Annotated in this window: 53 protein-coding genes and 3 pseudogenes (2 of these 56 running past the window's edge); 39 read left to right on the top strand and 17 right to left on the bottom strand. The window is 59.9% G+C overall.

From position 1 onward, the window contains the following. A protein-coding gene (locus PSH91_RS16435) for a FadR/GntR family transcriptional regulator (RefSeq protein WP_076384075.1) crosses the window boundary here: on the bottom strand, nt 1-228 show its beginning. It extends 510 nt beyond the left edge of the window; 228 of the gene's 738 nt are visible here — the first part of the coding sequence; its start codon is at nt 226-228; its stop codon lies beyond the left edge, outside the window. 856 nt (nt 229-1,084) lie between these two features. On the opposite strand from PSH91_RS16435, the gene PSH91_RS16430 reads away from it, so the two are divergent. Further along, a complete protein-coding gene (locus tag PSH91_RS16430; protein ID WP_305466218.1) occupies nt 1,085-1,846 on the top strand; it encodes an SDR family NAD(P)-dependent oxidoreductase in 762 nt (253 codons plus the stop codon). Nucleotides 1,847-2,078: 232 nt separating this feature from the next. Here the strand turns inward: PSH91_RS16430 and PSH91_RS16425 are convergent, their stop codons facing one another. The 4 genes from PSH91_RS16425 to PSH91_RS16410 all read right to left on the bottom strand — a co-directional run bounded on the left by PSH91_RS16425 (nt 2,079) and on the right by PSH91_RS16410 (nt 7,271). Then, nucleotides 2,079-4,469, bottom strand: a complete 2,391-nt coding sequence (locus PSH91_RS16425) for a TonB-dependent siderophore receptor (protein WP_305466217.1) — start codon at nt 4,467-4,469, stop codon at nt 2,079-2,081. A gap of 118 nt (nt 4,470-4,587) precedes the next feature. Then, nucleotides 4,588-5,568, bottom strand: coding sequence for a FecR domain-containing protein (locus PSH91_RS16420; protein WP_305468555.1), 981 nt, complete (start codon nt 5,566-5,568; stop codon nt 4,588-4,590). Then, entirely contained in the window at nt 5,555-6,070 is a 516-nt protein-coding gene (locus tag PSH91_RS16415; RefSeq protein ID WP_107323288.1) for a sigma-70 family RNA polymerase sigma factor, read from the bottom strand. Before PSH91_RS16415 ends, PSH91_RS16420 begins: the two co-directional genes overlap by 14 nt. A 232-nt stretch (nt 6,071-6,302) precedes the next feature. Beyond that, nucleotides 6,303-7,271 carry an AraC family transcriptional regulator gene (locus PSH91_RS16410; protein WP_047229712.1) on the bottom strand — a complete coding sequence of 323 codons (969 nt, stop codon included), beginning with the start codon at nt 7,269-7,271 and terminating at the stop codon, nt 6,303-6,305. A gap of 101 nt (nt 7,272-7,372) precedes the next feature. On the opposite strand from PSH91_RS16410, the gene PSH91_RS16405 reads away from it, so the two are divergent. The 10 genes from PSH91_RS16405 (at nt 7,373) to PSH91_RS16360 (ending at nt 19,448) form a co-directional block, all read left to right on the top strand. Then, nucleotides 7,373-8,623: an MFS transporter gene (locus PSH91_RS16405; protein ID WP_305466216.1), complete on the top strand. Its 1,251-nt coding sequence runs from the start codon at nt 7,373-7,375 to the stop codon at nt 8,621-8,623. Nucleotides 8,624-8,669: 46 nt separating this feature from the next. Then, on the top strand, nt 8,670-8,864 hold the full coding sequence (locus PSH91_RS16400; protein ID WP_047229710.1) for a hypothetical protein: 195 nt from the start codon (nt 8,670-8,672) through the stop codon (nt 8,862-8,864). Between the two features lie 803 nt (nt 8,865-9,667). Continuing rightward, entirely contained in the window at nt 9,668-13,024 is a 3,357-nt protein-coding gene (locus tag PSH91_RS16395; protein ID WP_305466215.1) for a type III effector HrpK domain-containing protein, read from the top strand. A gap of 592 nt (nt 13,025-13,616) precedes the next feature. Then, complete coding sequence (locus PSH91_RS16390) at nt 13,617-13,778, top strand: hypothetical protein (protein WP_163006721.1); 162 nt, start codon at nt 13,617-13,619, stop codon at nt 13,776-13,778. A gap of 126 nt (nt 13,779-13,904) precedes the next feature. Then, on the top strand, nt 13,905-14,849 hold the full coding sequence (locus tag PSH91_RS16385; RefSeq protein ID WP_047229708.1) for an FHA domain-containing protein: 945 nt from the start codon (nt 13,905-13,907) through the stop codon (nt 14,847-14,849). Further along, the gene (locus PSH91_RS16380) at nt 14,846-15,208 is read left to right on the top strand and encodes a hypothetical protein (RefSeq protein WP_076384081.1); all 363 of its coding nucleotides are present in this window, start codon (nt 14,846-14,848) and stop codon (nt 15,206-15,208) included. Before PSH91_RS16385 ends, PSH91_RS16380 begins: the two co-directional genes overlap by 4 nt. Then, on the top strand, nt 15,205-15,540 hold the full coding sequence (locus tag PSH91_RS16375) for a tetratricopeptide repeat protein (protein WP_047229706.1): 336 nt from the start codon (nt 15,205-15,207) through the stop codon (nt 15,538-15,540). Before PSH91_RS16380 ends, PSH91_RS16375 begins: the two co-directional genes overlap by 4 nt. Next, complete coding sequence (gene sctV, locus PSH91_RS16370; RefSeq protein ID WP_107323290.1) at nt 15,537-17,675, top strand: type III secretion system export apparatus subunit SctV; 2,139 nt, start codon at nt 15,537-15,539, stop codon at nt 17,673-17,675. Before PSH91_RS16375 ends, sctV begins: the two co-directional genes overlap by 4 nt. Next, on the top strand, nt 17,675-19,009 hold the full coding sequence (locus PSH91_RS16365) for a type II and III secretion system protein family protein (protein ID WP_370695164.1): 1,335 nt from the start codon (nt 17,675-17,677) through the stop codon (nt 19,007-19,009). The genes sctV and PSH91_RS16365 overlap by 1 nt, the downstream gene beginning before the upstream one ends. A 13-nt stretch (nt 19,010-19,022) precedes the next feature. Further along, complete coding sequence (locus tag PSH91_RS16360) at nt 19,023-19,448, top strand: hypothetical protein (protein WP_305466211.1); 426 nt, start codon at nt 19,023-19,025, stop codon at nt 19,446-19,448. Between the two features lie 11 nt (nt 19,449-19,459). Here the strand turns inward: PSH91_RS16360 and PSH91_RS16355 are convergent, their stop codons facing one another. After that, nucleotides 19,460-20,239 (bottom strand): tetratricopeptide repeat protein, encoded by a 780-nt coding sequence (locus tag PSH91_RS16355; protein WP_305466210.1) that lies wholly within the window; start codon nt 20,237-20,239, stop codon nt 19,460-19,462. 166 nt (nt 20,240-20,405) lie between these two features. Between PSH91_RS16355 and PSH91_RS16350 the strand changes: the two genes are divergently transcribed. The 14 genes from PSH91_RS16350 to PSH91_RS16285 all read left to right on the top strand — a co-directional run bounded on the left by PSH91_RS16350 (nt 20,406) and on the right by PSH91_RS16285 (nt 32,618). Further along, nucleotides 20,406-21,017: a type III secretion protein gene (locus PSH91_RS16350; protein WP_370695163.1), complete on the top strand. Its 612-nt coding sequence runs from the start codon at nt 20,406-20,408 to the stop codon at nt 21,015-21,017. Nucleotides 21,018-21,082: 65 nt separating this feature from the next. Continuing rightward, entirely contained in the window at nt 21,083-21,295 is a 213-nt protein-coding gene (locus tag PSH91_RS16345; protein ID WP_122566021.1) for a hypothetical protein, read from the top strand. A gap of 9 nt (nt 21,296-21,304) precedes the next feature. Further along, nucleotides 21,305-21,754: a hypothetical protein gene (locus tag PSH91_RS16340; RefSeq protein WP_047229700.1), complete on the top strand. Its 450-nt coding sequence runs from the start codon at nt 21,305-21,307 to the stop codon at nt 21,752-21,754. A 4-nt stretch (nt 21,755-21,758) separates the two neighbouring features. After that, nucleotides 21,759-22,541 carry a type III secretion system inner membrane ring lipoprotein SctJ gene (gene sctJ, locus PSH91_RS16335; protein WP_047229699.1) on the top strand — a complete coding sequence of 261 codons (783 nt, stop codon included), beginning with the start codon at nt 21,759-21,761 and terminating at the stop codon, nt 22,539-22,541. Then, nucleotides 22,538-23,176, top strand: coding sequence for a type III secretion protein (locus tag PSH91_RS16330; protein ID WP_076384084.1), 639 nt, complete (start codon nt 22,538-22,540; stop codon nt 23,174-23,176). Before sctJ ends, PSH91_RS16330 begins: the two co-directional genes overlap by 4 nt. Then, nucleotides 23,173-23,766: a type III secretion system stator protein SctL gene (gene sctL, locus PSH91_RS16325; protein WP_305466209.1), complete on the top strand. Its 594-nt coding sequence runs from the start codon at nt 23,173-23,175 to the stop codon at nt 23,764-23,766. Before PSH91_RS16330 ends, sctL begins: the two co-directional genes overlap by 4 nt. Continuing rightward, nucleotides 23,763-25,085 carry a FliI/YscN family ATPase gene (locus tag PSH91_RS16320; protein ID WP_047229696.1) on the top strand — a complete coding sequence of 441 codons (1,323 nt, stop codon included), beginning with the start codon at nt 23,763-23,765 and terminating at the stop codon, nt 25,083-25,085. The genes sctL and PSH91_RS16320 overlap by 4 nt, the downstream gene beginning before the upstream one ends. 16 nt (nt 25,086-25,101) lie before the next feature. After that, nucleotides 25,102-25,578, top strand: a complete 477-nt coding sequence (locus tag PSH91_RS16315; protein ID WP_107322709.1) for a hypothetical protein — start codon at nt 25,102-25,104, stop codon at nt 25,576-25,578. Then, entirely contained in the window at nt 25,575-26,633 is a 1,059-nt protein-coding gene (gene sctQ / locus PSH91_RS16310; protein WP_305466207.1) for a type III secretion system cytoplasmic ring protein SctQ, read from the top strand. Before PSH91_RS16315 ends, sctQ begins: the two co-directional genes overlap by 4 nt. Next, nucleotides 26,630-27,289 carry a type III secretion system export apparatus subunit SctR gene (sctR, locus tag PSH91_RS16305; protein ID WP_047229694.1) on the top strand — a complete coding sequence of 220 codons (660 nt, stop codon included), beginning with the start codon at nt 26,630-26,632 and terminating at the stop codon, nt 27,287-27,289. The genes sctQ and sctR overlap by 4 nt, the downstream gene beginning before the upstream one ends. After that, entirely contained in the window at nt 27,289-27,558 is a 270-nt protein-coding gene (gene sctS / locus PSH91_RS16300) for a type III secretion system export apparatus subunit SctS (protein ID WP_047229693.1), read from the top strand. Before sctR ends, sctS begins: the two co-directional genes overlap by 1 nt. Nucleotides 27,559-27,563: 5 nt before the next feature. Then, nucleotides 27,564-28,376, top strand: coding sequence for a type III secretion system export apparatus subunit SctT (gene sctT, locus PSH91_RS16295; protein ID WP_305466205.1), 813 nt, complete (start codon nt 27,564-27,566; stop codon nt 28,374-28,376). A 25-nt stretch (nt 28,377-28,401) separates the two neighbouring features. Further along, nucleotides 28,402-29,448, top strand: coding sequence for an EscU/YscU/HrcU family type III secretion system export apparatus switch protein (locus PSH91_RS16290; RefSeq protein WP_076384085.1), 1,047 nt, complete (start codon nt 28,402-28,404; stop codon nt 29,446-29,448). Nucleotides 29,449-29,663: 215 nt separating this feature from the next. Then, nucleotides 29,664-32,618 (top strand): type III effector HrpK domain-containing protein, encoded by a 2,955-nt coding sequence (locus tag PSH91_RS16285; RefSeq protein WP_305466204.1) that lies wholly within the window; start codon nt 29,664-29,666, stop codon nt 32,616-32,618. On the opposite strand, the pseudogene PSH91_RS16280 reads toward PSH91_RS16285, so the two are convergent. Both PSH91_RS16280 and PSH91_RS16275 read right to left on the bottom strand, forming a co-directional pair. After that, nucleotides 32,534-32,757: pseudogene (locus PSH91_RS16280) on the bottom strand (GMC oxidoreductase); the annotation flags it as partial. The gene PSH91_RS16285 and the pseudogene PSH91_RS16280 overlap by 85 nt on opposite strands. After that, nucleotides 32,748-33,168 (bottom strand): annotated as a pseudogene (locus tag PSH91_RS16275) (alpha/beta fold hydrolase); the annotation flags it as partial. The pseudogenes PSH91_RS16275 and PSH91_RS16280, both read right to left, overlap by 10 nt. 88 nt (nt 33,169-33,256) lie before the next feature. Here PSH91_RS16275 and PSH91_RS16270 point away from each other — a divergent pair. Continuing rightward, the gene (locus tag PSH91_RS16270) at nt 33,257-34,696 is read left to right on the top strand and encodes an HD domain-containing phosphohydrolase (RefSeq protein ID WP_305468551.1); all 1,440 of its coding nucleotides are present in this window, start codon (nt 33,257-33,259) and stop codon (nt 34,694-34,696) included. A gap of 23 nt (nt 34,697-34,719) precedes the next feature. Here the strand turns inward: PSH91_RS16270 and PSH91_RS16265 are convergent, their stop codons facing one another. Then, nucleotides 34,720-35,637 (bottom strand): LysR family transcriptional regulator, encoded by a 918-nt coding sequence (locus PSH91_RS16265; RefSeq protein WP_139049715.1) that lies wholly within the window; start codon nt 35,635-35,637, stop codon nt 34,720-34,722. 106 nt (nt 35,638-35,743) lie between these two features. Here PSH91_RS16265 and PSH91_RS16260 point away from each other — a divergent pair, with 106 nt between their 5' ends. Both PSH91_RS16260 and PSH91_RS16255 read left to right on the top strand, forming a co-directional pair. After that, nucleotides 35,744-36,076, top strand: coding sequence for a nuclear transport factor 2 family protein (locus tag PSH91_RS16260; protein WP_076384089.1), 333 nt, complete (start codon nt 35,744-35,746; stop codon nt 36,074-36,076). Continuing rightward, nucleotides 36,070-36,846 carry an SDR family oxidoreductase gene (locus tag PSH91_RS16255; protein WP_288911275.1) on the top strand — a complete coding sequence of 259 codons (777 nt, stop codon included), beginning with the start codon at nt 36,070-36,072 and terminating at the stop codon, nt 36,844-36,846. The genes PSH91_RS16260 and PSH91_RS16255 overlap by 7 nt, the downstream gene beginning before the upstream one ends. An 81-nt stretch (nt 36,847-36,927) precedes the next feature. Here the strand turns inward: PSH91_RS16255 and PSH91_RS16250 are convergent, their stop codons facing one another. After that, the gene (locus PSH91_RS16250) at nt 36,928-37,971 is read right to left on the bottom strand and encodes a LacI family DNA-binding transcriptional regulator (protein WP_305466202.1); all 1,044 of its coding nucleotides are present in this window, start codon (nt 37,969-37,971) and stop codon (nt 36,928-36,930) included. A gap of 162 nt (nt 37,972-38,133) precedes the next feature. Between PSH91_RS16250 and PSH91_RS16245 the strand changes: the two genes are divergently transcribed. The 4 genes from PSH91_RS16245 to PSH91_RS16230 are packed head-to-tail and all read left to right on the top strand — an operon-like array spanning nt 38,134 to nt 41,698. Then, nucleotides 38,134-39,222 (top strand): fatty acid desaturase family protein, encoded by a 1,089-nt coding sequence (locus PSH91_RS16245; RefSeq protein WP_305466200.1) that lies wholly within the window; start codon nt 38,134-38,136, stop codon nt 39,220-39,222. A 36-nt stretch (nt 39,223-39,258) separates the two neighbouring features. Beyond that, nucleotides 39,259-39,579 carry a MocE family 2Fe-2S type ferredoxin gene (locus PSH91_RS16240; protein ID WP_047229685.1) on the top strand — a complete coding sequence of 107 codons (321 nt, stop codon included), beginning with the start codon at nt 39,259-39,261 and terminating at the stop codon, nt 39,577-39,579. A gap of 18 nt (nt 39,580-39,597) precedes the next feature. Further along, nucleotides 39,598-40,830, top strand: a complete 1,233-nt coding sequence (locus tag PSH91_RS16235) for an NAD(P)/FAD-dependent oxidoreductase (protein ID WP_305466198.1) — start codon at nt 39,598-39,600, stop codon at nt 40,828-40,830. Between the two features lies 1 nt (nt 40,831). Next, nucleotides 40,832-41,698 carry a sugar phosphate isomerase/epimerase gene (locus tag PSH91_RS16230; RefSeq protein WP_305466197.1) on the top strand — a complete coding sequence of 289 codons (867 nt, stop codon included), beginning with the start codon at nt 40,832-40,834 and terminating at the stop codon, nt 41,696-41,698. Here PSH91_RS16230 and PSH91_RS16225 read toward each other — a convergent pair. Together PSH91_RS16225 and PSH91_RS16220 are read right to left on the bottom strand one after the other, a co-directional pair. Next, nucleotides 41,681-43,372 carry a thiamine pyrophosphate-binding protein gene (locus PSH91_RS16225; RefSeq protein WP_305466196.1) on the bottom strand — a complete coding sequence of 564 codons (1,692 nt, stop codon included), beginning with the start codon at nt 43,370-43,372 and terminating at the stop codon, nt 41,681-41,683. The two genes, PSH91_RS16230 and PSH91_RS16225, sit on opposite strands and share 18 nt — an antisense overlap. A gap of 29 nt (nt 43,373-43,401) precedes the next feature. Further along, a complete protein-coding gene (locus PSH91_RS16220) occupies nt 43,402-44,154 on the bottom strand; it encodes a hypothetical protein (RefSeq protein ID WP_305466195.1) in 753 nt (250 codons plus the stop codon). 427 nt (nt 44,155-44,581) lie between these two features. On the opposite strand from PSH91_RS16220, the gene PSH91_RS16215 reads away from it, so the two are divergent. Genes PSH91_RS16215 through PSH91_RS16200 form a run of 4 tightly spaced genes read left to right on the top strand, consistent with a single transcriptional unit; the run spans nt 44,582 to nt 48,893 of the window. Then, nucleotides 44,582-45,439 carry a sugar phosphate isomerase/epimerase gene (locus PSH91_RS16215; RefSeq protein WP_188251089.1) on the top strand — a complete coding sequence of 286 codons (858 nt, stop codon included), beginning with the start codon at nt 44,582-44,584 and terminating at the stop codon, nt 45,437-45,439. Further along, a complete protein-coding gene (locus PSH91_RS16210; protein ID WP_047229680.1) occupies nt 45,432-46,481 on the top strand; it encodes an isopenicillin N synthase family oxygenase in 1,050 nt (349 codons plus the stop codon). Before PSH91_RS16215 ends, PSH91_RS16210 begins: the two co-directional genes overlap by 8 nt. A 23-nt stretch (nt 46,482-46,504) precedes the next feature. Next, nucleotides 46,505-47,302, top strand: a complete 798-nt coding sequence (locus PSH91_RS16205) for a transporter substrate-binding domain-containing protein (RefSeq protein ID WP_139049724.1) — start codon at nt 46,505-46,507, stop codon at nt 47,300-47,302. Nucleotides 47,303-47,351: 49 nt separating this feature from the next. Further along, on the top strand, nt 47,352-48,893 hold the full coding sequence (locus tag PSH91_RS16200; protein ID WP_139049725.1) for an amino acid ABC transporter permease/ATP-binding protein: 1,542 nt from the start codon (nt 47,352-47,354) through the stop codon (nt 48,891-48,893). Between the two features lie 177 nt (nt 48,894-49,070). On the opposite strand, the gene PSH91_RS16195 is transcribed toward PSH91_RS16200, so the two are convergent. Both PSH91_RS16195 and PSH91_RS16190 read right to left on the bottom strand, forming a co-directional pair. Further along, a complete protein-coding gene (locus tag PSH91_RS16195) occupies nt 49,071-49,769 on the bottom strand; it encodes an SDR family oxidoreductase (RefSeq protein WP_047229677.1) in 699 nt (232 codons plus the stop codon). Nucleotides 49,770-49,832: 63 nt separating this feature from the next. Beyond that, a complete protein-coding gene (locus PSH91_RS16190; protein WP_305466191.1) occupies nt 49,833-51,044 on the bottom strand; it encodes a multidrug effflux MFS transporter in 1,212 nt (403 codons plus the stop codon). A 114-nt stretch (nt 51,045-51,158) separates the two neighbouring features. Between PSH91_RS16190 and PSH91_RS26805 the strand changes: the two are divergent. Beyond that, nucleotides 51,159-51,320: pseudogene (locus PSH91_RS26805) on the top strand (hypothetical protein); the annotation flags it as partial. A 633-nt stretch (nt 51,321-51,953) separates the two neighbouring features. After that, entirely contained in the window at nt 51,954-52,319 is a 366-nt protein-coding gene (locus PSH91_RS26800) for a MarR family transcriptional regulator (RefSeq protein ID WP_178129686.1), read from the top strand. Between the two features lie 202 nt (nt 52,320-52,521). On the opposite strand, the gene PSH91_RS16180 is transcribed toward PSH91_RS26800, so the two are convergent. Beyond that, nucleotides 52,522-53,526 carry an aldo/keto reductase gene (locus PSH91_RS16180; protein ID WP_305466188.1) on the bottom strand — a complete coding sequence of 335 codons (1,005 nt, stop codon included), beginning with the start codon at nt 53,524-53,526 and terminating at the stop codon, nt 52,522-52,524. A gap of 261 nt (nt 53,527-53,787) precedes the next feature. Continuing rightward, nucleotides 53,788-54,348, bottom strand: coding sequence for a PaaI family thioesterase (locus tag PSH91_RS16175; RefSeq protein WP_305466187.1), 561 nt, complete (start codon nt 54,346-54,348; stop codon nt 53,788-53,790). 62 nt (nt 54,349-54,410) lie between these two features. Between PSH91_RS16175 and PSH91_RS16170 the strand changes: the two genes are divergently transcribed. Continuing rightward, nucleotides 54,411-54,863, top strand: a complete 453-nt coding sequence (locus PSH91_RS16170; protein ID WP_047229673.1) for a MarR family winged helix-turn-helix transcriptional regulator — start codon at nt 54,411-54,413, stop codon at nt 54,861-54,863. Nucleotides 54,864-54,898: 35 nt separating this feature from the next. Here the strand turns inward: PSH91_RS16170 and PSH91_RS16165 are convergent, their stop codons facing one another. Then, a protein-coding gene (locus PSH91_RS16165; protein WP_370695201.1) for a GntR family transcriptional regulator crosses the window boundary here: on the bottom strand, nt 54,899-55,753 show its 3' portion. The gene runs 138 nt beyond the window's last position; only the last 855 of its 993 coding nucleotides appear in the window; the start codon falls outside the window, past its right edge — the gene reads right to left on this strand; its stop codon occupies nt 54,899-54,901.

Below are 55,753 nucleotides of genomic sequence, written 5' to 3'. Positions count from 1 at the left end.
GACGAAGGTTCCTTTGCCTTGGCGCCGCCAGATCTGCCCTTCGGCTTCCAGCACCGCCAGCGCCCGCCGGATGGCCCGGCGACTGAGGCCAAAATCGGCGGCCAGATCCCGCTCGGTCGGCAATGCCCGGTGCGGGAAGGCAGCATGTTGCGCAACCATCTGCCGCAAGGCATCCAGCGCTAGTTTCGAAGTGTTGTCGATGGGTGTGTCAGGGTCGAACCTTTGCATTGTGGTACTCGCGCCAGAGTATAAAAAACGGCTCCGAGCTGACTGTGTGCAGGAGATCGAGGCAAAAGGGTAAGTGCAAGCGCGATGCCAATTGAAATTGGTTCGCCTCGGGATTAGCGCTATGTGCTTAGCTATTACTCAGGGGCAGCGGCGGCGGGGGCCGATAAGCAAGGGTTCGTCGGGTTGGTTCAGGGGATTAAAGAGGATTGGTTCGTGGATGATTGAACCAATTTCCGCCGCTTATGCAGATTGTGCATCGATTCGTGCGTAGTGCGCCGGGGTGGTGCTTGGTATTGATCACGGTGTGCGGCTTAGGTCGGTTGCAGTTTCAGAATCAAGTTCATTTGAATGGGCGGATGATGCCGGCAAGCTTGTGCTCGCGGGGGGCTATCTGACCACCGTGATGTCGCCCTGATCTTCTCGGGCATCAGTTGGGCCCGTTCATTGGAGCACTGTCAGCCACCCATCGCGGTCAACGCGTTCAAGGCATCGAGCGTGGTGAGTTCTGATGCTCCTGCTGGACTGCAGTGTAGGAAGGAGCTTCCGATTGGAAGATGAGCGCAGCGCTTCTTCTTTCAAACTCCCTGTCTCTAAGCGCCGCCCCCTAAGCCACCGCCCACGCCGCCGATACCCTAGATCACGAATCCGAGACCTCGAAACAAACATCAGTAGCTCGTGAAACGGGTGCACACTGAGATATCCAGACTGCATTTTAAGAACCAGCTGCACAGACATGACTTCCAACAGCACGAAATTCAGGGTCGGCAACTTACCAGCAGATAGGAAATGATTCCGACCTACGACGACCCACGGTGTTGCGGTGGTGGTTCTCTAGCAACCCCTTCGAGATTTCCATATGAAACCCAATCCTCCAATCGATAACGCACTACGCGTCGCGTTGGTTACAGGATCCACTTCCGGTATCGGCGCAGCCATTGCACGTACACTGAGCCGGGCAGGCTACGCGGTGGTCCTCCATTCGCGAAACTCTGCGGATACGGGTCGCGCTATGGCTGCCGAAATGAAACAGGCTATCTACGTGCAAGCTGATCTTGCTTTTGAAGCTGACAGGGTCAGGCTTGTTAACGAGGCGATCGCCGCGTGGGGTCAGCTCGACGTATTGGTCAATAACGCCGGCATCAGCAGAGTTATTTCGCACAGCGACCTTGCCTCGGCCACTTCGGCGGTGTGGCACGAACTTAACGAGATAAATGTGGTGGCGCCGTTCCACCTAGTCGCACTGGCCGAATCGGCATTGCGCGATGCCGCCCGCTACCGTCGAGCAGGTAGCGTCGTAAACATCAGTTCGCATGCTGGTGTCCGTCCTAAGGGCGCATCCATCCCCTACGCGGTGAGCAAAGCTGCGCTCAATCACATGACCCGCTTACTCGCGGTATCACTTGGGCCAGACATTCGCGTAAATGCTGTGGCGCCTGGCTTGGTCGACACGCCTCTGACCGCAGAGTGGACAGGTGCACAAGAGTTGTGGCGAGATCGAGCCCCAATGCGCAGGGCCGCTAGCCCAGACGATATTGCAAACGCTGTTGAAATGTTGGTTGATTCGGACTACTTAACCGGTGAGATACTCCTGTCAGACGGCGGATTAAATCTGACCTAGGTTTAGCGCACTCCGCAGGGACGGCGCGAGAAGACGAGTTACTTTGCTTTGCCGACGGGCTCAAACGCCGGACGGATACGATAGCTTTGGAGGGCGGGCTAGATGACTTTGCCGGACGGGTACGAAAGTCGAACGCCCTTGTTTTTCATCTCGCACAATGATGGCCAAGTTGACGGTGCCCGCCGTATAGCGGGCACCGCTTCCTACATGGGGATAAGGCTTACACGCCTGCTTACCAGCTGTAACTCACCTTGGCGGTAATCTCGCGACCCGGGTTGTAGAAGTTCGCTGTGCCGGAACCGACCACGTGCTGCTCATCCAGCAGGTTGCTGACGTTCACCGCAAGGTCGGTGCCCTTGGCGATCTCGTAGTTGAAGGCGGCGTCGAACAGCGTGGTGCCATCGCTTTTGCCGGAGTTGGCTGCATCGAAGTAATAAGAGCCGACGTAGCGCGCACCCAAGCCAACGCTGACATCAGTGCCAGGCACGTCGTAATAACTCCAGAGCGAAGCGGAATGCTTGGGTGCCGTGGTGAACTCATTACCCTTCAGGGAGCTGCCGTCGTACAACGAACCGCGCAGTACCTCGGACTCCATATAGGAGTAGCCACCAATCAGGCTGAGGTTCCGCGTCACCTGCGCCTTGGCCTCCAGGTCGAGGCCACGCGCCCGCGATTCGCCCACCGTTTGTTGTTCAATGATGCCGCTCGGCAGCACCACGGCGATGGTGACGTTTTCCTGGGTCAAGTCATAAACGGCTGCGGAGAACAGTGCGTCCATTCCCATCGGCGCATACTTCACGCCCACTTCGTACTGCCTGCCCGTCTGCGGTGTTACGCCAACCTGAGGCGGCGAGACGGATTCCACCATGCTCACATAGGTGGACACCTCATCGTTGACGATATAGGTCAACGCACCTCGGTAGGAGGTTTCGGAGAAGTTGTCCTTCTCAGTGGATTGCAAGCCTTTGCTGGTAAGGTCCATCGAGTCGTTGCGCATACCCGCGGTGACGATGAAACGCTCGTAGAACGATAGGTTCTGCTGGAGGAACACGGCCTTGGTGGTCGCGTCTCGCTTGTTGACGGCATACGGCGTGATTGAGCGTGGAACGCCAGTAAACACGGGATTTGCAATGTCAATCGGGGTCGTCAGGGCGTAGACCGAGCTTTCCTTGGTGGTCGAATCGAGGTACTCCACGCCCACCAGGCTGCTGCTGTCGATGTTCTCGAAGCGGGCATCGTATTGCAGCATCAGATTGCCGTTGAACTGGTCGGCCTCACTGTCCGTTCCAAACAGATACCGGTCAACGCTAGTACCGACACGTGCGGCGCTGTCGCTGATGTAAACGTAGCCAAAATCATCGGTCAATTTGCTGTAACGCAGATTGCTGCGCAGTACGAAGCCGTTGTCGAAGTCATGGGTGACGTTACCGCTGAGGCTGGTGCGCTCGACATCGTGAAAGTTGTAGCTGGGCTCACCATAAAACTTGCTGCGGTCGTATTCCTTGTCCAGCGGATAGCCGCCACTGTTGGGCGAACTTTCAGTTTTCAGATAGTCCAGAATCACGGTGGCTGACGTGTAATCCGTGGGTGCCCAGGTGAGGCCACCCATCACCAACCGATTGTCGTCCTGTGAGTGATCGTACTCGCGGTCGCTGTTTTGGCCTTTGGCAGTAAAGCGGCCAGCCAAGGTTTTCTCGTCGTTCAGCGCATCCCCCACATCGATGCCTGTCTCGACATGGTCAAACGAACCGTAGGTCACATAGCCTTGGCCAAACTGCTCGAAGCGCGGCTGTTTGGTCACGAAATTCACCGAACCGCCCGGGTCCGCTGGACCAAACAGCGTGGAGTTGGCGCCACGCAGAATCTCTATGCGTTCATAGGCGAATGGATCTTCGCGTACGCCGCGCATCGAACTCAGGGTCAAACCGTCACGGTAGGTAGTAGCCTGGAAGCCCCGGATCTGGAAATAGTCGTTGCGGTCATCCGTACCATAGAAGTCACTGACCACGCCCGGCGTGTATTGCAGCGCCTCTTCCGTGGTACTGACGCTGCGTTGCTCCATTTCCTTGTTGGTAACAACCGACACCGAGGCCGGTGTATTGAGAATGCTGGTTGCCACCTTGCCGCCAACCCAGAGCTCCTTGGCGACCACCGAGTTGGCGTCGTCGTCGGCACTGACCCTGACCTTGGCATTGATGATGAGGGGGGCAAGGCGGTAGTCCTCGACGTCTGTTGCGTCGAGCTCCAGAGGGCCGGCGGGCTTTGGTTGAGGGAACAGTAGATAGGCATTCGGACCTTGCTGTTCGATTTTCAATTCGCTCCCCTGCAGCAACGATGACAGCGCTGCCGACGTATCGAGCGTGCCATTCACGCCAGCAGTGGTGCGGTTCACTGCACTCGATGCGTCGAAGGAAAGACTGATGCCAGCCTCGCGCGCAAAGCGGTCAAGCGCTGGCGCCAGTGGGCCGGCAGCGATGTTCCACTGTTTCACTTGATTGCTGTGGTCAGCGCTCGACGTTTGCGCCAGCGATGGCAATGCGTAGCTGCTTACGATCAAACCCAAAATCGCACCGTGCAAGGCACGATTTAATGGATGGCGCTGTGAAACAGGGGACGAACTCATTTTCTCGCTCCAAGAAAGGACATCGGCAGACTGGCCTGTATTCCGGCCTTCCTTAGAGGTCGAACGAGAATGAGAAGCTACCTCATTATTTTTCAGGTAGCACAAAGTTCTGATGGGCTCAGGTGGCAGCGGTCACGGTCACCCAATAACGGGTCCGATAATCAATGTGCAAGTGCAGTGACTGCGCGATCAATGCCAGGACCTGATCGTTGTCGGCGAGCTGGAAGGTGCCGGAAACGCGACGATCAGCGACCCCTTCGGCGCAGCGCAGTACCCCGGGGCGATAACGCGACAACTCCGCGATGAAATTATTGAGGCGCATATTGCGCGCACTGATCACCCCGTCACCCCAGCTCCATAGATCAAGGCCGTTGTCCCTGAACATTCGGGCGCCACTTGATGTGAACAGCAGGTGATTTCCTGCCTGGACGCTGCGGCTCGCAGGAGTTTGACCGGAGCCGGGGAAAACCGTGACTGATCCTTCCTGAGCCGCGACCAGAGTGCCATCGTCCAGCTCGCGTGCCAGAAAGCGGGAACTCTGAGCGCGGATGAGCCCGTCACGTGATTGCACCCAGAACGGTCGTGCTCGAGGCGAGTGTTGATCCGCGCCGACATTCACGATGATTTCCCCACGTCGCAGGATTATCAGGCGTCGCTGGGCGTCGAAATCGCTGTCGACGGCGCTATCGCTGTTGAGCTGGATAAGGCTGCCATCATCGAGTTGGAAGCGTCGTTGCTCGCCGGTACTGCTGCGCTGCTGCGCAAGCATGGCGGGTACGGGTGTATAGTCCCGGCCGAGCCAGGCTGCAGCGCTAACAGTCGCCAATATGCCCAGTAGCTTCAGGCTTTCCCGCCGCCGCATTCCATGATTGGTGCCATTAAGGGTTTGTCGGGCCAATTGAGTTGGCACGCCTGCGAATTCATCCCCAAGCGTTTCCACACGCTGCCACGCCACCACATGCTCCGGGTGCTGCTGCAGCCAGTGCTCAAAAGTGCGCTGTGTCTGTTCATCGGCTTGATTGAAGCGAAGGCGCACCAGCCATTGGATTGCCTGCTCAACAATGGCCGGATTGAGCGCCTGCGGCTCACGCCTCGACATAACGCAAGCGATAGCAGTGTTGCAGGGCCGTGGCCAGGTCGCGTTCCACCGTCGCGCGGGAAACACCCAGCTTTTCGGCTATTTGCGCGCAGGTTAGACCGTCGAGTCGGGCAAATAAAAATGCCTGGCGAACTCTTGGTTTAAGCATACCGAGCATGCGGTCTATGCGCTCAAGCGCATCAAGAATCATCAGCCGGCTTTCTTCCGAGGGAACCTCATGTTGAGGCAGCAACGTGATGCTTTCCAAGTACGCACGTTCGAGTTCGCGACGACGATACTGATCAATCATCAGTCCGCGGGCGATACTGCTCAAATAGGCGCGTGGTTCGCGCAAGGGGCTGGACTGACGGGATTTGAGCAGACGTACGAAGGTGTCCTGCACCAAATCTGCAGCGTTGTCGCGACATCCAATGCGTCGGATTAGCCAGCCGTGTAACCACGAGTGGTGGGTTCGATAGAGCAGCCCTAGATCTGCAGTACCTAGTGTTTCATCGCTACGCATCGGAATCCCGGCAAATACATGATTGATAATTAATCGCATTCTACTCACGCGATAGGCCTTAGGCAAATACGTGGTGCTCAGTGTCCGCTTTTGGGTGAAGGCGATCATTCTGTAGAGGCTGCGAGTGAAAGAATGCATCCAGCGTTTGGAAGATTTGAACGCTAGCCACCGAGCACTTTTGAATTTCAAAGTGCTTTTATTCCGCCGGCTCCTCCACGACTCCCGCTCGGCTTCAATAAACAGCGGACCGCCTCGACTGACGACTTAATCCAGGCGTCTTGCCCGTAATGCGCTTGAATGCGCGACTGAACGCGGCCTGAGAGGTATAACCCAAGCGCTGCGCCACCTCTTCAATCGGCAGCCTTTCGAGCGTCAACCACTGGCTCGCAAGCCGCATCCGCAACTCAGTCACGTAGCGCAGTGGGGCCATGCCAATAGTCGCCTGGAAACGGTCTGCGAAGACCGAGCGAGAGGTATTGCATTGCTCCGCCAACTGCGCAACGGTCCAGTCGCGTCCCGGTTGTTGATGGAGCGCGAGAAGCGCGCTTGCCAAGCGTGGGTCGCGTAATGCAGCGACCAGGCCAGAGGCATTACCGCAGGCGCACTCCACCCAACCGCGAACGACCATGGCGGCCACCACATCGGCCAAACGCGCGAGGATACCGGCGAAGCCGACACGGGCGGCGCTGACCTCGCGTTCCATGGTGGTCAGGATAGGCACGAGACCGGGGTAACGCTGGCCGCCGGCATCAATCAGCATCAGGCCCGGCATCAGCCTGCCAAGGCCATGAATACTGCCCAGTTCAAACTCCATGCAGCCACTGAACAAAATGGTGGTCGGCGTGGCGCTGGCATCGGTTCCGGTATCCACCGCGCTGACCGTATCACCGAGGGGGGCGCCGTCTAAACGGTCGATGTCCTGAACAGGCACGTCCGTATGGGAAAGCAGTTGATGGGCTGCGCCATGGGAGATGAATACGGCGTTGCCGGCAGACAGCGCATACGTTGTCCCGTCCTCCATCCGCAGCACCGCATTGCCGATCGCCAGGAAGTGAAACCAGGCATGCCCAGGTTTGTCGGCGAAGCTCAGGCCAAAGGCTGGACCGGCTTGGATACGCCGGTACTCGACGCCACGCAGGCGCATGCCGCGCAACAGTTCGTTGATGAGATCCGAGGAGAGGGCAAACTGATCGGTAGGCATTGTTCGGTGTTTTAGTCAAAAAAACGAGGTTTTCGATCATAGATCATCCAGCTTCTCGCGCCTAGACTGCGGGTCGCAATGAAGATTGGGAGATCCGTGCAATGAATGACTGTGTTTGTAATGCCATATCCAACAACCGTCCCGGCGCCGCGCTGGATATGGAACCTGCGGCCCCTGCGTGGATGGCAGTCTTCTCGTTGGCAATGGGCGTGTTTGGATTGCTCACCGCTGAGTACCTGCCGGCCAGCCTGCTGACGCCGATGGCTACCGATCTGGGGGTGTCCGAAGCGCTGGCTGGCCAGGCGGTAACGGTGACAGCGGTGGTGGCACTGTTCGCTGGCTTGTTGGTGCCAGGCCTGACCCGCGGTATCGACCGCCGCTGGGTGCTGCTGGGTTTTTCCACGCTGATGATCGCATCCAATCTTTTGGTCGCCGTTTCCTCCAGTTTTGCGGTGCTATTGGTAATGCGTATCTTGCTGGGCATTGCCCTTGGCGGGTTCTGGAGCATGGCGGCAGCGGTGGCGATGCGCTTGGTACCGGGGGCTTTGTTGCCCCGAGCGCTCTCGATCATTTTCAGCGGCATTGCCGTCGGGACGGTGGTTGCGGTCCCGCTGGGCAGCTACTTAGGCGGCCTATATGGCTGGCGCAGCGCGTTCTTTGCAGCGGCGGCGGTAGGTCTGGTGACCCTGGCTTTCCAGTCGTGCACGCTGCCGCGCCTTGCGCCGCGCACGCCGGCACGCCTGCGCACCGTACTTGAGGTGTTGCAGCGCCCGGGCATCGCCATGGGGATGTTCGGTTGTGTGCTGGTGCACAGCGGTCACTTCGCGATGTTCACCTATGTTCGGCCATTCCTTGAGGGTACCACCGGCATCGGTCCGCAAGGGCTGTCGCTGATGCTGCTGGGTTTCGGTGTGGCAAACTTCGGCGGCACGCTGTTGGCCGGGTGGCTGCTTGAGCGTCACCCGCTGGCCACTCTGGTGTTGATGCCCGCGCTGGTGGGCGTTGCAGCACTGGCGTTGGTGCTGTTGCCGGCCTCGGTGCCGGGGCAGGCGGTGCTGCTGGTGATCTGGGGCCTGGCTTTTGGCGGTGTGCCGGTGGCGTGGTCGAACTGGGTCGCCAGCGCAATACCTGATCAGGCGGAAAGCGCCGGGGGCATGGTGGTGGCTTCTGTGCAGTCGGCCATCGCAACGGGCGCAGCCGCTGGCGGTGCGATGTTCAGCCTCGGTGGCAGCGCAGGCGTATTCGTAGCGGCGGCCGTGCTGATGCTGCTGGCCGCGTTGCTGATTGCGTTGCGTGTCCGGGTCCCTTCTGCCCATGGCAGTGCCCAGGCCGGGCAAGCGCTGCACCTTTGATCCGGCTCCCCAGCCGCCCCGATTCCATCCTAACCCGGAGATAGACATGAACAATACGACGTCTCACCAAGGACGCCTGAAATCCTTGCGCGCGGCAGGTATAGGCAATGCGCTCGAGTGGTTCGACTGGACGCTGTACGCAACCGCCACGTGCGAATGGGTACATGGGCTTATGCAGGCAGACATTTACACCGTGATGATCACAAAAAACGTGCTCGATCGTTTCTTGCGCAATACGTAGAAGGTTCGCCGATGTCCATGATAGGCGGTTGATGCTTTGGAATAACGTCAAGCTGCGATGCTCTAGGATTTCTCCGTGCATCACCAAGCATGCTTGGCACTTGGTTAGGCGGCGTAGTACGGCGTGAACGCGTCCAGCAGCGAAGTGAAGTCGGCTCAAATCACTGAGCTGACCACTGTTGCCAAGACCGAGTTGGATTCGTCTAAGCAGCGTCCGCAGAACTGATTAAATGCTATCGGTCAGCCTGGCCCCTGCTGGCTGATCCCCTGCCTACCGTCCGCCTCCCTCCGAGCGCATTCTGCCCTGACCAACAGCCCTGCAAAGATGGGGGCGCACGCTCTATTGGAACACCATCAATGGCGGTTTATGTCAGTGCTAAGTCAAGGTTATACGTAACGAAGTCTGGTCTTCAGGCAAGTATTACATTGCAAGATACACGCAGGATATTGGCGGCATTGCATCTGGATGAGTGCGAGGGCAGGGGCTTATAAGTTCAATGCGAACGCTGAATAACTGATCTTAAGTAGGGGGGAGCCAATAATTATAAGATAGTGGTGTGCCGAGGCGGCATATTGATATCAATTTAAAAGTGCAGTGAAAGCGTCATGCAAACTTAATGTGAGCGTTTTTCATGCTGTAACACTCTCCCGTGATACTCCTTTGATGATGCTGGCGTATGCAGAGCTAATCATCCAGTTAATACCAAACTAATGGCACCTCTAAGCAGGCGTATTTTTGCTGGCTGATCTGCTGCAGTTGTTCAGCCTCTGCGCTTGTCCATACCCTAGAAAAAGGAGTCTTTCATGTCCGTTCAAGATGTCAGTTTTGTAGGCATAACTTCTAAGCCGCAAGACCCTAAACTTGCCGAAGCCTGGGACCAGGCGATCAAGCAGGCCAAGGACGCGGGCATTGAATGGGAGCGGCCAAAAGGCGACGACCGCTCGGCCCAGGACATCATTAACGACACGCCGGTGCTCAAGAACCTGGGTAACCAGAGCGATGTGAAGGATAACCTCAAGGACCGTGTCGGCGATTTTGAGACTGACCCCGATGCGGCCTACCGTGCCAAGCAGGTGCTGGAGCACGTGGAAAAATATGATGAAGGTGGTGAACGGATCGCCAGCAAGGACATCGATAACGGCCGGGTCGACGGCTTCACAAAGGGCGGCGACGCCAAGCATGGCACTGAGGCGGGTCGCCTGCAGGACTTTGGCCGGCAAGGGTTCTCGCACCTCAAAGGCGAGCTCAAGGATCTGTCCAAGCCCGGCGATGATCCCAAGGTACGCGAACAAGCCGAGGCCTTGGGCATCAAGTGGGAGCGCCCTGAAGGCGATGATCGCTCCGCGCAGGACATCATCGATGGCAATGCCTTGCTCAAGAACCTCGGCAATCAGAGCAGTGTCAGGGACATGCTCAAGGAGCAGATCGGCGATTTCGAAAATGATCCGGACGCCGCTTATCGGGCGACCCAGGTGCTCGAGCACATCGAGACCCTCAATGGCGAAGGAGGCAAGATTGCTGGCAAGGACGTAGGCAACGGTCGTGTCGATGGTTTCACCAAGAGCGGTGAAGCGAAGCATGACACCGAAGCCGGTCGCCTGCAGGACTTCGGCAAGATGGGGTTTTCTGCCCTCAAGGGTGAAATCAAGGATTCGTCGTCGGCGGGCGACAACAAGGAAGCCCGCGAGCAGGCGGAAAAGGTTGGCATCGTCTGGAAGCGTCCGGAAGAGGATAAGCGCTCGGCCCAAGACATCATTGAAGACAACCCGCTGCTCAAGAACCTGGGCAACCAGAGTGGCGTCAAGGACATGCTCAAGGACCAGGTCGGCGATTACGAGAACGACGCCGACGCCGCCTACCGGGCTGCGCAGGTCTTGGATCGCATCACGATGTTCGATGACAAGGGCAATGCCCAGTCCGGTGGTGATGTGTTCAACAGCAGCGTGGACGGTTTCACCAAAAGTGGCGAAGCCAAGCACGGCACCGAGGCGGGGCGGCTGCAGGACTTCGGCAAGGGAGGCTTTTCGACTCTGCCGGAACTCAAGAAAACCGATGATATCGCCAGCTACAAGGATTACCTCAAAACCAACAAAGATGCCGATCCGGCGTCGCAGCAGATCGCCAAGTACGCAGCGATCCTCGATGAAAACTTTGAGGCGATCAAGGGCAAGACCGGTGCGGGCAAGTACCTGACTGCTGATGACATCAAGGAGTACAGGAACCAGAATTCACAGCTGAACGAGGAGACCAAGCAGGCACTGGATTTCTGGTCTCAGCCAGGTGCGTTCAAGGTCATCGATAACGCCAAGAACCCACTGGACAAGAATCCTGATGGTGAACTGAGCAGGGGTGATGTCCAGGGTTGGCTCAAGAGTGCCAACGTGCCCAAGGATGCGACCTCCGTGACCGCACTGCTTTCTGGTATCGCTGGCAACAATGCCTTGGCCAGGGTCGATACCGCAGGCTTGAACAAGGACGTGTTCGATCACCCGGAGAAATACTCGGCAGAGGAAAAAGCCGCTGTTCTTCAGGATCTCAAGGCCGCCCAGCAGTTGATCATCCAGGGCAGCGCCGCCGGGATGTGGAGGGATGACAAGTCGCAGGTCACGATTGCCAATAAGGTGCGCAGCCATCCCGATGCCCAGAAGCTGCTGGACGATGTCAACAAGCACATTGGTATCTTGGAAAGTGACCCTGCGGTCAGTCAATACATGAGCGAGCACGGCTCCAGTGAGCTGACCAAGCTGGTGGACGACAACAAGGGGCTCAAGGAGTCCCTGCAAAAAACCTACGATGACGAAATCAAGTCCGGCAAGTCACTCGATACCCTGTGGGAGACCAAGTCCAAGGATGGCAAGACGACTCACACGGAAATTCTTGCCGAGTTCTTCGGTACGGCGCAGACCCTCCAGGGCGCGCTGGGCATCAATAATGCCGGTGAGATCCAGGCCGCCGTCAAAGGCTCCAAGGCGAATGCCGAGTTGGAAAGCTTTTACGAGAAGTCGCTGGCTTCAGGCGATCGCCTGAATGAGTTGCTCAAGGAGCATACCCCTGACGAAGCCATGAGTGCCTTCAGCCTTGAAGTCGCGCTTTACAACTCGGCGCTGGACCCCGAGTTCACCGGCAAGTTCGACACACAACTCAACGATAACTTCACCAGGATCGCCAAGAACAATGCCTTCAAGGATGCGTCCTTCGACGACATGAAGGCGGCCTTCGGCGTCAATGGCGGAAGTGAGCTGGACGAGGAGAAGGTCAAGAAAATCATTGAGCAGATCAGCAAGGAAAACCCGCAGATGCTGGTCAATGCCGACGGCACCGTCGCCACGCCAGACCAGATCCTTGCTAACTTCAGGGGCGACTGGGACCTGCTTCGCCAAGGCACCAAGACCCTGGATGCGTTGGATGTATTCAGCAAAGACTCCTCGATCAAGGACGCTGCCAACAAAGGCGTCCTACACGGTGTGAGTGGGCTGTTCATGGCCGGCGTTACCATCGCCAAAGGCGCCAACAACGCCGGTAAGCTGACCGAGCGGCAGATCGTCGACATCGCCACCGGCTCAGTGCAGGCCGCCACGCTTCTGGCTGAAGGGGGCCTGAAAAACTATCAGGATTACCTCAAGGATGTGAAAGGCAAGCTGACAGGTGATCGGCTCGGCGATCTGGGCAAAAAGCTGGACGATCCGCTCAAAAGCGTGACTGCCAACCTCAAGGGTATGGAAAACGCGGCTAAGGGGATCGGTGGCATTGCCGCTATCACTGCCGGTGCCTACGGCATCTTCGATGGCGTCAAGGCGCTCAGGAAAGGCGATACGGTATCCGGTGGCATGAATATCACGGCCGGTTCGCTGGGGATCATGGCGGGCTTGGCTTCGGTGGCTGAGGTGGGCGCCAGCGCGATGAGCGTTTCGGCGATTGCCGCTTCGCGTATCTCGATGATAGCCGGTGGCCTGGGCTTCGCGGCGGCGGGTGTGGCCGCGCTGGCACTGCTCGTCCCGGGCTTGATCGAGGAAGGCAAGCAGGAGACCCGGGTGGGCAAATTCTCGGATGCCTTGAGCGATTACCTGACCCAGTACGAAATCGACGGTGTGCCGCAAGGCGATATCTGGGATATCCCTTACGAGGAGTGGCCGGGCGAAGATAGCACCATCGCTTCATGACGCCGGGCCAGTCGACCGCTGATGCGGCATGACGTGTGGAATAACCCCCGGGCGATTGCCTCAAGGCATCGCTCGGGGCAATCAGGGCACTGGCGAGTGTGCGCGTGTAAAAGACCGGTGCTATCCGGGCAGTAAAACGTAACTGAATTTGTGTGAAGTTGATTGCAACTGGCCATCAATGCTGAGTTGCGTGGTGTTTACTCGGAAAAAGTTCCGTAGATATTTATTTTATTTTATCTCGAGCTTTGAATGTCGGTGTAAGCGCTGTTTATGCCGTCTGCGTAAAGCCTGTAAGTAGTTGTTCGCCAGAGGTGTCAGGTGGCGTACTGATTTGAGCGGTGGTGCGGTTTAGCCTAATTAATGCAGGGCTTGCGACAGTCTCTGCACGCCCTGATCTAACTTTCCTCTGCCAAGCAAAATATTCCCCAAGTGTGATGCAGTTCTTGTTTTTCATTCGGCCAATATAGTGAGGGGGGCTGAGATTAAAACACGTGTTAGACGTTGAACTGTAATGTTTGGCCCTTACTCTTCGCTTGGCAACATTAGTTGGCCGCTTGGCGGCTCAAATATTTCTTACGTTAGGAGAAACAACATGAGCACAACTCCCCCAGTAAGTTCCGGCAATGCTGACTCGGCTATCGCTAAGATGGAAGCCACCTTCAACATGGCGATCGAGAAATCGGCCAAGATCACCGAGCTGTCCACGGCCAAGAAAGCTGAGCTCGACGCTACCAAACAACGGCCTCAGAACTGATGCCGTCATGCAGGCAGCCCGACGGCTGCCTGCATGCTTGTTGGTTGCGGTGCTAAATCTGGAAAACGACAGCTTCACCTGTGCCTCACGGGTGCCTCTCCGCATGCCTTATTCCGGTAATACACCATGACAGCCCTGACTTTTTTCGCCACGACTCCAGTCGTCGCGGCCACGGACAAGGCTCTGCCAGTGCTGAGTATCACCCACGGTTTACATCAGGGGGTTTGCCTGTCCCTGGAGAAGCCCGCCTACCTGCTTGGCAGCGCCGCCAGTGCTGATCTGCTGCTCAGCGACGCAGGCATTGTCGAGCGTCATGTGGCGCTACGTTTCACCGACGGCCAAGTGGCCGTTGAGGCAATGGGCGGCGATGTGTTCGTGCGTGGTCCCCATGCCCGGGAAATTCTGATTCCCACAGGCAAGGGGCATCGAGCGCACTTGCCCGTGGATATCCGCATCGGCAAGGCCCGCCTGACCCTCAGCCACGGCACCGCGAGCCTGGAGCCGATAGCGGCTGCGATCACATCGCCCCCCCAGCACAAGACACGGTGGTTCATCGCGTTGCTGCTGATGTTCCTGTGCGTGGGCGCTTTTGCTTTTCGGGACGAGTCGGTTTCGCCGTTGGCGTTGAGCACCGCCGACAAGGTCGCTCTGCCGACCGTGCACCCTGAATCGACGAACACCGTCGCGCAGGCCAGGGCTTGGCTCGAACAGCAGCTTGGCACGTTGGGCCTGCGCCACATCAAGGTCGGCGAAATCGATGGTCAGCTAAGTGCCCATGGTTTTTATGGCCCGACCCAGAAGAGCCAGTGGCTGGGTCTGCAGCAAGCCTTCGATAGCCGCTTTGGCCAGAAGGTAATGTTGCTCCCCGAGGTGGTGGCACGTAAAGAAATCGCCAAGCCTCGCGTGCGTTTTCAAGCGGTGTGGTTCGGCGATAACCCTTACGTGATCAACGACAACGGTGAACGCCTGTATCCGGGGGCCGCCCTGACCGATAACTGGATGCTCGAACGCATCGAGAACCATGAGGTGGTTCTCGCCCGCGGTGAAGAAAGGTTCACGTTAACCTTATGAGAATTGATCCTGGTGCTCCCTTACCGGCAACCGCCGAAAGAACCGCTGCGGTAGAAAGCCTTCAGCCGGCCAAGGCGCGCCAGGATGGACGCTTCGATGCGGTGCTGGGCAAGCGCGCGGTGTCGGCACGTCGTTCGCTGCGTGCCGACATTGAACAGTCGGGCATCGTTGAGGGCATGACCGCAGAGTTGTTCGGCAGTCGCCGCTCGATGGAGATTCTCGAATACGTCTTGGACAACGTGATCCCCACCCTCGATGCGGAGCCCGAGATCAAAGCGTTGGCCCATGAGCTCATCAGCGAAGAAATCGACCTGCGTCGTTTACTCGAAGAACAACGTGCCCAGGTGATCGAGTCATGAATCGCCAAGAGCAGGACTGCGTCGATCTGCTCAAGGGCATGGGTGAGCTCTATCGCCGTAGTGGCCAGTCGCAGCGTGCCTTGGTGCTGCTGTTGATCGCCGTCCAGATGACGCCCGCCGACACTGCGCTGCTGCGCAATCTGGTCATGGCCTTTACCGACAGCGGCCAGGCCGAGCGTGCCCTGTCGGCGCTGGATCGCCTGCTCGAACTGGAAGGCGAGTCCAGCGGCCTGTTGCTGTTGCGCAGTCGTGCGCTGTGGAGCGGTGGCCGCAAAGATGAGGCGCGTCAGTGCTTCAAACGTTATCTGACCGCCCGCAGAGCCGCGCAATAATGTTCCTCGACCGCCTCAACGCATTGGCCCGCATGGCCGCCCAGCGCAGTGACGTGATCGTTGTCGCCTTCATGCTGATGGCCATCGTGATGATGATCATTCCACTGCCCACCTGGTTGGTGGATACGCTAATCGGCCTGAACATCTCGCTGAGCATCCTGATCCTCATCGTCGCCTTTTACATCAAGCACTCGGTGGAGTTCTCGGCGTTGCCGCCGTTGATTTTGCTAAGCACCTTGTTTCGCCTGTCCCTGTCGATCACCACCACGCGTCTGATTCTGCTCGATGGCAACGCCGGTCACATAGTCAAGGCGTTCGGCGATTTCGTCATCGCCGGCCAGGTCGTGGTCGGTCTGGTGGTATTTCTGATCATCACCGTGGCCCAGTTTGTGGTTATCACCAAAGGTGCCGAGCGCGTGGCCGAGGTCGCGGCGCGCTTCACTCTGGATGCGATGCCAGGCAAGCAGATGAGCATCGACAACGACTTGCGCAACGGTGATATCGATCAGCATGAAGCCCGCCGCCGACGCTCGCGTCTGGAGCGGGAAAGCCAGATGTTCGGCGCAATGGATGGCGCTATGAAATTCGTCAAGGGCGATGCGATTGCCAGCCTCGTTATTCTGGCGGTCAACCTGCTGGGTGGCATGATGATCGGCATGGTCGAGCGCAATATGTCGTTTGCCGATGCGGCGCACACCTATTCGCTTCTGACCGTCGGTGACGGCCTGATCGCGCAGATCCCGGCGCTGTTGATCTCGGTCGCGGCCGGTATGGTGGTGACCCGGGTCAACAGTGGCACGACCGAAGGCAACCTGGGCAACGAGATCTTCCATCAGTTGGGATACAGCCCCCAGGCGTTGGGCTTGACCGCGTTTATCCTGCTGGGCGTGGCGTTGTTGCCGGGCTTTCCGGCCATCGTGTTTATCGGGCTGTCGGCCTTGCTGGGCGTTGCCGCGTTCATGATCTACCGCCGCGACAAAGCGCCCCGGGAAGAGGTGGTCGAAGGCGCCAGTGAAGTCGCGGCGCTCGAAGACGAACCGCTCGAACAATACGAAACCCTGGCTAAGCCACTGGACAGCCGCGTGCTGCTGAGCATTGGCCTGGCGCTGGCCCAGGCTGCGCCAGAACTGCCGTTGCGCCAGCGCATCGAAGCCTTGTGCCATGAGATTCGCGGCGACCTGGGGATCGACGTGCCGGTGCCGGACATCTACATCGACCGCAGCCTGCCCGCCAACGGCTTTTCGGTCGAACTCGAAGGCGTGCCCATCAGCGAGGGCGAGATACCAGTTGATTGCCTGATGCTCAAGGACGATCTGGTGCACGTTCAACTGTTGGAGATTCATGCGTTGGAGGCGCCGTCGCCGTTGCACAGTCGCCCGGCGCAATGGATTGAACGCACTCACCAGCCGCTGCTGGAGGAGGCCGGTATCGGTTTTCTCAGCGCCGCTGAAGTCCTACGGGCCATCCTCGAGCGCAGTCTGCGCCGCAATGCCGCGACCTTTCTGGGCATTCAGGAAACCCGCAGGATGCTGGAGCGCATGGAAGCCAGCTATGACGAGTTGGTCAAGGAAGTCGCGCGCAGCGTGCCCTTGCAGCGTCTGGCTGAAACCCTGCGTTTGTTGGTCGCCGAGGGTGTATCGATTCGCAACCAGCGTGCCTTGCTCGAAGCCATGGTCGAGTGGGGCGCCCGCGAGCCGGATGCGGCGCGCCTGGCCGACCACTTGCGCGCCAGTCTGGCGCGGCAGATCAGCCATCAGTACGCCGACCGCAACCGGGTCATCACCGCCTTCGTGCTGACCCCCGCGGTGGAAGAACAATTGCGTGCTTACCTGCGCCGTGCCGATAACCCTCGCGAGTTGCTCAATGAGCATGCCAGCCGTTCATTGCTGATCCAGTTGCGTGCCGTTTGCAAGGACTTGGCCGAGGGGGATCGCACCGTCCTGTTGGTGCATCCCGAGTTACGTCGCAGCCTGCGTCGACTGGTGGTGCGGGGCGAGCTGGAGCTGGCGGTGCTGTCATTCCGTGAGCTGGCCGGCGAATACAACCTGCAGGCCATCGGTTCCATCAGCCTGACTGAAACGACCGGCCGCCGGACAGCCGACGGCGCTTCCCTTACTTCAATGGCGACTGCTTGATGATGTGTTTTGCGCTGTTTCGCGTCCCTGTCTATGTCGGCTTCTGGATCGCTGCCGCGTCATTTGTACTGCTGGCGCAACAGGCCAGCGCACAGTCCATCGCTCCGGGCAGCCGGGCCACGCTGGACCTGGCCCAGGGCGAAGGGCGGATTCTGCATTTCCAGGATCCGGTCGAGTCGGTGCTGGTCGCAGACCCTGGCATCGCCGATCTTCGGGTGGTTTCGCCTGGCGTGATCTACGTGTTCGGCAAGGCGCCCGGACAAACCAACCTGATTGCCTTGAGCGCCGAGGGTGAGGAACTGGCCAGCCTGAGCCTGGCGATCGACAGCGGCACCCAGGCCGTGACGCGGTCCATGAAAGACCTGCACCCCGCAAGCAATGTCCAGGTGAGCGGTGCCGGCAATCGCATGGTGGCCAAGGGAATGGTCCAGAGTGTCGGTGAAGCCACCGACCTCAACAGTCTGCTCAACACCGAAGGCCAGGGCTTGGGCTCGGCCCTCAACACGGCCTCCTACGTGGGCTCGGCCCAGGTGAACCTGCGGGTGCGCTTCGCCGAAGTCTCGCGCTCGGAGTTGCTGCGCTACGGCGTGAATTGGAATGCCCTTTTCAACAACGGTACCTTTTCCTTTGGCCTGTTGACGGGCGGTGCCCTGGCCTCCAGTGCGGCGTCTGGTGCCTCCAATGTGGTTAGCGCCGGGCTGACCTCGGGCAATGTCAACATCGATGCGATGCTTGAAGCATTGCAAAGTAACGGCATTCTGGAAATCCTCGCCGAACCCAACATCACCGCCATGACCGGCCAGACAGCCAGCTTCCTGGCCGGAGGCGAGGTCGCGGTGCCTGTTCCGGTCAACCGCGACACTGTCGGGATCGAATACAAACCCTATGGTGTTTCGCTGCTGTTCAACCCGACCCTGCTACCCAACGGGCGCATCGCCCTGCAAGTGCGCCCGGAAGTCAGCAGTCTGATGGGCTCCAGCACTGTGGACGTGAGCGGCTACCAGGTGCCCTCGTTCCGCGTGCGGCGTGCCGATACCCGCGTCGAGGTTGGCAGCGGCCAGACCTTCGCCATTGCCGGGTTGTTTCAGCGCGAGAGCACCCAGGACATCGAGAAAGTGCCGATGCTGGGCGAGATGCCCATCCTGGGCAATCTGTTTCGCTCCAAGCGCTTCCAGCGCAACGAAACCGAACTGGTGATTCTGATCACGCCGTACCTGGTGGAACCGGTTCGCACCCGCAGCGTGGCCACGCCGCTCGATGCTCAGCCCGAGGGCGCGACCCATGCGTCTGGTGGGCCGCGCAGCAGTGACATGTTCGGTTTCTACATCAATTGAGCCAGGAGCGAGCATGAACCCTAAATCGTCCCATCTGTCCCTGGTCGCTGTGGCGTTCGGCGCGCTCGTGCTGTTGACCGCATGCAACACCCAGTTTGAACCGGTGAGTTATTCACCGAACTACCAGGCGTTCACCCACGCCGATGGGCGGATTGAGTGGGTGCCGGTGGCTTGCTTAGAGCCGCCGGTCGAAGACAACTTCTATACCGATGATGCGCGTTACGTGCGCCGGCTGCCGCCCGGTTGTGCGAATAACCGGACGCTGCTGCAGATGGTGGAGCAGCGCTCGGATGTGATCGAGGGCCGGGCAACCGGCCCAACGATGGCCGCGCCGGTGGGCCGGGCGGCCCAGGTTTACATCGAAGGTTATGACCGTGAGGAGCTGCGTCGCCGGCTGGCCGAACAGCAGGCCAAGGCCGACAAGCAGGAGGGCCAATGAAACCTTTTGGCTCAGCGACTGCCGACCAACCCCAGCTCCCGGGCCTGCATCGCAGGGTCCCGAATGGCCTTGATGCGTCGGGCCTCTGTCAGCAACCGGGCGTATTGCTTGGGCGTGATGTCTTCCAGGTTTTGAGTCTTGAGGTCCTCTTCGCGGCCGGCCAGCACCATGACCAGCAGGGCGTTGCGTTGGTGACTGGCTTGGGCGCGGGGCGAGTCGCGAACCTCCTTGATGGTTTGCAGCGCCTGTTGCGACTGGCCGCCCAAAGCGTAGGCCAGTGCCAGGTTGCATTGAGTGTCCAGGTTGGTGGGCGCCAGGACCAGACTTTGGCTGAATGCCACCTGGGCCGCTGCTGGCTCACCCCGCAGCATCTGCGCCACACCCTGGCGATTGAACGCTTCGGGGTGGTTGCCCGCGCTGGCCTGGGTCAGGGAAGTCACCGCTCGATCCAGTTTGCCCTGGTGCAGTTGGGCTGTGCCCACACCGAGCAATGCCGCGGCATTGTCGGACTGGCGTTCCAGCGCTTGCTGGTAGGCGCGCTCGGCGGCCCGCGCATCGCCGCTGGCCAGGCGCGCTTCGCCCAGTTTCAACCAAGCGTCGATCCGGGCGTCCGGTTCCTGGGTGGCTTTTTCGTACAACGTTGCGGCAGATCCCGCATCACCACGCTTTTGCAGGTCGCCGGCCAGTTGCATGTAGCGCTGGTAGCTGCCATCGGAGGCCGGTTGGTGGGCGCAGGAAGCAAGGGTGATGCTGGCAAACAACAACGATGTGCAGGCAAAACGATTTGGCATGAACAGAGCTCTTTCGGCGAATTTTGCAGTGGGCAAAACCAAGGAGTGTTGACCACTCAGACCGGACAGGTTGACCGACGTTTAAGTCATCTTCTTGACATCATCCATAAGAGTGCCCGTTTTTTGTTCGGGGCGTGTCTTCAGGCCGGCGGCGGAGGGCGATTTCATGCATAAGGTGTCGCGGGCGGCGATCGGCGTGGCGCTGATGGTGATCGCGCTTAACCTGCTGGCCGCCAATCAAACGCAAGTCGACGATGCCAACCCGCAGCCGGACTGGTTCGTTCGGCCCTATGCCTATGTGCTGGTCGAGCAGGACGTGCGCGCCGCGCTGCAAGAGTTTGGCCAAAACATGGGCCTGAGCGTCGTCATGTCGGACAAGGTACGCGGCAAATCGCGCAGCCGGATACGTGCCGAGTCCGCCGGCGACTTCCTGACGGCGCTGTGCGACTTCAACGGCCTGACGTGGTACTTCGACGGCAATGTGCTTTACCTCTCCGCCGACTCCGAAACCGATACGCGACGCTTCAAGGCCCAGGGCCGGCAGTTGGAGCAGTTGCAGGATTACGTCACCAGCCGGGATGTCTACGGCACGCATATGTCGGTGCGCACCGGACCCGATGGCGATGAGTTGCTCGTTTCCGGGCCGCCGGCCTGGCTGGCCATGATCGAGCAGCACTTCGACCAGCAGCTTACGCCGACGCCGACGCCGACGCCGATGGCGACGACTCGCGAGCGCGGCGTGCGTGTATTCAGGGGCGGTGCGGTGACACAAGAGTGAAAGCACTCGCCTGTAGGCTCCATTAACCGATCGATCTGTCATCAACCCCGTCAAGGAGAACCACCATGTCAGTCACCCCCATCAGCGAAAATTCCGCTGTCACTGCCAACTCCGAAGCGCAGTTCAACGCAGCGGTGGACAACGCCAAGAGCGAGCTGAGCGATGGAGAACTCACCGAGGCCCTGATCACCCAGGCCGTCACGATTGGTGGCCAGTTCATCATCATGCCGCGTGCCCAGGAAATCCTGAACGAAGCCCAGTCGGACGATGATGAATAGGCCCACGCCATGACGGTAAGTCTCGGAACAACAGCCACGGCGGCGCTGCCGCCGTCAGGAGGGCAGGTCGATTTGCAGGCCTCCCAGAACTTGTTCGAACACATGACAAACAGCGCCAAGGGCATGCCTGCCGGCGCCAGTCCGCACCAGATTGGCGAAGGCTTGATGGAGCGCCTGAACGGTTTCATCGACCGTTCGCAAAACTTCGCCAAGCGTGCCGATGCGCTGACCAATGGGCCGACGGCTGGCAACGTTGTGGCTCCTCCCGGCACGCAATCGCTCGCCTCACTTCCTGAGGGGGCGGCGGGCGAGTCGGGGAAAAAGGTCGGCGATCAGCAGGTCGACCAGATCGTCCAATCGTTGGGCCGCATGTTCGATTACTCCATTGAAACTCAGATGGTCGTTCGTGGCGCGACGCAGATTTCCGGCGCAGCCAACACGCTCTTGAAAGGTCAATAAAGCCATGTTCCGCCGTTGCCATGCCGTGCGCCTGATGATTGTCCTCGCCTTTGCCTGCATGCTGCAGGGCTGCGATATCGACCTGTACACCAACCTCAGCGAGCGTGAGGCCAATGCCATGGTTGCAGTGCTGCTGCGTGAGGGTGTGCCGGCCTCGCGCAAGGTCCAGGAAAACGGCCAACTCACCGTGGTGGTGGACGAAAAACGCTTTGCCGAGGCCATGAGCCTGCTCGACGAAGCTGGCTTGCCGGGCCAAACCTTTTCCAACATGGGCGCCGTGTTCAAGAGTGGTGGCCTGGTGTCTTCTCCCGTGCAGGAAAGGGCTCAGATGGTCTACGCGCTCAGTGAAGAACTCTCGCACAGCGTCTCGCTGATCGACGGTGTGGTTTCTGCCCGGGTACATGTGGTGCTGCCCGACAATGACCTGCTCAAACGGGTGATTTCCCCGTCGTCGGCTTCAGTGCTGGTGCGCTACGACCCCAATACCGACATCAACCCCCTGATCCCGCAGATCAAAACCCTGGTGGCCAACGGCATCTCCGGCTTGAGCTACGAAGGGGTGTCGGTCACGGTAATCAAGGCCGCCACCGGCAGCGGCCGGGCCAACGCACAGCCGCGCCTGGCCAGCTTCCTGGGCATATGGATGCTCGAAGACAACCTGCCCCGTGCCCGGATGCTGTTCGGCGTCCTGCTGCTGGCCGCGCTGTCGATGGTCGGTGTGTTGGGCTGGCAGTACTGGCAACGACGCGCCTCCCGCGCCTTGTATGAGCTGGAGGACGTGAAATGAGTGCCGCCGCTTTGCCGCAGTGGCAAAACCTGCTCGAGCAGCCGCTGGATTTCGTCGGCACGCAGCCTCTTGCGGCGTGCTTCCCCGAGACCTCCGGCAGTGCGCTAAGCGAATTGCGCAAACAGCCGCGCTTCCAGGCGCGATTGATACGCTTGTTGCTCAGCCGTCATGAGCTGCAGGCTCCCGGTAGCCTGCCACTGCCCGATGTCGACGATCTACCGGTTCTGATGCTGCCTCCCGAGGCCTTCAAGCGCCTGCCGCGTCTGTGTGGCGCGATTTTGCATAGCACCACCCTGAGTCGCGAGATCCGTGGCGATGTGGTCAACCAGTTGCGCTATTTGCTGGGCAGTGATGTGTTTGCCCTGGCCCTGGCAAACCGTGCCCTGGGCAGCGGTGCCGACTTGCTGCGCCAGCCGGTCGAACTGCTTGAAGCCATCGACCATGATGGCGCCCGCTGCATCACCGCTTGGCTGAGCGCCCAGCCAGCGCCACTTCGGCCCTGGCTGCGCCTGCGTTTTGCCGAGCTTCCAGTTGAGAGCGGACCGGTAAGTGCCACACCTGTGGCCAATGCCTTGGCCATCGTGCGCAGCGCCGCCTCGAACCTTCCACAGCTTGAGGAGCAGGGGACCCGATGAGCGAGCTTCCGACCCGTCCTGCCGCCCGTATTCTGCGTGCCGAACAGGCAGACCTGTGGATAAACGGCTACGCCTTCCTGCAGGCTGCCCGTGACGAGGCTGAGGCCATCAGGCAAGACAGTGAGCAGTGGCTGCAACAAGCCCATGCCGAAGGCTTTGAAAGCGGGCGCCGGGAGGGTGCCGAACAGGTCAGCGCACTGCTGGGCGAAACGTCGTTGAGGATCGATGCCTGGCTGGCCGGGCTGGAAACGTCCCTGGCCGATCTGGCGCTGGGCATTGTGCGCGAAATACTCGATGACATGGACGATGCCGAGCGCGTGATGCGTTGCGCCCGCAAGGCATTGGGGGCGTTCCGCCAGGATCAGGCCCTGACCCTGTTCGTCTCCCGTCAGGACGCCGAAGCGGTGCGTCAGCAACTCAAACTGCAAGAGGACGGCTTGCCGACGATTGCCGTGGAACCGGACGATCGGTTGCAAGGTGGTCAGGCACGGCTGAGCAGTCCGGTGGGTTCAGTGGAGCTGGGGCTTGAAGCCCAGTTGCTCAACCTGCGCCGCAACCTGCTGCCGTTTGCCGACGAGGCACAGCCATGATCACGATCCCCCACGACCTGCTGCCGCGCCTGACCGAACGTCTGGCCAATGCCCGACCGCGCCCCATGAAGGGCACCATCCGCAGTATCCGCGGAGTGCTGCTGCGCGCTAGCGTCGCCGGTGTGCACATCGGTGAACTGTGCCAGTTGCGCGAACCCGGAAGCGGCCGCAGCCTGGCTGCCGAAGTCATTGGTTTTGAAGATGACGAAGCGATCCTTTCGCCCATCGGTTCGATGGACGGCCTGTCGACCCGCACCGAAATCATCGCCACCGGCGAGACCCTGGGGGTAAGCGTCGGCGATGCGCAGCTGGGCCGGGTGATCAGCCCCATGGGCGAATTTCTCGATGGCAGCCCGCCGCTGGGCGTGTTGCAGCGTTACCCCTTGCATGCCGAGCCTCCAGCGCCGTTCAGCCGCCAACTGATTGCCCACCCGATGTCCTTGGGGGTGCGCAGCATCGACGGCCTGCTGACCTTGGCCCAGGGCCAGCGCATGGGCATCTTCGGTGAACCGGGGGTGGGTAAGTCTTCGCTGCTGGCGAGCATCGTGCGCAATACCAGTGCCGATGTCATCGTGATCGCCCTGATCGGTGAGCGCGGCCGTGAAGTGCGCGAGCTGCTCGATGTGCAGTTGGGCGCCGAGGCCCGGGCGCGTACCGTGGCCGTGGTCGCCACCTCCGACCGTCCGGCTGCCGAGCGGGTACGCGCCGCCTTTGTTGCCACTGCGCTGGCCGAATATCACCGCGACCAGGGCCGCAACGTGCTGCTGTTGATGGATAGCCTGACCCGCTTTGCCCGGGCCCAGCGTGAAATCGGCCTGGCGGTGGGCGAGCCGCCGACCCGTCGCGGTTACCCACCCTCCTTTTTCTCCGCCTTGCCGCGCCTGCTTGAACGCGCCGGCCCCGGCGAGACCGGCAGCATCACCGGGTTGTATACCGTGCTCACAGAAGGCGATGCCTCGATGGACCCGGTGGCTGAAGAAACCCGCTCAATCCTCGACGGGCACATCGTGCTCAGCGCCGAACTTGCGCAACGCAACTTTTTCCCGGCGGTGGATGTGCTGCAAAGCCGTAGCCGGTTGATGGACCAGGTGTGTGGCGACGAGCAACGCCACCTGGCCATGCGCATGCGCGAGCTGATGGCGCGGCGCAACGAGATCGAAATGCTCATCCGGGTCGGCGAATACGCCGCCGGGAGCGACCCACTGGCCGACGAGGCGATTGAGCGGCATGACGCCATTGAAGCGTTCTTGCGCCAAGGGGCCAACGAGCCAAGCAATCCCAACGAAACCCTGCAACACATGCGCAGGGTGATGGCATGACAACCATGGAGGTCTTATGAAAACCAGTGACATGCGTAGCCTTCAAGCGTTGCGCAAGTTGCGTGAGCAACGTGCGTCCAGCCAACTGGTCGCTCAGCAGCGACGCTGCCGGCAGACCAACGTGGCGCTGGATGACGCCAAGGAAAACCTGCGCCTGCATCGTGAGGCCCTGGCCCGTGAAGCCGAGCGCATCTACGGCTCGATCAGCGAAGGCATGTCGATCAGCGACTGGCGTATGGCCCAGGAGCATCTGGAGGAGCTGTACGAGGGCGGGCAGCGAAAGCTGGAAGTGAGCGTCAGTGAAGTGGCGCGCACCCTGGAAATCCACGAGCACGAGCGCGAAGTGTTTCGGGTTGCCCATGTGGCTCGACAGCGCCAGGCGCAAGCCTGCGACACCTTGCTCGAAGGCCGCGAGCGCGTCGAGCGCCTTGTCGACGAACACCGTTTGGAGGCCGACGAAATTCCTCGCGCTGCTATCGGAGGCCGTGCGTGAGCTGTCACCAGAACCCACTCTGGACACCCTTTGCCGAACAATTGACGCCTGTCGACCCCCAATGGGTGGACCTGCACAATCGCCTGCATCGTAGCCGCGAAACCTGGAAGGGAGAATGCGCAGGCCAGGTGATTGGCGTGCGCTGGGGCTCCGTTGCCGAACCTGACGTCACGGCAGTTGAGCTGTTGCTGGGGCTGGGCGAGGAGGGCGACGCGTCGGCCATCAGGCTGCACCTGCCAGCGCAGGCGCTGCACGCCCTGGGTGTGCCCGTTGCCCTGGACTTTCAAACCTTGCCTGGCGCGATGCTGCTGGAGCTGGCCCTGCTGAGCCTGATCGAACCGTTGGAGCGCCTGACCGGGCAATCGATGCGTTTCATTGACCACGCCGACCCGGTTCACGCCGCCCTGGCCGCGCAACCTTGCCCGTTGCGCCTGGTCACCCAAGTCCAGCTCGACGGCTCGTCCATGCTCGTTGTGCTGCACTTGAGTGCCAATGCTGGCGAGCAGGTCGCGCAGTGGCTCGATCGGTATGCACCGCCGGCTCCCCATGCGCTAACAGACCTGCTCCTGTGGCTGGCGGTCGAGGCCGGCGAAGCCGAGCTGAGTGTCGGCGAGCTGCGCAGCCTCAATCCGGGCGATGTGGTGATGCTCGATCCTTGGCCCATGGGCCAGGTGCGGCTGGTGGTGAACCATCGTTTGCACGCCCGGGCCGGCCAGGACGGCACCAGGCTGACACTGCTTGAAACACCGATGAGCATCAATCTTTCCAAGGAATTTTCTGTGAACGAAGCACCCACCATGAGTGAAACCGCTGACGGGCGAAACCTGGATTCGCGCTTGGACGAACTGCCACTGAAAATGGTTTGCCAGGCCGGCAGTGTCGAGTTGACCCTGGCGCAGCTGCGCGAACTGGGGGAGGGCAGCCTGCTGTCGTTCACCGAGCAACGCCAGGACAGCGTCGACCTGATGATAAACGGGCGTCGCGTCGGCCAGGGGCAATTGGTCAGGATCGGTCCAGGCCTGGGCGTGCGCGTGTTGAGCATCGCCGCGTCATGAATGGCTACCAGCCCAACCTGATTGAAATCATTGTGGTCGTCGCCACCATCGGTCTTATTCCGCTGGCAGTGGTGACCCTGACCGGTTTCATGAAAATCTCCGTGGTGCTGTTCCTGATTCGCAACGCCCTGGGCGTGCAACAGACACCGCCTAACATGGTGCTGTACGGCATCGCCCTGATCCTGTCGGTCTACGTCACCACGCCGTTGCTGGGCGACATGTACCGGCAGGTGCAGGGCCGTGATCTCAACATCGAGAGCATCGAGCAACTTACTGCCTTCGGGGACGCACTGAGGCCGCCATTGCAGGCGCACCTTTCGCGTTTCGCCAACGAAAGCGAGCGTGGTTTTTTCATCCAGGCCACGGAGACCATCTGGTCTCCTGAAGCCCGGGCCGATCTGCGCGACGATGACTTGGTGGTGCTGGTGCCGGCGTTCGTCAGCTCCGAACTGACCCGGGCGTTCGAAATCGGTTTTCTGCTGTACGTTCCCTTTCTGGTGGTGGATTTGCTGGTGGCGAACGTATTGATGGCCATGGGCATGTCCATGGTTTCACCTACGCTGATTTCCATACCGCTGAAGCTCTTTCTGTTCGTCGCCTTGAGCGGCTGGTCGCGCTTGATGCATGGCCTGATTCTTAGCTATGGGGGCACCTGATGGGCCAGGATGTATTTCTTTCGTTGATGAATCAGGCGCTGATGACGGTGCTGCTGTTGTCCGCCCCGGCACTGGCTGTTGCGATCATCGTCGGCCTGGGAGTGGGGTTGCTGCAGGCACTCACCCAGATCCAGGACCAGACCCTGCCGCAGGCGGTCAAGCTGGTGGCGGTGCTGCTGACGATCGTGTTCGTGGGGCCGCTGCTGGCGAGCCAGGTGGTGGAACTGGGTAACCAGGTGCTGGACAACTTCCCGTTGTGGACGCGCTGAATGGCATGAATATCGAGCTTGCCAACCAGTTCATCGAAGTCGCCTATCCGGTCATCAGCTCGGCGGCACTGTCCGCCAGCCGCGCCATGGGCGTGGTGGTGATTACCCCAGCCTTCAACCGCCTGGGCCTGACCGGCATGATCCGCAGTTGCGTCGCGGTGTCCATTGCCATCCCCATGTTTATTCCGGTGTATGGCGCTTTCACTGCACTGCCAGAACATGGTGGGTTCTTCCTGGCCGGCCTACTGATCAAGGAATTCCTGATCGGTATCCTCATCGGACTGCTGTTCGGCATCCCGTTCTGGGCGGCGGAAGTGGCCGGCGAGTTGGTCGATCTGCAACGCGGTTCGACCATGGCCCAGTTGGTGGATCCCTTGTCATCGGGCGAGTCCAGTGTCATGGCCACCTTGCTGACGGTGATGTTGATCGCCCTGTTCTTCATGTCCAGCGGCTTCATCATGATGGTCGACGGCTATTACCACAGCTACCTGTTATGGCCGGTGACCGAGTTCACACCGTTGTTTGCCAGTTCGGCGTTGATGGCGGTGCTGCGGATTCTCGACCAGGTGACCCGCATCGGCGTGATCATGGTCGGGCCGCTGATCATCTGCATGCTGGTCACTGACCTGATGCTCGCTTACCTGTCGCGCATGGCGCCCAACTTGCACATTTTCGATCTGTCGCTGCCGGTGAAAAATATGTTCTTCACTGTATTGATGGTGGTCTACATCAGCTTCCTGATTCCGGTGATGATCGAGCAACTCGGCGAATTCCGCGGTACGGTGGAGCTCCTGAAGACGCTGGCCGATTCGGTATGACTTCCCTGTTTCGGGCGAAGCGTCCATGAGCGATAGCAGCGAAGAGAAATCACAGCCGGCCACCAGCAAGAAGCTCAGCGAGGCGCGCAAGAAAGGCCAGGTGTCCAAGAGTCAGGACCTGGTCTCCGGCATGGTCATCCTGTTTTGCACGCTCTGTATCTCGATCATGGTGCCCAAGGCCCAGGCACAGATCACCGCGTTGCTGGACCTGATCGCGCTGATCTACATCGAACCTTTTCACACCGTCTGGCCACGGGTGCTGGACATCGCCGGGCAGTTGCTCATCAACCTCACCCTGCCGGTGGTGGCCGTGACGGTGGGGGCGGTGATCCTGACCAACATCATCAGCATGCGCGGCGTGGTGTTCTCGGTCGAACCCCTCAAACCGGACATCAAACGTATCAATCCGATCGATGGCTTCAAGCGCATTTTTTCGATGCGCAGTTTCGTTGAATTCCTCAAGGGCGTGATCAAGGTCGTACTGCTGGGGCTGGCGTTCTACGTGATCGGGCGTGGGGCGTTGCAGGCGCTGATGGAGTCGTCGCGCTGCGGCGCCGGCTGCATCGAATCAACTTTCTACCTGGTACTCAAGCCTCTGGTGTTCACCGTGCTGGCTGCCTTTCTGCTGGTCGGGGCGGCAGACGTGATGATGCAGCGCTGGCTGTTCGGCCGTGACATGAAAATGACCCGCAGCGAACAGAAGCGTGAGCGCAAGGACAGTGACGGCGATCCGGTGATCAAACAGGAACGCCAGCGTCAACGTCGGGAAATGCAAGCCCTGGCCACCAAGCTGGGCGTGGGGCGTGCATCGTTGATGGTCGGCTCCGACCCTGGTTGGGTGGTGGGTATACGTTATGTACGCGGCGAAACTCCGGTACCGGTGGTGGTGTGCAAGGCCGAGCGCGAGGACGCGGCGCAGTTGCTTGCGCAGGCCCGGGGCCTGGGGATTGCCCATAGCCTCGATACCGTCCTGGCCAAGGACATCGCCCGACGGGCAGTGCCGGGGGACCCTGTGCCGGATAACACCTTCCAGGCAGTGGCGGATATCCTGGTGGCCGCTCGGTTGATTTGAGCGTACCTGCTGGTGAGTGCCTCACAAATGGACGGAGCGAGTTTGAAAGTCCCTGTAAACCGGCATGACGTTTGGTCGTCCAACTGCTCTCCCGATCCATCGGGTCTTTTGCGCGTTTAAGGTTGCGATTCGAGCCGAGTCATTCCCCTGCAATGTTCAATGGTCAAAGTTGATTCCTCTAGCGCTATCGGCGCCATTGTCAGGAGGACGTCCCCTTGCGAATCGACAGCAATGCCCGCCCCACAGATAGCCAATCCCCTGATTTTGAAGCGGGTCAGCGCTTTGAGAAAATGCTTGGCGCGGCCCGCATGCAAATCAGCGATAAAAAGCCTGACCCACGCGGTGCGGCAGACAAAGAAGTTTTGCCGTCCCTGCCTGAGAGCGTGCTCTTGGCGTTGCGAGAAGCGGGCGGCGCCATCGCAGAAACGCTGAAGCAGTCAGATGGACGTACGTTACGCAACGACGAAACCGTACCGCTCCAGGATCTCGAGATTTTCATGGGGTGGTGGGTGGATGGCGAGGTGACGGCGTACTCCGCGCGGGACAAAGAGGGCAATGAATTCACCATCAGCAAAGAGGCGACGCCTGATTACTTCGCCAAGGTTGATGCGTTGCAAAAAGGTAACGACGAAGGCTTTTTGTTGCGCGCAGATGGCGCGCTTCTATCAGCAGAAGCACTGGCGAGCGCAGAAATTTTGCCCCCGGATGAACACACTGGTTTTATCCGCCTGACGATCAATGGCGAAAAGATCCATGTCTCGAAGGACGTGACGCCCGACCTCTACAACCAGGTGGTCTGGAAACAGGAAGGCTACCAGAGCAAGTTTTACGAGCAGAACAGCGAGATCATCGACACGATCCGTGATCGATGGGATGACTGGAACGCCTCCGACAGCATTGTCAGTGACAAGGATTTGAGGAAGTACGCTGCCGATGAAAATCGAAGCGCAGAAGATCGCGAGGCGGCGCAGTTCCTGCTCGATAACAAAGGATTTTTTGACCTGCTTGATACCAAGGCACACAACAACAAGGCTGACGGCAAAATCAGCAGCAACGACCTGAATGCATGGCTACGACCTGTTGCTGTCAAAGCCGAAGACATCGGTGCCTATAACGACTTTCTGAAAGCCTCCCCGAATGCTGACGCAACCTCTCTAGAGCTTGCGAAGCATTCGGCGCTGCTGCTGGAGAACTTTGACGAGATCAGCGATCGGACCGATAGCGGTAAACACCTGTCGCGCGAGGCCTTGCAGAAGTACCTGGATGAAAACCCGAACATCAGCGATGACTTGAAGCAAGCCCTGACTTTTTGGTCGCAGACGGGGGCGTTCGAAACGCTTGAAACCAGTGGGAAACCATTGGAGAGCAAACCCGATGGTAAGCTCGACAAGCGCGACATCCAGAATTGGTTGAAGGCCTCCAGCCCCAAAACCGCTGGAGACGCTCTGCTGTTCATCAACCAGGTAGCGAATGCCAGTGGGGTCTCCGGCATTGATACCGGTGACCTGGGCAAGGACGTCTTTGAAAACCCTGGCAACTATTCCGCCGAACAGCGGGCTGCGGTGTTACAGGATCTGCTCAAGGCGCGACAGTTGATCATCGACGGTGCGGCTGCCGGTCTGTGGAGTGATGACTACGGTAAGGTGTCCATCGCCAACGCTGTGCGCAGCCATCCAGATCCCAACAAGCTGCTTGCCGATGTCAACAGCCACATTGAGCAGCTACAAAGTGATCCCGAGGTGGTCAAATTTCTTAATGAAACCACCTCGACGCAGATGGCCAATCTATTTGAGGCAGTTCCTGGGTTAAAGGACTCGGTGCAAAAAAACTACGATGACATCAAGTCCGGTGCAGCTCTTGATGCGCTATGGGAAAAGCATACGAAAGACGGCAGCACCGACCAACAGGCGGTGCTGGCCGAATACTTCTCGACGGCAACGCTTTATCAGGAAGCGCTCGGCATCAATGATCGGGCAGAAATTCAGAAGGGGCTCGCTGCCTCTCAGCATGCCCAGGCGTTCCAGGATTATTACGAGCAGTCGCTTGCTTCCGGGACGCGACTGGAAGAACTGATGAAAACGGGCACCTTCGAAGAAGCGGTCGGCACCTTCTCCGCGGAGGTCGCGCTCTACAACGCGGCGCTGGATCCCAGCGTCACCGCAGGTTTAGACCCGCAGTTGAACGACAATTTCAGCCGGATCGGGCGCGACAACGCCATGAAAGACGGCACTTTCGAGGATGTCAAGCAAGCCCTGGGTATCAATGGCGGTGACGAGCTTGACGAGGCAAAAGTCAGGACGATGGCCGAGACGCTTATCCAGTCCAATCCAGAACTCGTGACCAATCCGGATGGCACCGTCGCAACGGCCGATCAGATCGTCGCGGGTGTCCGTTCGAATTGGGACATCCTGCGCCAAGGCACAAAGTCGCTTGCGGAATTGAAGTCGTCCTGGCTCAACCCCGACCTCAAGAACTTGTCTGACAAAGGGGGACTGCATGGCGTTAGCGGCATCTTCATGGCTGGCGTGACGATCGCCAAAGGCGCTCAGAATGGCGCAAACCTGACCGAACGAAACATCATAGACATCACCACCGGATCGGTCATGACGACGACCCTGCTCACCGAGGGTGGTGCCAAGAACCTGAAAAGCTACCTGAAAAACAAAGGAAACATTGATCTTGATCCGAAAATCAGAGCCTTTTTCGACGACCCCATAAAATCTCTCACTGGCACTGCCGACAAGTTTGAAAGCGGTGCCAAGGGTATCGGCGGTTTGGCCGGCATGGTTGCGGGTGCGTACGGAATCTTTGATGGCGTTCAGTCGATTCGCAAGGGCGACCCCGTCAGTGGTGGTATCAGCATCACTTCAGGCGCACTGGCGTCATTGTCAGGCCTGGCATCAGCGATTGAGGGCGGCGCAGGCCTTTTTGGCCATCTGGCAGTCAGGGCGGCGATGGCCCCGCTGGCTGGAGTCCTAGGCACCGTGGCGGCAGGCGTCGGCGCGGTTGCCCTGTTGCTTCCGGGCCTTATTGCGGAGGGCAAACGGCAGACTCAGCAAGACCACTTCGGCGACCTGCTTGGCGACTATCTGACACAGTACGAAATCGATGGCGTGGAGGGCGGTGATTTCAGTGACGTTCCCGACGAGGACTGGCCGCAAACCGATTGAGGGCTGTGCTGGCTTGCGGTAATTCGCGGCATGATCGAGGCATCAGCGATGCGCAGTTTATCGATGCCATATACGCGCAGTTGATGGTCGACCACCGATATGTGTCTCGGCCCATTTTCGCGGAGCAGGACTGGTGCCAGGGGGCGTGGGCGCGCCTTTACCTTGTTCGCCGCTGGTTTGCCCGGTCTCTGGCGCGAAGGCGGCGACATACACCAGCGCGCTGACCTTCGGATCGCTACCGGCCTCGGTAATCACGGTGCCACCCCAAGAGTGCCCGACTAGAACCACCTTGCCCTGCTGGTTGTTCAAGGCGCGGCGCGGCGCGGCAACATCGTCGGCAAGCGAGGTGAGCGGGTTTTGCACAACCGTAACGGCCACCCCCTTGGGCTTGGAGCAGTGGCACCACTTTGGCCCAATCGGAGCCGTCGGCGAACGTGCCGTGTACGATCACCACGGAGGGCGTTGTATCCTGCGCGTGGCTGGCGCTTGCGGTGAAGGTACCGGCCAGGGCAAAAGCGACGGTAGCGATTTTCGATTTGATTGTTTTCATTGGATGAGCTCCTGTTCGGGAGTTCAAATTCCGCTGACCGGCCTGCGATGTGGGCATCGGTCAATTAGCCGACCCCGGGACATTTTTCATGGATAGTGAGTTGCAACTGGACATCTCCCTGGGTGGGGCACTGGCGACGATCGCCCAGGTCGGTGACCTCAGCATGGGACAACCTCTCGGTCATTCCCGGCGCGTTGCCGCACTGGCGCGGATGCTTGCGCAGGCCCAGCACGGCGACGGTGAGCACCTGAGGGTAGCGGAACAGGTTGCCTTGCTGCGCTGGTCCGGTTGCACCGCCAATGCCGAAGGCTTTGCGGATCTGCTGGGCGACGACGTCGATGGCCGCCGCGCGATGCTCGATTTGACGCTGGGCAATGAGCAAATGAACGCGGTGCATCAGGCAACCCCGCTTGCCGTTGTGCACTGTGAGGTGTCTGGAGCCATCGCCAAAACCCTCCAGCTCGGTGCCGCCGTCGAGGCGGGCCTGTGTCGCGTGTTCGAAACCTACGACGGCACTGGCCGGCCGCTGGGTCTGACCCATGAGCACATTCCGGAGGTCGCCTATCAGGTAGTACTTGCAGGTGATCTGGATATTCTCAGTCGTGCACACGGTCTGGATGCGGCGCTACGCTGGATCAGAGAACAGTCGGATCGGCGCTATCCAGCGTCGCTGGTATCGTTGCTTCTGGACAACGCAAAGGACTGGCTGGCGGATCTGGAAACGCTGTGGAAAACCGTTGACCACGGGCATGAGCAGCGTTGCGTCTCACTGACGTTGGTGGGAGACATAATCGACTTGAAGCTGCCGTGGTTGGCAGGGCATTCGCGGCAGGTCGCGCATGTCGCCGTGGAAGCTGGACGCCTGTGGGGGCTGCGTGAACCGACTTTGACAGACATTGGCAAGTCCGCGCTCATCTACGGTCTCGGCCGGGCAGCCGTTTCGAACCACCTGTGGAATACCGCAGGAACGCTGCCATACAGCGCTGCGGAGCGGGTGCGCCTTGTCCCTTACTGGACGCAACAGGCGCTTAGACCTATCACTGAACTGGCTGTGCCCGCAGAGATTGCAGCCCATGCCTATGAACGGCTCAACGGCAGTGGCTATTTTCGAGGCGTGGCGGGTGATGCGCTGAGTGCCGAGCATCGCCTGTTCGCCACATCGGTAGCCTGGGTCGCGCTAAGGGAAGCCAGGCCATGGCGATCGGCTTACGGCGAAGCGGATGCAGCCAGGCTGCTCAAACAGGATGCTGGCAATGGCTTGTTCGACAACGATGTTTGCGAAGCAGTCATTGCCGCCGCAGGTGGCGAGCGGCGGATGCGGCAACCGAAGGCTTCGTTACTCACGTCTCGCGAGTGCCGCATCCTGCTGGAGATCAGCCGTGGCGCCAGCAACAAGGAGGTGGCGCGGCTGCTGGACATCAGTCCGAGCACGGTTCGCACGCATATGGAAAGCATCTTTCGCAAACTGGAATGCTCGACCCGGGCAGCCGCTACCTTGAAGGGGCTGACACTGGGGTTGATTGCCTGAGCCAGGTCAAGGTCAAGCCTGAATCAGGCGAGCCCGTCCAGTTTGGCTTGACTGGCGCGTGCCAGGTCGATGAATGCCTTGGCTGCCGCGCTGGGGTTGCGGCGGTTCGGGTAGTACAGGCACAGCTTGTCTCTGGGCGGTGTCCAGTCTTCGAGAGTCCGCACGAACTGTCCGGTGCGGATTTCGTTGTGAACGTCCTGCTCCATGAAAAAACCGAGCCCCATGCCTTCCTGCACCGCCACCTTGACCACGCTGGATTCATCCAGCGTAAGCGGCCCGTTCACATCGAGGCGAGTCACTTCCCCGTCCCGCTCGAAATGCCACGGGAAAATCGCTCCATTCGGTAGTCGAACGCGGATGCAGCGATGCTGGAGCAGCTCGGATGGCGTTCGCGGTTTACCGTGTTTTTCGAAGTACGCCGGCGAACCGACCACCGCGTACCGTTGCGGAGGGCCGAGCGGGACGACAATCACGTCGTTCGGAACGAGGCTTGCTGAGCGCACGCCGAAATCGAAGCCGTCAGCCACGATATCCACCAGACGGCCTTCGGTGACGAGGTCGATGTGTACTTGCGGATGATGCTGCAAGAACTCCATCACCAGTGGCAGGAGCGCCGATCGGGCAGCGCTGGCGAACGCATTGATACGCAGCGTGCCTGAGGGCCCGGCGTTATGCGATCGCACTGCATCGAGTGCAGCACGCAGATCCTGCAAGGCTGGCCCCACCTGCTCCAGAAATATCTTGCCGGCTTCGGTGATGGCCACGCTACGGGTCGTGCGATTGAACAGCCGCGATTCGAGGCGGGTTTCCAGTTGCGCGATGGTGTTGCTCAGCGCGGTGGTGGAGACGTCGAGATCGATAGCGGCTTGCCGAAACGAGCCCCTGCGTGCGACCGCTATAACAGCGTCCAGCTCACTGAGGCCTAAACGATCTTGTGGCATGGATTGTCCTGAATTTCGGGATTGGTCATAAAGGTTTGTCCCAGTTGAACAAACTATCCGTCAGGCAGCAAGATTGCTCCAGGACATTCATCCAGGAGATCGGCAAATGACCCTTCAGCTTCCCGACGTCGTGCAGACGTACTTTGCAATCAGCAATGGTGGCGATACAGCGCAACTTGCGAGCTGCTTCCGCTCTGACGCCACGGTTTGCGATGAAAGAAAAACGTACGAAGGAACGGCTGCCATCGAAGCCTGGCAACAGGAGGCACGCAGAGCCTTCATCTATCAGGTCCAACCACTGCAAGCCCTGCAAGGGCAGGGCGAGCTGACTGTCATTGCGCGCCTTGTTGGGAATTTCCCCGGTAGCCCGGTTCAACTGAGTTACCTCTTCACACTGGAAGACGGTCTAATCCGTTCCCTGGAGATCACGCCATGCTGAATCTAGGTTTGACTGGCAAGCGGGTCCTCGTCACCGGTGGCACCAAAGGCATCGGCAAGGCTGTCGTCGAGTTGTTACTGGCCGAGGGTGCGAAGGTCATTACCTCGGCCAGGCAGGTGGACGTGGAAATGCCGGGCGCTCTTCTGATTGCGGCTGATCTTTCGACCCGGGAAGGTTGTGATGTACTGATCGCCGCGATCCAACAGCGGCTGGGTGGCGTGGACATCATGATCCACGTCCTGGGTGGTTCGTCGGCACCCGGCGGCGGTTTTGCTGCGCTGGACGAGGAACAGTGGCAACGAGAGCTCAACCTGAACCTGTTGCCGGCGGTGCGCCTCGATCGCGCCTTGCTCCCGGGTATGCTGGAGCGCAGGGAAGGGGTCGTCATCCACGTCACCTCCATCCAGAGTCGGCTGCCACTGCCGGAGGCTACAACAGCTTACGCGGCGGCCAAGGCCGCGCTTTCGACGTACAGCAAAAGTTTATCGAAAGAGGTTTCGCCCAGAGGCGTCCGCGTGGTTCGGGTTTCGCCGGGCTGGGTTGAAACCGAAGCGTCGGTCGCATTGGCCGAGCGACTCGCGCAGGAGGCAGGTACTGACTACCAAGGTGGCAAAGAGATCATCATGAAAGCACTTGGGGGTATCCCGCTCGGCCGCCCATCGACGCCTTGCGAAGTTGCTGACCTGATCGGTTTCCTGGCTTCGCCGCGAGCGGCATCTATCACGGGAAGTGAGTTTGTGATCGACGGCGGAACAGTACCAACGGTTTAGCCCGGAGGTAGATCCGACAGGCATAAGCAGGAAGGCCGTGCCATCAAAGACCGAGCAGGTTGTACCGCCAGCCCATCAGCTTTAGGTATTTTCCGATGTCACAATCTGCAGCGGAATATGCACCCGGTGACGCACAGGATCGAACTGCTGCGCAGTCTGCAATTCCACCAACAGATTCACCAGCGCCGTTGCGGTCTGGCGCGGCTGAGAGTCGATCACCACGTCGACCAAACCCTGAGCCAGGGCTTGGCGTGACAGCTCGGTGGACTCCTGCAAAATGCAGCACAGCGTCGGGCGCTTGGGCAGTTGCGCCAACGCGTTGATGATCCCGTCGCCACCGCCGCCTACCACGCATAACCCGCGCAAATCGCTATGCCGAACCAGCAGGTCGAGGGTTGCTTCCTCGGTGATGTCGCAGTTATCCAGATTGATCAGCGGCTCCAGCGGGCGCAACCCAGGTGCGTGTTCGGCCAAGTAACTGTGCAAGCCTTCGACCCGCTCCTGGTGGCCAAGAAAGCGATGGCCACCGAGCAGAATGCCGATGCTGCCTTTGCGCGCGCCACAGGTGCGGGCCAGCAGCCACCCCATCGTGCGCCCGACTACTTGATTGTCCTGGCCGACATAGGGCTCGGCCGCCGCCTCATGAATGCCCGACAGCAGTGCCACCACGGGCACTCCGGCCCCGCGAATCTGGGCAAGGGCGGCGTTGATCAGCGGGTGGGCGAAGCTGACCACCGCCAGGCCGTCGCATTGCACTGCCAACTGTTCGATCTGGGCAATGATGGCGCTGGGGGTGCGATCAAAAACGTATTCGAATTGGCAGGTCAGGTTGGCTCCGGCCTGGCGCTGCGCGGCCTCGGTGATGGCTTGGGCCAGGTTGGCGTAGAACGCCTGGGCGGTGCCCAGCAGCAGGATGCCGAAACGGTACGTGGGGCGACGTTCGAGAATGCGTTGGCCGATCAGCCGCGCGGCAAAATAACCCACGGCTTCGGCGGCCTGAAGCACCTGTTCGGCAGTGGCTGGATTAACCGGGGCGCGAGCGTTGAGCACGCGGTCGACGGTGGCGACACTTAAGCCTGCGTGTTCGGCGACCGTGGCGATGGTGGGGCGTTTATTGTTATTCATGATGAACCTTCAAAGCGTCTTGATAGAAAACTATCAAGCCCCGCAGGAGCTGGATGATAGCTTGATAGGGAATGTATTCAAGCCCTTGAGGGGGGCTTCCACGCTCTCTATATTTTCTTACGCAAAGCACCTGACATCTCACGCTTGCGGAGAACAATAACAATGTCTCAAGACAACACCGCCTCTACTCGGGACTATCGCCTGACCGGCCCTGAAGCCGCACGCGCGGCTGAAAAAGGCCTTGTATCGGCCAGTTGGTACCAGTCGCCCATCTCCCGTCAACGCATGAAGCAACTGATGCAGCGCCGCGACGGTCCGGCCTTGCTCGACACCGCCATCTGGCTGCTGGCCCTGCTGACCACCGGCTTCGGCGGCTACTGGTTCTGGGGCACTTGGGCTTGTGTGCCGTTTTTTCTAGCGTATGGCGTTCTGTACGCCACCGCCTCCAACCCGCGCTGGCATGAAACCGGCCACGGCACAGCTTTCAAGACTCACTGGATGAATGATGCGCTCTACCAGGTGGCGAGCTTCATGTGCATGTTCGAGCCCCATGTGTGGCGCTGGAGCCATGCCCGGCACCATACCGACACCATCGTCGTCGGCCGCGATCCGGAAATCGTCGAACCGCGTCCACCGAGCTTGTTCATGATGCTGCTGAGCCTGTTCCAGATCCCGTTGCTGCTGAAGACGATGGGGGGCGTGTGCCGGCACGCGGTTGGCAAAATGGATGCGCAGGAACAGACGTTCATTCCTGAGTCCGAATGGTCCAAGGTGTTCCTGGCGGCCCGTATCTGGCTCGTGATTTACGCGGTTATCTTTGGCGCGGCGCTTTACCTGCACAGCTGGTTGCCGCTGATGTATATCGGCCTGCCCATCCTGTATGGCGGCTGGTTGTCCTACCTGTTTGGCCTCACCCAACATGTAGGCCTGGCGGAAGACGTGCTGGACCACCGCAGCAACTGCCGCACCATCTATATGAACCGGGTACTGCGCTTTCTGTACATGAACATGAATTATCACCTTGAGCACCACATGTACCCGATGGTGCCGTACCACGCCCTGGCGCAACTCCATGAAGAGATCCGCCACGACTGCCCGCCGCCTTACGCCAACATAGGTGAGGCCTTCAAGGAAATCATTCCGACCCTCTTGAAGCAGCGCAAGGACCCGACGTATTTCGTGCGCCGCCCCGTCGGTAGCTCAAGGCCTGCCACCGACGCTCATCCACAGGCTGAAGCCACCCTGGGCTGACACCCTCCGGCTGTATCCCGAACAAGAGAAAACGCCATGAACGATCAATGGATCGATGTATGCGCCGTGGGCGAAATCAATGAAGAAGACGTCATTCGCTTCGACCACGGTCCGCATACCTATGCCATCTACCGCTCTGCTGACAACGAGTTTTTTGCCACCGCTGGCCTGTGTACTCACGAGTCGATCCACCTGGCTGACGGCCTGGTGATGGACCACGTCATCGAGTGCCCCAAGCACAACGGGCGCTTTGACTATCGCACCGGCAAAGCCTTGGGGGCGCCAGTGTGCGTCAACCTCAAGACCTTTCCGGTACGGGTCGACGCGGGGCGAGTTCTGCTCGCCATTTCGGCTTGACCGCCAGGAGTGCACGCCATGAGTGCTCCACTGATTATCGTCGGCGCCGGCCATGCCGGTGGCCGCGCGGCGCTGACCTTGCGCGAGCAGGGTTATACCGGTCGGCTGATCCTGATCGGCGATGAACTCCATTTGCCGTACGAGCGTCCTCCGCTGTCCAAGGGCTTGCTGCACGGCACGATGGAGCTGGACGATTGCCGCCTGTGGAGGGATAGCCGGCTCACTGAACTGAACATCGAACACCTGGCGGGCAACCCGGTAAAAAGCCTGGATCCGCAGCACCACCGCCTGCAATTGACCGACGGACGTTGGTTGCCCTACAGCCGATTACTGTTGGCGACCGGGGGCAGAGCGCGTCGCTTGTCCCTGGTGCCTGAACCTCTGGCCAACGTGCTTTACCTGCGCACCCATGACGACGCCCTGGCCCTGCGCAGCGCATTGATACCCGGCACGCGCCTGGTGATCATCGGCGGTGGCTTTATCGGCCTCGAAGTCGCGGCAACGGCCCGAACCTTAGGCTGTCAGGTGACGTTGCTGGAAGCCGGGCCACGACTGGCCGGGCGAGTCTTGCCTGAAGCTGTGTCCCAGGCCTTGTTGGAATTGCATCGGCAACAGGGCGTAGACGTGCGGCTGAACGTAGCGCTTGAAAGGGTACAAGGCATCGAACGCGCTGAGGCGGTGCAACTGGTGGACGGCCAGGTGTTGCCCTGTGACTGGGTGGTAGTCGGTATCGGCATGCAACCCAACATCGAATTGGCCGCGGCGGCGGGGCTGGAAGTGGGCCAGGGGATTCGAGTCGATGCCCAGTTGCGCACCAGTGCACCAGACATCTTTGCTGCCGGCGATGTGTGTGAGTTTCGCCTGCACGCCGATGCGTTATTCCAGCGCCAGGAAACCTGGCGCAATGCCGAGACCCAGGGCCGTCACGCGGCATTGAATCTGTTGGGCGGCGAGCTGCCGTTCGAGGGTGTTCCCGGCTTCTGGTCTGATCAGTACGACTGGGGCTTACAGACGGTGGGCGTGATCCCACCGACGCCACCTTCGGCTGTTCGCACCTTGGCAGGCGGTGGTCTGCTGCTGTTCTACCTGGACACCGAGCAACGTCTGCAAGGCGCTTGCGGCTGGGGGCAGGGCAACAGCGTTGCCAAGGACATCAAGTTGTGTGAACGGCTGATTGCCAACCTGACTCCACTCTCTGTGGACGCATTGGCCGACGCCGATGTCTCGCTCAAACATCTGCTAAGGCCCTGACATGCGTGAATTCCTGGTATTTCAGTCCCTGTGGGCCATGCAAGATCACCGTGGTCAATGCGATCTTTGCCTGGAGGCGCAGGTGGAGAAGATTGCCGCTGCTGGCTTCGATGGGGTCACCGACCATTTCTGGGTCGCGCCACAGGCCGAACGTCTGCATGCCGCTGCCAAGGCGCAAGGCCTGCAAATCGAAGGTCAACTGTTCCCCCGCACCGTGAATGACTTGGCGCAAGCACTTGAGGTGGCCTCCCGTTACGGCTGCCACCACCTCACGCTGCAAGCCGACGTCCGGCCGCGCACGCTGGCACAGGCGATCACCCTGATCGAAGGCTGGCAGCGTCTGGCCGAGCAGGTGGACTTTCCGATCCTGCTGGAAACCCACCGCTATCGTCTCACCAGTGACCTGTTGTTCACCCTCGACTTGCTCGCGCAGATGCCCGACCTCAAGTTGTTGGCTGACTTGTCCCATTACGTCGTGGGCCGCGAATTGCCTGAGCCGGCCGCGGCCGAAGACGACGAACAGATTCACACCATCCTACGACACAGTTGGGGGTTTCACGGGCGAGTCGCTAATAGTGAGCAGGTCCAGGTGCCCTTGACCTTTGCCCAGCATCGCCCCTGGTTGGACCGGTTTCTGGGCTGGTGGCGCTACGGAATCAAGGATTGGCTCGCGCGACCGAACACACCCACGAGCCTGTCCTTCACCTGTGAACTTGGCCCGCCACCCTATGCGATCACAGGGAGTGATGGGCGCGACATAACGGATCGCTGGAGCGAGGCGCTGCTGCTGAAGGAACTGGTGCGGGGTGTTTGGGGTGAGTGTCAGCAGGGACCAGGTGCGCCCATTCCTTCAGGGCATGATCGGTAGTTCAATGAGATTCGGGCAGCCTGAGCGAATACCTTCTTCGACAGCTCCTGCAATATCGCCGGCGCGCTCGATCCTGCGGGAAGGGATCCCCATGGAAGAGGCGAGGGCCAGGAAATCGATCGCCGGGTCGCAGAGGTCCATGCCGATGAACCGGTGAGTGCTTGCACTCAGATAGTGCGCCTGGCTACGAGCGTAACTCTTCAAAATATTGTATTCGCCGTTGTTCATGACAACGAACGTGATCGGCAGCCGTTCATGCGCCGCCGTCCAGAGTGCTTGCGGTGAGTACATTGCCGAGCCATCACCGACCAGACAGACTACCGGGCTGCGGTCCAGGCCAAGCGACGTACCGACAGCCGCCGGCATGCCCCAGCCCAGGATGGCGCTGCGGGTAAAAAGATACTGGCGGGCCGAATGGGAGTCCAGGCAGGCACGGACATGAGGAATCGTAGCAGGTGCTTCGTCGACGATCCAGGCGTCCGGCCCGATTGCCCGGATAGCCTCGTGGGCAGCCACGAAAGGCGTTGTCACCGGCGTGTTGAATTCGCGACTGACGCGAGCGACGACGTCGGCACGACGTGTATCGCGTTCTTGGCCTGCGACGTTTCGCAGCGTTGCGATTGCCTCGCTGTGTGGGACCAATTTCTTGTCCAGTATCGGCAACAGCGTTTGCAAGGAGAGTCTTAAATCTCCGATCAGCCCTAGCGCTGTCTCGTGGACTCTGCCTAATTGGTGTCCATCGCCGGTCAATTGGATAAGGCGACAGTGAGATGGAATAGCGGGGCCCTGGGAATATTGATAGCTGATCAACGAATGGCCGCCGAGCAGGAAGACTGCGTCGAAGTCAGAGAGCGTCTCTCTGATATCGGAAGCCTTCGCAGGCAGCGTTCCCCGCCACTGCGGATGAGCCGTCGGAAACGGAATATGCCCGGGCCAGGATGGCCCGTAGACCGGCGCGCCGAGTGCTTCGGCGAGCTTCACGGCTTCAACTTCCGCGCTCGACTGGAACACTTCCTCTCCAACGATAATCGCCAGACAACCGGGGGTAATTGCCGCTAAGGCAGCGGCCAATTCCTCAATCGCCCCGGTCACGGCACCGCGCTCGATTCGCGATGGCGGGCCGGCCGTTACATCCGTGTGTTGCTCCATCACGTTTATCGGCAGGGAAAGGAAAACCGGGCCGGCCGGCCCCGTGCGACAGTCTTGAAACGCACGACGCAGCAGCATCGGGATGTGTTCGAGATGATGAATTTCTTCCGCCCATTTGACGCTCGGTCGGGCGAGAGCGACGAGGTCTCCGTGGAGCAGCGGGTCGGTCACGCCATGTCGCGTATCTTGTTGGCCCGCCGTGACGACAAGCGGCGTATTCGCCATCTTCGCGTTGAGAATTGCGCCCATTGCATTGCCGAGTCCACCGGCCGTATGGAGGTTGACGAAGCCGGGGCGACCGGATGCCTGCGCATAACCGTCGGCCATCGCTACGACTGAGGCCTCTTGGAGGCCGAGGATGTATTGGATGTCTGAGGCGCCTGAGAGGGCGTCGAGCAAAGGCAGTTCGGTTGTTCCCGGATTGCCGAAGACGTAACGTACCCCCTCGCTGCGAAGCACTTCTACGAACAGGTCCGCGCCGCGTTGCCCGCGGCTGTTGAAAAAAACATTGGATCCTGAAGGCATGGCGCAGAACCTCATCTGATCTGGAAGCTTTAATTTAGCTGGCTTGCTGTGGCGACGGTTAGCTGGCTCCGGACCGAACCGTTACCCGTGGCCTTCAAAATCGCATTGCACAAGGCCCGGGCGACAGGTGCGTAACTGGTCTGGCTGGGCTGGCCGGCTTCGGGAGCCCCGGTGGGTTTGATCAGGTGCACCGCGATCTGTCCTGGCAGCCATGAGACGAGTGGCCAACGGGTGCGATAGGCAGGTTTAGCCCGGGTATCTCCGAGGGTCGGCTCAAAATCGCAGGATGTCACGAACGCTATCCCTATCAGGCAAGCGCCTTCGAGCTGCGAGCGCACGCGACCAGGATTTTTCAAGAAACCCAAGTCCGCGACAACGACCGCGTCATGAATGATCAAGCGGCCTTCGTCGCTCACTTCGATATCGAGAACGACCGCCATGCAGGTCTGCGCGTCATAGTGGGCAGCGATGCCTTGCGCCCGACCATGTCTTGGGGGCTTGCCCCAATGAGCTTTCTTTGCCGCTTCGGTGATGACGCTCTGCATTCGATGGCCGTCGACGCTTGATGAGTGCCGAGTGCCATCGTTCACCGTCGATGCCGGATCAATCAGCGAAAGCAGATAGTCCCTGTGATCCAGCTTGCAGGTTCGCACCTGCGCGGCCATGAATCGCTGTTCGGCGAACAGGCGGAGCAACAGGCCTTTTCTGTCCAGATTGCTGTCGAGCGTCGATTGCCAAGTAAATGGATCAAGAGCACTAGCGTGCGCATCAGGATGGCTCATTGCGTTTCTCCTTCCGGCGGATGGCAAGAGGTCCAGCTAAAGCGATGTGTCCTTGGTGCCTGTAACGCTGGCACCGTAGGGCAGTCATTGGGGGTACTTTAGGGGCAAGGATCTGACGTCAGAGTGACCGGAGGCTGACAGGAACATGTCAGGCGTTGGGCTGGTCGGCTTTGGTCCAGGCGTCGTTAGGAAACGCACGATAGACGTGCACCGGCGTCCCGGGTTCACGCACCAGGTCGATGTTAGTTCATGGATTTCTGAACTAACTATTTGCTACAGCCTATTCAATCATTTGTCACGATGGCCTTAGGATCCTCCCCACGGGACCGCCGCCATCAGAGCAGCGGCCCGCAGCAGCCCCTTTTCGACTGCCCAGCAACGCCACCAGCCCAATCCGCCAGTGGCCCGACGCAGTCGAGAGGAATGCATGAAGCTAGAGATTTTCCGTACTTTATGGGGCTATACCGCCGGCCATTCATCCGCCCTGGATGAACTGCTCGCCGCCGGTTTTGATGGGATCGAAGCACGCCTGCCACTGCCGGCCAATGAGCGTGGCGAGTTCGGCGCTTTCCTGCGTAGCAATCACGTCCCCTACATTTGCACCCTGTTCAGTGCTTACGATGTCTTGCCTGATCAGCGCGCCACGCCTGCCCAGCACTTGGTCGACATCGATCGTAAGCTCGGCTGGGCCTCGGAGCTGACACCCCGTTTCGTCAATCTGCTTGCAGGCAATGATCGCTGGCCTCTGGCGCAGCAGGTCGAGTTCTTCGGTCAGGCCCTGGAGCTGGCCGCCAGGCATGGGGTGTTCTGCAGTTTCGAGACTCACCGCGCCCGCTCCCTGTATAGCCCTTGGGTGACTCTGGAACTGATTCGCCAACTGCCGGAACTGCGTTTCACCAGTGACATCAGCCATTGGGTGGTGTGCTGTGAGCGGTTACTGGACGACCCGGCCGACGATCTGTCGTCCTTCGTCGAGCGCGTTCATCACATTCAAGCTCGGGTCGGTTATGACCAGGGCCCGCAAGTTCCCCATCCCGCCGCCCCGGAATATGCCCGTGAACTGGTGTTTCACCAGCGCCACTGGGAGGCGGTCTGGGCTTCTCAATTTCAGCGCGGCTATGCAGTCAGCACCCTGACCCCGGAGTTCGGTGCCGACGGGTATCTGCATCACTTGCCCTTCACCAACATGCCAGTGGCCGATCTCTGGACCTTGAACCAGTGGATGGCGCGAACCGAGCGCGAACACTTCAACCGTTTTACCTGTGAAGGAGCCCACCATGAATAAGACTTCGCTGACCCAGGCCAACTTCAATCGCATTCCGGTGGTGAACATCGCCGGCCTCTTCAGTATCGAACTGGAGCATCGCCTTGCCGTGGCCGAGCAACTGGGTCGTGCCGCCAGCGATGTGGGGTTTCTGTACATCACCGGACACGGTATTGATCCGGCACTGATCGAGGGTCTGCGCCAGGCGAGCGAGGATTATTTCGCGCAGCCCCTGGAGACCAAGATGCGCCATTACATTGGTGCCTCGGAAAGCCACAAGGGCTTCGTGCCCGAAGGTGAGGAGGTGTACTCCAAGGGCAAGCCGGACCACAAAGAGGCCTTCGACATCGGTTTCGAAGTGCCGGTGGACGATCCGCTATTCCTGAGTCGAACGCCGCTGCTGGGCCCGAACCACTGGCCCGACGTGCCGGGTTTTCAGGCTGCAGTACAAAATTACTATCAGGCCGTGTTTGCCCTGGGCCGCCGACTGTTCGATGGCTTCGCCCTGGCCCTGGGCCTGGAAGAGGGCTACTTCGACGCACTGGTCACCCGGCCGCCTTCCAAGCTGCGGCTGATCCATTACCCCTTCGACGCCACTGCTGTGGATGCTCCCGGCATCGGCGCGCATACCGACTACGAGTGCTTCACCATCCTGCACGCCGATCAGCCGGGGTTGGAGGTGTTAAACGACCAGGATCAGTGGATCGATGCACCGCCAATGCCCGATGCGTTTGTGGTGAACATCGGCGACATGCTGGAAGTCATGACCGCTGGGACCTTTGTGGCCACCGCTCACCGAGTGCGCAAGGTGGCTCAGGAGCGCTATAGCTTCCCGCTGTTTTACGCCTGCGACTACCACACGCTGATCAAGCCGTTGCCGGCATTCATCAATGACGCTCAGGTCTACGAGGCGTTGACGATTGGTGAACACATGTGGAGTCAAGCCCTGCAGACCTATCAATACCTGCGCAAACGCGTCGAGAACGGCGAGCTTGAACTGCCGTCCCGAGCCCGCAAGCCATCGAGCTTCGGTCGCCTGAAAAACACTGCCACTCATTCCTAAAAAAACCAACGGAGCTTCCCAACATGAAAACCCCCTACGCCTTGACCCGACTGAGTCTGCTCGCCGCTAGTCTGTTCTGTGCCAGTGCCGCCTTCGCCAGCACCGCGACCCCGGGTGTATTGAAGGTCGGTATGGAAATCACCTACCCACCGTTCGAGTCCTATGACGCCAACAAGAATGTGGTCGGCTCCGACCCGGAGTTGGCCCATTCCCTGGCCAAGGCAATGGGCGTCAAGGCCAACTTCGTCGATACCAAGTTTCCCAATCTGCTCAATGGCCTCAACGCCGGGCACTACGACGCAATCATCTCCGGCATGTACATCACCCCGGAGCGCCAGGCCCAGGCCCGGACCATTGCTTATGCCAACACCGGCGCGGCGATCATGGTGCCCAAGGGCAGTGAGTTGAACCCGCAGGTTCCTGAAGACCTGTGTGGCCTGAAAGTCGGGCTGGAGCAGGGCACCACCTGGGTCGGCAAGTTCCGTCAGTTGTCCAGCGACTACTGCGTCCCGAACAACAAGGGTGCCATCACCGTCAGTGAGTTTCCCTCGGCACCCGAGGTGACGCAGGCGCTGCTGTCAAAGAACATCCAGGCTCAAGTGGAAATTGCCGGCGCCGCGCACATGATCGCTCAGCGTACCAACGGCCGTGTGATCGTCAGCTCGCAGAAGTTGGTTTACCCGCAAACTTTGGGCATCTACGTTAAGAAAGACGCCGACGCGACCTATCAAGCGCTGGTCAAGGCGTTGGCTGAGAGTAAGGCCAACGGCGAGTACGCCGCCATTCTCAAGGCGTATGACCTGGAACCAGTCTCTGAGTAATGCCTGAAATCGCGCCCTCGATCGGGGGCGCGGCTTGCGCGAGGTGTCTATGCAATTCGATTGGGCTTACTTTTTTTCGCTGTTCTCCATGGCTGACTTCTGGGCGGCGAGCCTGACCGTCATCGAACTGAGCACCCTGGCCTGGTTTCTGGGCATGCTGCTGGGTTTCGTCCTGGCATCGGCCAAACTGTCGAGCGTGCGCTGGCTGCGCATACCCGCATCACTCTACATCTGGTTCTTTCGCAGCATTCCGCTGCTGGTGCTGGTGGTCTTCGTCTACAACCTGCCGCAGTTGCTGCCCGGTGCCGGGCCGGTGCTGTCGGTGCCATTTTATTCCGGCCTGTTGGCGCTGGTGGTCACTGAGGCCGCCTACATGGCAGAAATTCATCGTGGCGGGCTGATTTCGATCGCCAAAGGCCAGAAGGAAGCGGGCCGTGCCCTGGGACTCGGGCTGCTTGGCGTGCAACGGCTGATCGTTATTCCTCAAGCGTTTCGTATCTCACTGCCGACGTTGATTAACGAATACATCACGGTGGTCAAACTGACCTCGTTGATCTCGGTGATTTCACTGACCGAACTGCTGACTGTCGGCCAGCGCCTGTATGCCCAGAACTTCCTGGTTATGGAGACCCTGGCGGCTGTGGGCGTGTACTACGTGCTGATCGTTACAGTGTTTGGCTTTGCCTTGCAGCGTCTGGAACGTTACCTGGACCTGAACCTGCGTACACCGCAAACCCTGGAGAGCGCCTCGACACAAGTGCTGCGTGACAGTCTGGCACCTAGGGTATCGAGCAAGGTCAGCCTCCCAGCCAAAGGTGCGGCCCCGGCCCTGCACCTGCAGGACGTGCACAAACGCTACGGCGATCATCATGTGCTCAAAGGTATCGACCTGAAGGTGCAAAGCGGCCAGGTGATTTCCATCATCGGCCCGTCCGGCTCCGGCAAGACCTCGTTGATCCGCACCATTAATGGCCTGGAACGCATCGATCAGGGTGAAATCCTGTTGTTCGGGGAGGGCTTCATTAATGCCGAGGACAAACCGGATGGCTCTCGGGTTCGTCAGGGCGTGCAGCGCATCGGCATGGTGTTCCAGAACTTCAACCTGTTTCCGCACCGGACACTGTTGGACAACATCAGCCTCGCCCCTCGTTATCATGGCGTCAGCCGCACACTGAGCGAGCAACGGGCCTGCCAGTTGCTCGACAAGGTCGGCCTGCTGGCCCACGTTCACAAATATCCGCATCAACTGTCTGGCGGCCAGCAACAACGTGTGGCGATCGCCCGGGCCATGGCCATGGACCCGGACATCCTGCTGTTTGACGAACCGACCTCGGCGCTGGACCCGGAACTGGTCGGCGAGGTACTTACGGTGATCGCCGACCTGGCTCGCGAAGGCATGACCCTGCTGATTGTCACTCACGAAATGGAATTTGCCCTGTCGATCTCTGACCGGGTGATTTTCATGGAAAACGGCAACGTGCAGCTGGATGCCTCGCCACAGGCAATCCGCGAAGGGCATGGCGCCCAACGGGTGCGACGGTTTATCGGGTTGGAAGAATCAGAGGAGGAGCGTTGCCTGTTGATGAGCTGAATTGAGCGCGTTTGGTCGCATGATCCGCTTTATGCCGTGGGCTTTTGACCGTCCCATGGGGGTGTTTGGCCTGCCGGTGCAAGTTCATTGCGGTCGTGGCTGCCAATGCGATAAGGAGATTGCAAAGCCCAGATGAGCCGGCGATGAAAGCTGCCGGCTCTTTTGGGTCACTCGGTTTTACGATATCGGTCGCAGGTAGATACCGTTGCTCAGATTTTGCTTGAGCTGCTGGCTCGTCTCGTCCGCCAACACTTCCGGCTGGTCGTTGGCAACGCCATCCAGTGCGCGCTGGACCACATCGTGAGGGTTTGCCTTTGGCACGCCTTCGATACCGCGCGTCATGTCGGTGTCCACGAACGCAACATGCACGCCCACGACCAGGGTGCCCTGACTTGCCAATCGCAGGCGCAGGCCATTGGTAAGCGACCAGGCCGCCGCTTTGCTTGCCGAATAGGTAACGGTGGTGGGCAGGTTGATCCAGCTCAGGGCCGAGTGCATGTTGACGATTGCACCACCGCCGTTGGCGGCCAGGATCGGTGCGAAAGCCAGGCTGATGGCGAGCGGGGCGACCGCGTTGGTCTCGAACTCGTGGCGAAGGGTTTCCAGGCTGATGCTATCATGCGCTTCGCCGCTGATGCCGGCGTTGTTGATTAGCAGCGTGAGGTCGTGTGCCTGTTCAGTCGCCGCCGCGATATCTTCGGGACGGGTCACGTCGAGTTTGATTGGCACCACGTTGGCCTGGGCTTCGAGAGTGGCGGGGTCACGTGCCGCGGCATAGACCTTCGCGGCACCCGCCGCGAGCAGTGCTTGCACGAAGGCCTTGCCCAACCCACGGTTGGCGCCGGTCACCAGCGCCACGCTACCTTTGATCTGCATGTTGATTCTCCAGTTGTTGGTCATGACGCAAACAAGAAACGACGCCTCAGCGCTTTAGCGTGTTTATTTCGCGAGACTGCCCCGTAGAAGGAACAGCGCCAGTGCGATCAGGCAGGCTGTCGTCTGGACACCGCCCAGTGCTGTAACCGGTGCAAGCGTCAGCACCGAGACCAGCCAGGTTGTCAGTGCAGCCGCCCCCATGGAAACAAAGCCCAACAGGGCGGAAGCCATCCCGGCTTCCTTACCAAAAGGTCCCATGGTGATGGCCGTGCCCAGCGGATTGGCCAGGCCCATGCCCCAAAGAAACGTGACCATTGAAAGGGCATACCACCCAAGGCTCGGATCGGCCGGGCCTGCGAGCAGGAGCCCTCCGCCCGCCATGGCACAGGCAATGCCCAGCGTGGTAATGAGTCTTGGGCCGTAGCGGTGCGCCAGGCGCGGGGCCGCCATGCCGGCTGCGAACACAACGAACACCGTGCAAGCGAAGTACAGGCCGGTCTGCAACGACGTCAGGCCGATCCCTTTCATCAGAATAGCGGGGGCGGCGGCGAACGATGCGAACAGTCCGCTCATCAGCAGGCTCATCGAAAGGGCAGGCAGGATGAAGCGCTTATCCAGCGTCAACCGCCGATACGCGAGCACCACGCTCTTGGCTGAATGCGGCGCGCGGCGGTCGGCGGGATGGGTCTCGCCAAGGCCGCGAACGTAGAAGAAGGCGAGCGCAACGGCGGCCAGCCCTACCAGGATAAAAATCGCCCGCCATCCAAGCGTGACCGACAGCAGGCTACCCGCCAGTGGTGAAAAACCTGGCGCAGCGGCGGTGGCAATCATGGTCAGCGACAACGCGCGAGCGAGTGCTTCTCCCTCAAACAGATCCCGTGCAATTGCGCGCGACAGCACTGAGGCGGCACACACGCCCAATGCCTGGATGACGCGTCCTGCAATCAGCGTATCGAGGGTGTTGGCAAGGCCTGCGATGACGGTGCCCACCACGAAGATCGCGAGTCCGCCCAGCACCAGCTTCTGGCGCCCGTAGCGGTCAGCCAGCGGCCCGACCACCAACTGGCCCAGTGCGAAGGTGATGAAGAAGCTGGACAGCGTCAGGCCAAGCGCGCGGGCGTCCACTCCCAGGTCTTCACCGATGACGGGGAATGCCGGGAGGATGATGTTGGTGGAGAGCATACCGATAGCAGCCAGGCCAGCGAGCAGTGCCACGATTTTTCCGGTCAATGGCTGGATGGCCTGGACGGGGGCATTCACAAAAGTTGTCGTCATGGATTTACATCCCTTGGCGCTTATGGAAGCGGTAGTCGTGGAATTGGCCGTCAGGCGGAAGTCGGCCCGCACTCTGGCTACGGCGTATGATGGTTGTCATATTTTTAGCCAAGCATGATGATCATCATGTTATTCGTCAAGCATAAATATCGAGGTCCACCGATGAGATATCCTGCAAGCCAGACTGCAGAACGGCGCGAGAAAATCCTTGAGGAGGCCTCCCGGTTGTTTCGCGGCAAGGGCATCGCAGGGGCGAGCATTGCGCAGGTCATGAAGGCATCGGGCCTGACTCATGGCGCGTTCTATGGGCACTTCGATTCGAAGGATGCGCTGGCTTGTGCCAGCCTTGAACATGCGATGGACCAGTTGGCGCTACGGCTGCGCGACACTGTCTCCAGCAGCGATACGCCCAAGCAAGCCTTTCTGGACAGGTACCTGAGTCAGGGTCACCGCGACCACCCGGAAGCAGGCTGCGCAATGCCTGCGTTGGCCATTGATGTCGCACGGGAACCGGGGATGCGGCGTTCGTTCACGGGCCGGGTCGCCGGAATGATCGAGTCGTTCAGCGCCAGTCTTCCCTGGCGGCGTGACCGATCCAGGGAAGACCAGGCGATCGGTTTCATGTCGGCGATAGTCGGCGCCATGGTGCTCGCCCGAGCGGTCGACGATCAACCGCTGTCCGACCGCATTCTTCAAGCGACACGTGACGAACTGCTTGCGGGTGAGCAGGCTGGGGCAGCAGCACAGGCCTTGGACAATATCCCCGACATCAGCCGACCCGTAGCCCGGAAAATATCTAGTGAGCTAGATAATGTTGAGCTACAAAAGCGAGTTCTTGCCAAAAAGGCTGTCGTGCAGCGGGAAGTCGGAACCCAACTGTCCTTTGCTCTGTACGGTGCCGCCAATCGGATGATTCGCCTGCACAAACCCTTGCTGGAGCCCCTTGGGCTGACGTTCCCCCAGTACCTGGTCATGCTGGAACTGTTCACGGACGCGCCCAGGACCGTGGGCGATCTGGGCGCTGCACTTGGGATGGATACCGGGACGATCACGCCCTTGCTCAAGCGTCTTGAAGTGTCGGGCATGGTGACTCGAGCCCGCGACAAAAGCGACGAACGCCGCGTGCTGATTGCGCTTACCGACGCTGGGGAATGCCTGCGCGAAGAGCTTTGGGCCGTCACGGACAAGATCAAGACCGCCTGTCAACTGACTGAGGATGGGTTGGAAGCTCTTCGCGGCACGCTTAAGGCTTTTGCGCGTCCCGCTGGCGAATGAGGGCAGCCCTCCGAAGATAGACTGGCAAGTGCAGTATCGATGTACCAGCGCCATCGTCGCTGCCGGTTGCCTGGAAGATGTGACCCTCAAGATAAGCCCTCCTGAATCCACCACCTGATTGCGCATGCTGCCACGCCCTCAGCGTGGCCGCCTTCGCGATGGGAGTGTCGCTCGCGCACACCAGCACAGCGCCAAGGCAGGACTATGCCACGATCCGATCCGCGCTCTCGGCCCAGGGGATTACCGTCCGCGCTGGAGTTGAGGGTGTCAGGATGCTTGCGGTATCGAGGCGACTGATGTGCTCGGAAGAAAGCTCAAGCGACAGCGCACCGAGGTTGTCGGTGAGCTGAGTCATTGAGCGTGGTCCGATGATCGGCACTGCCCCGTGGGTGCCTGCCCAGGCAATGGCGACCTGACCTGCACTGGCGCCGATCTCGCCCGCGATGGCAATGACGGTGTCGAGGATTTTTGTACGCTGCGCCGAATTCTCCGGCTGGAACACCCGGCCGCCCAAACCTTCGGCGCGACCTTTCTCCCCTTGGCGGTACTTGCCCGTCAGCATGCCGCCGCCCAGCGGCGACCAAGTGACGATACCAAGGCCCAGCGCGTGCGATGCCGGGAACAGGTCGGCTTCGGGCTCGCGATGAACCAGACTGTGCTGGAACTGCGCAGCCGCGATGGGAATGGTACGAGTAAGTTCGGCCAAGGTCACTGTGCGGGAGAGTCGCCAGGCGGCGAAGTTCGAGAGGCCCGCATAGAGGATCTTGCCCGCGCGAGCCAAGTCCTCGAAGCCACGGACGATTTCCTCGGCCGGCGTGACGCCATCGGGATGATGCACCCAGTAAATGTCAATCCGATCCGTCTTGAGTCGCTTCAGGCTCGCTTCCACGGAGGCGATCATGGCCCTGCGGCTGTTGCCGGTGACCAGCCGATTGGCATTCGGCTGCGCGCCGCTGCTGTACTTCGTCGCAATGACGAAATCTTCGCGCCGCCCCTCCAGCAGGATGCCGATCTGTTCCTCCGATTGTCCGAACTGGTAGACATCCGCTGTATCGATGAAATTGCCTCCAGCCTCGGCATAGGCGTTGAAGATCGCTTTGCTGGTATCGGGATCGGCGCCATGGCCCCAACCCGTGCCAAAGTTGCCCGTGCCGAGCGCCACCTGCGAAACCCGCAGGCCGGTTTTGCCAAAGGATGTGTATTTCATGACTTTCTCCATTGATCCAGGAGCGATGATATTGCCGCTGTTGGACGACTCGGAACCACGAGGTTGCCTACGAAAATCTGCACGACTTGCCCGTCCTGATTCAGCGCGTCTTGCGCATCTTGATCGGCCCTTGCTCCGGTCTTGATCTCGACGGGCACACCTTCAGGATTTTGCTTTCCACACTCAGTTCATCGCAGGGGTGTCTTTCTGCGATGCGCCATGCGTGCCGATCGGGGCCGGACCGCAGCGCAGAGAACAATGTCAGGCTTGCTCATGTGGACTCCTCGGAGAAGGGGCAGGGAAATCGAAGATCAAGCATGTCGTAGTGGCGTGCGCGTACAGCTTGCCGTCTGGGCCAACGATTCGGCCTTCGGCAGTGGCAATCCGACTTCCTGCATGGATCAACTTCCCCTCTGCGCGTACTAGCGGTACCGCGTCGGTCAAGGCGCGGACCATGTTGACTTTCAGCTCCAGCGTAGTGAAGCCCTTACCCGCGGGTAAGGTCGAATGCACGGCGCAACCTACCGCCGAATCGAGCAGCGTGGAAAACCAACCGCCGTGCACGGTTCCCAGCGGGTTGTAGTGCCTTCGTTGCGGTCGACCTTGGAAGATCGCTGTGCCTGGTTCCATGTGAATGGGCAGGAAATCGAGCGTATCGCCGATTGGGGCGGGCGGGAGTTCCCCAGCAAAAATTGCCTCGAACAACTCCATGCCTGTCAGGCTGGTGATCTGTTTCTGCGTCGCGGTGTGGGAGGTGTTCCAACGGGCACGAATCGCTTTTTCCTCTTCGTCCCACCGCGCAACGACCTGGTCAGCCTGCATCACGAACTCCTTCCTCATCCTCAATACTTGTATATGCAATACTTGTAGATACAATCTATAACATGAAAAATATGACCAAGCCACAGGGTTGCACCAATCTGAAGATTCGCCAGCTCAATCGCATGGTGACGCGTCACTACGATCGCTATATCGCCGAGTCCGGATTAAAAAACACGCAGTACTCATTGTTGTCACACGTCGTCAGACTGGGGCCCATTCGGCCGAGCGACCTGGCTCGGCGAATGCAAATGGAGGCTTCGACGTTGACACGGAATATGCAGCCACTGGTCGCTCAAGGCTGGTTGACGGTCGGGGCAGGTGGCGACGCGCGCAGCCGCCTTGTCCAAGTGACCGAGGCAGGACTGGAAAAGCAAGCCGAAGGGCGCCGCGCCTGGAAAGAGGCGCAATTGGCACTTAATGAGCGACTCGGCGTGCATCGCGTTGCGGCGCTCCATGAGTTGCTGGATGCATGCATCGAGTGCCTTGATGATGAGCCTGAAACGTGTACGGACTGACTGGTAGGCGATTGGCCGTTTCCCAGAAAACGCTTTCAGCTCAGTTTGGTCAGATATTCCGGCACCTGTTGCTCAGGTAGCACGGACAGAACTTTCAGCCGCTGCAACATGCGTTGGCGGGCGCGGTGGAGGTGTTCCTTGAGGTTCAGAGCTGCTGCGTCGAATGCGCCATGCAGTAGCAGCTCTAAAATCAAACGGTGCTCGGCCAGCATGGCTTCGTCGGGGCCGAGGCCCAACTGACTGTAAAAAATCCGACTGATGATCCTGGGACTCTGGGCCTGCCGGATCAGCGTAGCGATCTTGCGATTGTTTATTCCGGCGAGGCAGTGGTAATGCAGGTCTTCTTCAAGTTGCTCAATGCATGCCAGGCTGCAATGTGGGTTGCTCTGTGCCTCATTAACCCGAGCCAGCATCGCTTCAAGGGATTCGCGACTAAGCCCTGGTGCGCTCTGGCGTAACGCCTCAGGTTCAAGGCACGCGCGCAACTCGTAGTCTTCGGTGACCTCCCTGGCGGTGAGGGGGCCGGCTAGCCACTGGGAGTAGGGTTCCTTTTCCACCAGGCCGCGGTCACGCAGGCGCATCAATGCCTCGCGTATCACCGCCCGACTGACGCCGTAATGCTCGGCGGCCATTTGCTCGTCGAGTCGATAGTGTCCGAAAGCAATACAGGTCGATAAAGCCGAGCCAATCTCGTCGAACATCCGCTCGCCCAACGGCCGGGTATCGACCAGTTCTTCGCTGCTATCAAGGCCGAGTTGCTTGTGGGTAACGGCCAACCGCAGGGGCTCCACTTCCACCCCTTTCGGGTTGACCAGATAACCGCGGCCATCGAATCGACTGATCAAACCTTCCTTATGCAACAGGTCCAGCGCTTTGCGCACCGGTACGCG

Source organism: Pseudomonas sp. FP1154 (genome assembly GCF_030687245.1).
Taxonomy (GTDB): domain Bacteria; phylum Pseudomonadota; class Gammaproteobacteria; order Pseudomonadales; family Pseudomonadaceae; genus Aquipseudomonas; species Aquipseudomonas rhizophila.
This window is presented reverse-complemented; position numbering and strand designations above follow the sequence as displayed.

Bases quoted from the DNA above. Each gene is read 5' to 3' on its own strand.
- PSH91_RS16405 (WP_305466216.1), top strand. From the start codon at position 7,373: ATGAATGACTGTGTTTGTAATGCCATATCCAACAACCGTCCCGGCGCC.
- PSH91_RS16170 (WP_047229673.1), top strand. From the start codon at position 54,411: ATGAAAAATATGACCAAGCCACAGGGTTGCACCAATCTGAAGATTCGC.
- PSH91_RS16350 (WP_370695163.1), top strand. From the start codon at position 20,406: ATGCATAAGGTGTCGCGGGCGGCGATCGGCGTGGCGCTGATGGTGATC.
- sctL (WP_305466209.1), top strand. From the start codon at position 23,173: ATGAGCGAGCTTCCGACCCGTCCTGCCGCCCGTATTCTGCGTGCCGAA.
- PSH91_RS16365 (WP_370695164.1), top strand. From the start codon at position 17,675: ATGATGTGTTTTGCGCTGTTTCGCGTCCCTGTCTATGTCGGCTTCTGG.
- PSH91_RS16230 (WP_305466197.1), top strand. From the start codon at position 40,832: ATGCGTGAATTCCTGGTATTTCAGTCCCTGTGGGCCATGCAAGATCAC.
- PSH91_RS16235 (WP_305466198.1), top strand. From the start codon at position 39,598: ATGAGTGCTCCACTGATTATCGTCGGCGCCGGCCATGCCGGTGGCCGC.
- PSH91_RS16240 (WP_047229685.1), top strand. From the start codon at position 39,259: ATGAACGATCAATGGATCGATGTATGCGCCGTGGGCGAAATCAATGAA.
- PSH91_RS16400 (WP_047229710.1), top strand. From the start codon at position 8,670: ATGAACAATACGACGTCTCACCAAGGACGCCTGAAATCCTTGCGCGCG.
- PSH91_RS16260 (WP_076384089.1), top strand. From the start codon at position 35,744: ATGACCCTTCAGCTTCCCGACGTCGTGCAGACGTACTTTGCAATCAGC.
- PSH91_RS16410 (WP_047229712.1), bottom strand. From the start codon at position 7,271: ATGCCTACCGATCAGTTTGCCCTCTCCTCGGATCTCATCAACGAACTG.
- PSH91_RS16190 (WP_305466191.1), bottom strand. From the start codon at position 51,044: ATGACGACAACTTTTGTGAATGCCCCCGTCCAGGCCATCCAGCCATTG.
- sctJ (WP_047229699.1), top strand. From the start codon at position 21,759: ATGTTCCGCCGTTGCCATGCCGTGCGCCTGATGATTGTCCTCGCCTTT.
- PSH91_RS16180 (WP_305466188.1), bottom strand. From the start codon at position 53,526: ATGAAATACACATCCTTTGGCAAAACCGGCCTGCGGGTTTCGCAGGTG.
- PSH91_RS26800 (WP_178129686.1), top strand. From the start codon at position 51,954: ATGATTCGCCTGCACAAACCCTTGCTGGAGCCCCTTGGGCTGACGTTC.
- PSH91_RS16360 (WP_305466211.1), top strand. From the start codon at position 19,023: ATGAACCCTAAATCGTCCCATCTGTCCCTGGTCGCTGTGGCGTTCGGC.
- PSH91_RS16340 (WP_047229700.1), top strand. From the start codon at position 21,305: ATGACGGTAAGTCTCGGAACAACAGCCACGGCGGCGCTGCCGCCGTCA.
- PSH91_RS16200 (WP_139049725.1), top strand. From the start codon at position 47,352: ATGCAATTCGATTGGGCTTACTTTTTTTCGCTGTTCTCCATGGCTGAC.
- PSH91_RS16210 (WP_047229680.1), top strand. From the start codon at position 45,432: ATGAATAAGACTTCGCTGACCCAGGCCAACTTCAATCGCATTCCGGTG.
- PSH91_RS16330 (WP_076384084.1), top strand. From the start codon at position 22,538: ATGAGTGCCGCCGCTTTGCCGCAGTGGCAAAACCTGCTCGAGCAGCCG.
- PSH91_RS16250 (WP_305466202.1), bottom strand. From the start codon at position 37,971: ATGAATAACAATAAACGCCCCACCATCGCCACGGTCGCCGAACACGCA.
- PSH91_RS16390 (WP_163006721.1), top strand. From the start codon at position 13,617: ATGAGCACAACTCCCCCAGTAAGTTCCGGCAATGCTGACTCGGCTATC.
- PSH91_RS16415 (WP_107323288.1), bottom strand. From the start codon at position 6,070: ATGCGTAGCGATGAAACACTAGGTACTGCAGATCTAGGGCTGCTCTAT.
- PSH91_RS16195 (WP_047229677.1), bottom strand. From the start codon at position 49,769: ATGCAGATCAAAGGTAGCGTGGCGCTGGTGACCGGCGCCAACCGTGGG.
- PSH91_RS16225 (WP_305466196.1), bottom strand. From the start codon at position 43,372: ATGCCTTCAGGATCCAATGTTTTTTTCAACAGCCGCGGGCAACGCGGC.
- PSH91_RS16220 (WP_305466195.1), bottom strand. From the start codon at position 44,154: ATGAGCCATCCTGATGCGCACGCTAGTGCTCTTGATCCATTTACTTGG.
- sctT (WP_305466205.1), top strand. From the start codon at position 27,564: ATGAATATCGAGCTTGCCAACCAGTTCATCGAAGTCGCCTATCCGGTC.
- PSH91_RS16175 (WP_305466187.1), bottom strand. From the start codon at position 54,348: ATGCAGGCTGACCAGGTCGTTGCGCGGTGGGACGAAGAGGAAAAAGCG.
- PSH91_RS16385 (WP_047229708.1), top strand. From the start codon at position 13,905: ATGACAGCCCTGACTTTTTTCGCCACGACTCCAGTCGTCGCGGCCACG.
- PSH91_RS16345 (WP_122566021.1), top strand. From the start codon at position 21,083: ATGTCAGTCACCCCCATCAGCGAAAATTCCGCTGTCACTGCCAACTCC.
- PSH91_RS16255 (WP_288911275.1), top strand. From the start codon at position 36,070: ATGCTGAATCTAGGTTTGACTGGCAAGCGGGTCCTCGTCACCGGTGGC.
- PSH91_RS16315 (WP_107322709.1), top strand. From the start codon at position 25,102: ATGAAAACCAGTGACATGCGTAGCCTTCAAGCGTTGCGCAAGTTGCGT.
- PSH91_RS16375 (WP_047229706.1), top strand. From the start codon at position 15,205: ATGAATCGCCAAGAGCAGGACTGCGTCGATCTGCTCAAGGGCATGGGT.
- PSH91_RS16215 (WP_188251089.1), top strand. From the start codon at position 44,582: ATGAAGCTAGAGATTTTCCGTACTTTATGGGGCTATACCGCCGGCCAT.
- PSH91_RS16380 (WP_076384081.1), top strand. From the start codon at position 14,846: ATGAGAATTGATCCTGGTGCTCCCTTACCGGCAACCGCCGAAAGAACC.
- PSH91_RS16425 (WP_305466217.1), bottom strand. From the start codon at position 4,469: ATGAGTTCGTCCCCTGTTTCACAGCGCCATCCATTAAATCGTGCCTTG.
- PSH91_RS16245 (WP_305466200.1), top strand. From the start codon at position 38,134: ATGTCTCAAGACAACACCGCCTCTACTCGGGACTATCGCCTGACCGGC.
- PSH91_RS16205 (WP_139049724.1), top strand. From the start codon at position 46,505: ATGAAAACCCCCTACGCCTTGACCCGACTGAGTCTGCTCGCCGCTAGT.
- sctR (WP_047229694.1), top strand. From the start codon at position 26,630: ATGAATGGCTACCAGCCCAACCTGATTGAAATCATTGTGGTCGTCGCC.
- PSH91_RS16430 (WP_305466218.1), top strand. From the start codon at position 1,085: ATGAAACCCAATCCTCCAATCGATAACGCACTACGCGTCGCGTTGGTT.
- PSH91_RS16320 (WP_047229696.1), top strand. From the start codon at position 23,763: ATGATCACGATCCCCCACGACCTGCTGCCGCGCCTGACCGAACGTCTG.
- sctS (WP_047229693.1), top strand. From the start codon at position 27,289: ATGGGCCAGGATGTATTTCTTTCGTTGATGAATCAGGCGCTGATGACG.
- PSH91_RS16355 (WP_305466210.1), bottom strand. From the start codon at position 20,239: ATGCCAAATCGTTTTGCCTGCACATCGTTGTTGTTTGCCAGCATCACC.
- PSH91_RS16270 (WP_305468551.1), top strand. From the start codon at position 33,257: ATGGATAGTGAGTTGCAACTGGACATCTCCCTGGGTGGGGCACTGGCG.
- PSH91_RS16290 (WP_076384085.1), top strand. From the start codon at position 28,402: ATGAGCGATAGCAGCGAAGAGAAATCACAGCCGGCCACCAGCAAGAAG.
- PSH91_RS16395 (WP_305466215.1), top strand. From the start codon at position 9,668: ATGTCCGTTCAAGATGTCAGTTTTGTAGGCATAACTTCTAAGCCGCAA.
- PSH91_RS16265 (WP_139049715.1), bottom strand. From the start codon at position 35,637: ATGCCACAAGATCGTTTAGGCCTCAGTGAGCTGGACGCTGTTATAGCG.
- PSH91_RS16420 (WP_305468555.1), bottom strand. From the start codon at position 5,568: ATGTCGAGGCGTGAGCCGCAGGCGCTCAATCCGGCCATTGTTGAGCAG.